Source organism: Microbacterium testaceum (assembly GCF_001476285.1).
GTDB lineage: Bacteria > Actinomycetota > Actinomycetes > Actinomycetales > Microbacteriaceae > Microbacterium > Microbacterium testaceum_B.
In genome coordinates this window covers 1-57,671 of sequence record NZ_LDRU01000055.1, presented here as the reverse complement: position 1 = coordinate 57,671, position 57,671 = coordinate 1, and the positions used below count along the sequence as shown (strand labels likewise).

At 70.9% G+C, this 57,671-nt stretch carries 43 protein-coding genes (1 of these 43 running past the window's edge); 15 read left to right on the top strand and 28 right to left on the bottom strand.

Annotated features, from left to right (window positions below; translation table 11 throughout):
- From NS283_RS10160 to NS283_RS10140, 5 genes are all read right to left on the bottom strand, one after another.
- Positions 1 to 514 carry the beginning of an Ig-like domain-containing protein gene (locus tag NS283_RS10160; RefSeq protein ID WP_058596746.1) on the bottom strand. The gene continues 5,435 nt to the left of window position 1, outside the view, so only the first 514 of its 5,949 coding nucleotides appear in the window; it begins with the start codon at positions 512 to 514; its stop codon lies off the left edge, out of view.
- Positions 514 to 1,647, bottom strand: coding sequence for a serine/threonine-protein kinase (locus tag NS283_RS10155; protein ID WP_058596745.1), 1,134 nt, complete (start codon positions 1,645 to 1,647; stop codon positions 514 to 516). The genes NS283_RS10160 and NS283_RS10155 overlap by 1 nt, the downstream gene beginning before the upstream one ends.
- A 98-nt stretch (positions 1,648 to 1,745) precedes the next feature.
- On the bottom strand, positions 1,746 to 2,408 hold the full coding sequence (locus tag NS283_RS10150) for a hypothetical protein (protein ID WP_058596744.1): 663 nt from the start codon (positions 2,406 to 2,408) through the stop codon (positions 1,746 to 1,748).
- Positions 2,409 to 2,488: 80 nt separating this feature from the next.
- Positions 2,489 to 2,974: a hypothetical protein gene (locus tag NS283_RS10145; protein WP_058596743.1), complete on the bottom strand. Its 486-nt coding sequence runs from the start codon at positions 2,972 to 2,974 to the stop codon at positions 2,489 to 2,491.
- Positions 2,975 to 2,985: 11 nt separating this feature from the next.
- Positions 2,986 to 4,074: a hypothetical protein gene (locus NS283_RS10140; protein WP_058596742.1), complete on the bottom strand. Its 1,089-nt coding sequence runs from the start codon at positions 4,072 to 4,074 to the stop codon at positions 2,986 to 2,988.
- 125 nt (positions 4,075 to 4,199) lie between these two features.
- Between NS283_RS10140 and NS283_RS10135 the strand changes: the two genes are divergently transcribed.
- Positions 4,200 to 4,793, top strand: a complete 594-nt coding sequence (locus tag NS283_RS10135; RefSeq protein WP_058596741.1) for a hypothetical protein — start codon at positions 4,200 to 4,202, stop codon at positions 4,791 to 4,793.
- A 4-nt stretch (positions 4,794 to 4,797) separates the two neighbouring features.
- Here the strand turns inward: NS283_RS10135 and NS283_RS10130 are convergent, their stop codons facing one another.
- The 5 genes from NS283_RS10130 to NS283_RS10110 all read right to left on the bottom strand — a co-directional run bounded on the left by NS283_RS10130 (position 4,798) and on the right by NS283_RS10110 (position 15,599).
- On the bottom strand, positions 4,798 to 5,394 hold the full coding sequence (locus NS283_RS10130; protein WP_058596740.1) for a hypothetical protein: 597 nt from the start codon (positions 5,392 to 5,394) through the stop codon (positions 4,798 to 4,800).
- A 149-nt stretch (positions 5,395 to 5,543) separates the two neighbouring features.
- Positions 5,544 to 9,419: a DNA-directed RNA polymerase subunit beta' gene (gene rpoC, locus NS283_RS10125; protein ID WP_058596739.1), complete on the bottom strand. Its 3,876-nt coding sequence runs from the start codon at positions 9,417 to 9,419 to the stop codon at positions 5,544 to 5,546.
- A 56-nt stretch (positions 9,420 to 9,475) separates the two neighbouring features.
- Positions 9,476 to 12,970 (bottom strand): DNA-directed RNA polymerase subunit beta, encoded by a 3,495-nt coding sequence (gene rpoB / locus NS283_RS10120; RefSeq protein WP_058596738.1) that lies wholly within the window; start codon positions 12,968 to 12,970, stop codon positions 9,476 to 9,478.
- 272 nt (positions 12,971 to 13,242) lie between these two features.
- Positions 13,243 to 14,835 carry an urea amidolyase family protein gene (locus NS283_RS10115; protein WP_193752666.1) on the bottom strand — a complete coding sequence of 531 codons (1,593 nt, stop codon included), beginning with the start codon at positions 14,833 to 14,835 and terminating at the stop codon, positions 13,243 to 13,245.
- 11 nt (positions 14,836 to 14,846) lie between these two features.
- Complete coding sequence (locus tag NS283_RS10110) at positions 14,847 to 15,599, bottom strand: 5-oxoprolinase subunit PxpA (RefSeq protein WP_058596737.1); 753 nt, start codon at positions 15,597 to 15,599, stop codon at positions 14,847 to 14,849.
- A gap of 132 nt (positions 15,600 to 15,731) precedes the next feature.
- On the opposite strand from NS283_RS10110, the gene NS283_RS10105 reads away from it, so the two are divergent.
- Entirely contained in the window at positions 15,732 to 17,399 is a 1,668-nt protein-coding gene (locus NS283_RS10105; protein ID WP_058596736.1) for an ABC transporter ATP-binding protein, read from the top strand.
- 353 nt (positions 17,400 to 17,752) lie between these two features.
- Here NS283_RS10105 and NS283_RS10100 read toward each other — a convergent pair whose 3' ends face one another.
- From NS283_RS10100 to NS283_RS10065, 8 genes are all read right to left on the bottom strand, one after another.
- The gene (locus NS283_RS10100; protein WP_058596735.1) at positions 17,753 to 18,712 is read right to left on the bottom strand and encodes an ABC transporter permease; all 960 of its coding nucleotides are present in this window, start codon (positions 18,710 to 18,712) and stop codon (positions 17,753 to 17,755) included.
- The gene (locus tag NS283_RS10095) at positions 18,709 to 19,713 is read right to left on the bottom strand and encodes an ABC transporter permease (RefSeq protein ID WP_058596734.1); all 1,005 of its coding nucleotides are present in this window, start codon (positions 19,711 to 19,713) and stop codon (positions 18,709 to 18,711) included. The genes NS283_RS10100 and NS283_RS10095 overlap by 4 nt, the downstream gene beginning before the upstream one ends.
- A gap of 149 nt (positions 19,714 to 19,862) precedes the next feature.
- On the bottom strand, positions 19,863 to 21,530 hold the full coding sequence (locus NS283_RS10090; RefSeq protein WP_058596733.1) for an ABC transporter substrate-binding protein: 1,668 nt from the start codon (positions 21,528 to 21,530) through the stop codon (positions 19,863 to 19,865).
- Between the two features lie 258 nt (positions 21,531 to 21,788).
- Complete coding sequence (locus NS283_RS10085) at positions 21,789 to 22,646, bottom strand: MBL fold metallo-hydrolase (RefSeq protein WP_058596732.1); 858 nt, start codon at positions 22,644 to 22,646, stop codon at positions 21,789 to 21,791.
- Positions 22,616 to 24,286: an allophanate hydrolase gene (locus NS283_RS10080; protein WP_058596731.1), complete on the bottom strand. Its 1,671-nt coding sequence runs from the start codon at positions 24,284 to 24,286 to the stop codon at positions 22,616 to 22,618. The genes NS283_RS10085 and NS283_RS10080 overlap by 31 nt, the downstream gene beginning before the upstream one ends.
- Positions 24,283 to 27,885, bottom strand: a complete 3,603-nt coding sequence (gene uca / locus NS283_RS10075; protein WP_058596730.1) for an urea carboxylase — start codon at positions 27,883 to 27,885, stop codon at positions 24,283 to 24,285. Before uca ends, NS283_RS10080 begins: the two co-directional genes overlap by 4 nt.
- Entirely contained in the window at positions 27,882 to 28,562 is a 681-nt protein-coding gene (locus NS283_RS18675) for an urea amidolyase associated protein UAAP2 (protein ID WP_058596729.1), read from the bottom strand. The genes uca and NS283_RS18675 overlap by 4 nt, the downstream gene beginning before the upstream one ends.
- Before the next feature lie 12 nt (positions 28,563 to 28,574).
- A complete protein-coding gene (locus NS283_RS10065; RefSeq protein WP_058596728.1) occupies positions 28,575 to 29,414 on the bottom strand; it encodes an urea amidolyase associated protein UAAP1 in 840 nt (279 codons plus the stop codon).
- A gap of 85 nt (positions 29,415 to 29,499) precedes the next feature.
- Here NS283_RS10065 and NS283_RS10060 point away from each other — a divergent pair, with 85 nt between their 5' ends.
- From NS283_RS10060 to NS283_RS10040, 6 genes are all read left to right on the top strand, one after another.
- Positions 29,500 to 30,156 (top strand): TetR/AcrR family transcriptional regulator, encoded by a 657-nt coding sequence (locus tag NS283_RS10060; protein ID WP_058596727.1) that lies wholly within the window; start codon positions 29,500 to 29,502, stop codon positions 30,154 to 30,156.
- A gap of 402 nt (positions 30,157 to 30,558) precedes the next feature.
- Positions 30,559 to 32,073, top strand: a complete 1,515-nt coding sequence (locus tag NS283_RS10055) for a sodium:solute symporter family transporter (protein ID WP_058596726.1) — start codon at positions 30,559 to 30,561, stop codon at positions 32,071 to 32,073.
- Positions 32,074 to 32,230: 157 nt separating this feature from the next.
- Positions 32,231 to 32,359, top strand: a complete 129-nt coding sequence (locus NS283_RS19340; protein ID WP_275044482.1) for a hypothetical protein — start codon at positions 32,231 to 32,233, stop codon at positions 32,357 to 32,359.
- A 50-nt stretch (positions 32,360 to 32,409) separates the two neighbouring features.
- Positions 32,410 to 33,276, top strand: coding sequence for a spermidine synthase (locus NS283_RS10050; protein WP_058596725.1), 867 nt, complete (start codon positions 32,410 to 32,412; stop codon positions 33,274 to 33,276).
- Between the two features lie 72 nt (positions 33,277 to 33,348).
- Positions 33,349 to 33,876, top strand: coding sequence for a tetratricopeptide repeat protein (locus tag NS283_RS10045; protein ID WP_058596724.1), 528 nt, complete (start codon positions 33,349 to 33,351; stop codon positions 33,874 to 33,876).
- Between the two features lie 30 nt (positions 33,877 to 33,906).
- A complete protein-coding gene (locus NS283_RS10040; RefSeq protein WP_058596723.1) occupies positions 33,907 to 34,395 on the top strand; it encodes a SprT-like domain-containing protein in 489 nt (162 codons plus the stop codon).
- A gap of 193 nt (positions 34,396 to 34,588) precedes the next feature.
- On the opposite strand, the gene NS283_RS10035 is transcribed toward NS283_RS10040, so the two are convergent.
- Positions 34,589 to 35,215, bottom strand: coding sequence for a 2-phosphosulfolactate phosphatase (locus NS283_RS10035; protein ID WP_058596722.1), 627 nt, complete (start codon positions 35,213 to 35,215; stop codon positions 34,589 to 34,591).
- Positions 35,216 to 35,296: 81 nt separating this feature from the next.
- On the opposite strand from NS283_RS10035, the gene NS283_RS10030 reads away from it, so the two are divergent.
- Positions 35,297 to 35,803 (top strand): hypothetical protein, encoded by a 507-nt coding sequence (locus tag NS283_RS10030; protein ID WP_058596721.1) that lies wholly within the window; start codon positions 35,297 to 35,299, stop codon positions 35,801 to 35,803.
- 69 nt (positions 35,804 to 35,872) lie between these two features.
- On the opposite strand, the gene NS283_RS10025 is transcribed toward NS283_RS10030, so the two are convergent.
- The 3 genes from NS283_RS10025 to NS283_RS10015 form a co-directional block, all read right to left on the bottom strand.
- Positions 35,873 to 36,460 (bottom strand): response regulator, encoded by a 588-nt coding sequence (locus NS283_RS10025; RefSeq protein WP_058596749.1) that lies wholly within the window; start codon positions 36,458 to 36,460, stop codon positions 35,873 to 35,875.
- Between the two features lie 104 nt (positions 36,461 to 36,564).
- Complete coding sequence (locus NS283_RS10020; protein WP_241492226.1) at positions 36,565 to 37,722, bottom strand: sensor histidine kinase; 1,158 nt, start codon at positions 37,720 to 37,722, stop codon at positions 36,565 to 36,567.
- A 93-nt stretch (positions 37,723 to 37,815) separates the two neighbouring features.
- Positions 37,816 to 38,304 (bottom strand): Lrp/AsnC family transcriptional regulator, encoded by a 489-nt coding sequence (locus NS283_RS10015; RefSeq protein ID WP_058596719.1) that lies wholly within the window; start codon positions 38,302 to 38,304, stop codon positions 37,816 to 37,818.
- A 106-nt stretch (positions 38,305 to 38,410) separates the two neighbouring features.
- On the opposite strand from NS283_RS10015, the gene NS283_RS10010 reads away from it, so the two are divergent.
- Together NS283_RS10010 and NS283_RS10005 are read left to right on the top strand one after the other, a co-directional pair.
- On the top strand, positions 38,411 to 39,820 hold the full coding sequence (locus tag NS283_RS10010; protein ID WP_058596718.1) for a DUF6421 family protein: 1,410 nt from the start codon (positions 38,411 to 38,413) through the stop codon (positions 39,818 to 39,820).
- Positions 39,821 to 39,978: 158 nt separating this feature from the next.
- Positions 39,979 to 40,680 carry an SDR family NAD(P)-dependent oxidoreductase gene (locus NS283_RS10005; RefSeq protein ID WP_081317366.1) on the top strand — a complete coding sequence of 234 codons (702 nt, stop codon included), beginning with the start codon at positions 39,979 to 39,981 and terminating at the stop codon, positions 40,678 to 40,680.
- Between the two features lie 92 nt (positions 40,681 to 40,772).
- On the opposite strand, the gene NS283_RS10000 is transcribed toward NS283_RS10005, so the two are convergent.
- Together NS283_RS10000 and NS283_RS09995 are read right to left on the bottom strand one after the other, a co-directional pair.
- The gene (locus NS283_RS10000) at positions 40,773 to 42,362 is read right to left on the bottom strand and encodes an MFS transporter (protein ID WP_081317365.1); all 1,590 of its coding nucleotides are present in this window, start codon (positions 42,360 to 42,362) and stop codon (positions 40,773 to 40,775) included.
- Between the two features lie 121 nt (positions 42,363 to 42,483).
- Entirely contained in the window at positions 42,484 to 45,675 is a 3,192-nt protein-coding gene (locus NS283_RS09995) for a DEAD/DEAH box helicase (RefSeq protein WP_058596717.1), read from the bottom strand.
- 111 nt (positions 45,676 to 45,786) lie between these two features.
- On the opposite strand from NS283_RS09995, the gene NS283_RS09990 reads away from it, so the two are divergent.
- Positions 45,787 to 46,854, top strand: coding sequence for a threonine aldolase family protein (locus NS283_RS09990; RefSeq protein WP_058596716.1), 1,068 nt, complete (start codon positions 45,787 to 45,789; stop codon positions 46,852 to 46,854).
- Positions 46,855 to 46,972: 118 nt separating this feature from the next.
- On the opposite strand, the gene NS283_RS09985 is transcribed toward NS283_RS09990, so the two are convergent.
- Both NS283_RS09985 and NS283_RS09980 read right to left on the bottom strand, forming a co-directional pair.
- On the bottom strand, positions 46,973 to 48,895 hold the full coding sequence (locus NS283_RS09985) for a M3 family metallopeptidase (protein WP_193752665.1): 1,923 nt from the start codon (positions 48,893 to 48,895) through the stop codon (positions 46,973 to 46,975).
- Between the two features lie 38 nt (positions 48,896 to 48,933).
- Positions 48,934 to 49,548: an NUDIX hydrolase family protein gene (locus tag NS283_RS09980; protein ID WP_058596715.1), complete on the bottom strand. Its 615-nt coding sequence runs from the start codon at positions 49,546 to 49,548 to the stop codon at positions 48,934 to 48,936.
- Positions 49,549 to 49,771: 223 nt separating this feature from the next.
- Between NS283_RS09980 and NS283_RS09975 the strand changes: the two genes are divergently transcribed.
- A complete protein-coding gene (locus NS283_RS09975) occupies positions 49,772 to 50,434 on the top strand; it encodes an alpha/beta hydrolase (RefSeq protein WP_058596714.1) in 663 nt (220 codons plus the stop codon).
- 1 nt (position 50,435) lies between these two features.
- Here NS283_RS09975 and NS283_RS09970 read toward each other — a convergent pair whose 3' ends face one another.
- Positions 50,436 to 50,741 (bottom strand): hypothetical protein, encoded by a 306-nt coding sequence (locus NS283_RS09970; RefSeq protein ID WP_153003329.1) that lies wholly within the window; start codon positions 50,739 to 50,741, stop codon positions 50,436 to 50,438.
- Positions 50,742 to 50,969: 228 nt separating this feature from the next.
- On the opposite strand from NS283_RS09970, the gene NS283_RS09965 reads away from it, so the two are divergent.
- Complete coding sequence (locus NS283_RS09965) at positions 50,970 to 52,559, top strand: ABC-F family ATP-binding cassette domain-containing protein (RefSeq protein WP_058596712.1); 1,590 nt, start codon at positions 50,970 to 50,972, stop codon at positions 52,557 to 52,559.
- A gap of 2 nt (positions 52,560 to 52,561) precedes the next feature.
- Here NS283_RS09965 and NS283_RS09960 read toward each other — a convergent pair whose 3' ends face one another.
- Positions 52,562 to 52,846: a hypothetical protein gene (locus NS283_RS09960; RefSeq protein ID WP_058596711.1), complete on the bottom strand. Its 285-nt coding sequence runs from the start codon at positions 52,844 to 52,846 to the stop codon at positions 52,562 to 52,564.
- A gap of 140 nt (positions 52,847 to 52,986) precedes the next feature.
- Between NS283_RS09960 and NS283_RS09955 the strand changes: the two genes are divergently transcribed.
- Positions 52,987 to 57,660 carry an ATP-dependent helicase gene (locus tag NS283_RS09955; protein WP_058596710.1) on the top strand — a complete coding sequence of 1,558 codons (4,674 nt, stop codon included), beginning with the start codon at positions 52,987 to 52,989 and terminating at the stop codon, positions 57,658 to 57,660.
- Positions 57,661 to 57,671 lie beyond the last annotated feature (11 nt).

Below are 57,671 nucleotides of genomic sequence, written 5' to 3'. Positions count from 1 at the left end.
CGAGGGCGATGGCATCCGCGGTGTACGACGGGGAGTCGCCGCCGGCCGAGCCGAACGGATCGAATTCGGATGCCGCCTGCCCGGCCTCGCTCAGCCGGCCGGTGAACAGCGTGCCGGTGTCGGTGCGGTACACGACGAAATCGCCCGCCGTGACCACCGAGGTCGTGCCCGCGGGGGTGTCGGGGGCGGACGAGAGCTGCTCCTCCTGCAGGTCGACCGGCTGGGCCTCGTCGATGCGCGAGAGCTTGCTGTAGCTGTCGGTGAACAGGTACGCGCCGTCCGCGCTCTGCGCGACCTCGCTGGGATTGCCTGCCGACCGCACGGTGTCGAGCTCGCCCACCGAGGTGTTGACCCGGGCGTAGCGCTGGCCCTCGCCGGTCTGCAGAGCCCAGACCGAGGTGTCGACCTCGGGGGTCTCTTGCGCGTCGAGGCCGGGCCAGACGACGCTGGCCGTGATCACGAGAGCCGCAGCCGCGAGCGTGGAGGCGAGACCGACGACCGTGCGTCGCCGCATCACAGCACCCCCGTGGCGTACAGCGCGGCGACGACCACGGCGCCCGCGGCGATGACCGTCGCTCCGGCGAGCGCCCAGGGCAGGACGCGGTGCGACGCCGGCCCGGGAGCCGAGATGTCGGTGTCTTCGTCGCGGGCGAGGCCCGTCACCCCGGAGCGGTCGCGGAGTTTGCGCGCGCCCTCGCGTTCGATGTGCGAGCGCGTCGGTCCGCGCAGCGCCGTGTCGGAGAAGTCGACCACCCCGGTCGACGGCGACCACGCGGCGCTGGGCACCTCGAGGGGGGTCGCCGCGAGACCGAGCTCGGTCTGCACACGCTGCAGGTCTTCACCGAGAGCGCGGGCGCTCGGATGCCGGTCCTGCGGATTCCGTGACATCGCGCGGGCGAGCGCGGCCTGCAGGGACGGCGGCACGTCGGAGCGGGAGATCTCGGTGTACGACGCGCGCGCGATGCGGCGACGCAGCTGCTCGCGCGAGTTCTGCCCGCGTTCACGACGCTCGAAGGGGCTGTGCCCAGCCAGGAGCGAGTAGACGGTCGCCCCGAGACTCCACACCTCGCTCGAGACGGTGCCGGCGGTCTGTTCGGCGATCACCTCGGGGGCGCTCCACGGAACCGACATCGCGAGCATCTCGTCGGCGTCCTGGCGCACCAACGACGACGAGATCCCGAAGTCGGCGAGGACGGGCGCCCCGAAGGTCGTGACGAGGATGTTGCTCGGCTTCACGTCGCGATGCACCAGACCCGCGTGATGAGCCGACTCGAGGGCTCCGGCCATGCGCACGCCGATGGCGAGGACCTCGGGCACGGGGATCCGCTCGACCCGGTAGCGCTGGGCGAGCGATCCCGGGCAGTACTCCATGACGATGTAGGGCCGGCCGTCGGCGGAGATCCCGGCCTGGTACACGGTGACGATCGAGGGGTGCGCCGAGAGGTGCGCGAGCACGTCGGCCTCGGCGTTGAACATGCGCCGGAGGTCGGGATCGCGCACGTCGCTCGGGAGGACCTTGACCGCCACCTCGCGGCGCGGCATGTCCTGCCCGTAGAGGAAGACGTCGGCGAAGCCCCCGGAGCCGAGCGGACGGATGTACGCGAGCCCGGGCAGGATCGGCGGCGACGAGGGGAGGCGCTGCGGCATGGTGCCCCCTCCCGGACGACGCGCCCGCGTCTGGCCGGGCGGGCAACCCGGCAATGCTAACAAAGGCGCCTCCGGGATCCCGGGGGCTGTGGACAAGCTCAGGATGCCGCGTCGCCGGGGTCGCGCGGATCGAACGGCGCGTCGAGGGAACGTGTCAGTTCGTCGAGCATCGCCGCCACCTGCGGCTCCACGTATTCGGCGATCGCCCCCTGGATGCGCAGGCGGTGGTGCAGCAGGATCGTGCACACCTCGCGGCCGATCATGTTCGCGTAGTCGTCGGCGAGACCGACCTCCTGGCGCAGCGCCGCCTTCGCGGCGTCCGACAGCGGAGGGAGGGCGGGGATCACCGCGTCTTCTTCGGCGGCCAGGCCGGTGAGGGTGAAGAGGAACGGTGCCCCGGGCTCTGGCTCCGGGTCGAGCGGCAGCCCCTCGAACTCGGGCTCGAGGCCTTCCGCCGGACGGTACGAGCGACGGCGGTTTCGTTCGGCCTGCTGGTCCAGTTCGGCCTGCAGCATCGGGAGGTTGCGCGCGGTGTACTCGGCGACGGCGTGATCGACGATCGTCTTCACGCGGGTGGACAGACCGTGCTGGACGCCGTGGGGGACGTCGGAACCGAGACCCGCCGCGGAGAGGACCGGGGATCCGAAGCACCGACGGCACGGCGCGATACGGCCGCGGTGGTTCGCGGGCTCCCACCGGGGCAGCCATTTCAGCCAGGCGTCCACCGCCTGGCCTACCTGGGTCTCGAGCGACCGCTCCACACTCCTACGCTAGACCGACACGCCCGGGCAGCGGGGATGATCGTGTCTCCCGCGCGTCACACCCGCATCCCCGGTTGCGATCAGGGAGTGTCGTCGTCCTCGTCCTCCCAGGTCCACCGCGGGCGCTCGGTCCGTGCGCGAACGAGGAACACCCCGAAAACCGCCGCCAGCATCGCTGCGGCCGCGAGCACGCCGCCGGGCCAGCCGAGCGCGACGGTCCCGGCCGCGGCGACCGCCCGCGCGGGGTCCGCTCCACTGAAAAGGCCTCCCGCGACGATCCCCGCGAGCTCCCCCACGTAAGCGCCCAGAGCGCACGGGACCGCGGTGAGGTACCCGGGCGGCTGGGCTCGGAGCCCCCAGAGCAGGATGCCGGCGAACAGCGCTGTCGCGACCACGAGACCGATGACCCCGGGTATCGGGCCGAGGCCCGTCACAGGGATGACGTCGCGGTCGAGAACGAGGCTGGCGACCCCGAGTCCGCCGATCCCGAGAGCGACGAACGTCACGGTCGCGAAAACGACAGCGACCGGCGGGGTCACCCCCGCCGGTCGCGGCGCGTCGGTCATGGCATCCCGCCTCAGACGACGGACACCTGCGGGCCCGCTTCGAGGGTGCGCTCGTACTCGCGCTGCGCCTCGTCGTTCAGCTCGGTCACGCGCCGGCCGCGACGCGCGACCCACGCGCCGAACCAGATCGTCAGCTCGCGCCCGAGGACGAACGCGACGATCGCGAGCGGAGCGAGGACGTTGTCGCCGAGGAGGTCGACGCCCTCTCGAGCGGTGAGCATCCAGAAAGGCGCGGCGAAGAGGGCACCGAGGAGATGCCCGCCCCAGGCGATCACACCCACGACGAGGCCCCAGACCACCCAGTGTCCCCATCGGCCGCGGTTGATGAGGGCTCCGAGGAACCAGAACCCCAGGTAGAACGCCACGGTCGGCACCCAGAGACCCCACGTGGCGAGGGCACCGAGAGCGGCATTCGCGAGCCCGGACACCTGGAGGTCGCCCGTCAGCAGACGCAGACCGAGGGTCGCCGCGAGGTAGAGGACGGCGAAGCAGAGGGCGGCGAGCAGGCCGATCGCGCCGGCGGCACCGCGGTTGCCGCGCGGACGCGGGGCTTCGGGCGCCTGCACGAAGATCGGCTGCGCGGCGTTCGCGTACGCCGTCGGGGAGGCCGTCGTGGGAGCGTCGGTCGATCGCGTGTCGTAAGCGGTGGTCGACGTCACCGGAGTCGAGGACGCTCCGGCCGCCGCGGCACCCGCGGCGACGGCTCCCCCGGCAGCCGCGGCCCCGGCGGTGTCGCCGTAGGCGTCGTAGCGCTGCGTGGACGCGTCGGTCGTCGCCGCGGCGGGTGCCGCCTCGGGCTCCGCCGAAGCCGCGTACGCGGCCCAGCGGGCGTCTTCGTCATCGAGGTCGGTGGTGGTCGTGGGAGCGACCGGCGACGCGTCGTGAACGGTCGCCGTGGTCGTCTCGGCGGCTGCGGGTGCCGACGCCACATGCTGATCGCGCTCGCGCTCGTCCCAGGCGGCCTGGGCCTCGGCGGGGTCCACGGCATCGCGCTGGGCGGCCTCGGCGTCGGCCAGGCCCTCGTGCGCGCGCCCGACCACGTCGTGCGCCTCGTCTTTGGGCTCGTCGACGGGGTCACCGTACGACTGGGGGTCGCTCATCGGGGTCTCCTCACGCGCGCAAGTATCTGCGGCGTCAGGCTAACCCGCGCTCGTCGCCGTACGGCGCAGGCGTGCCGTCGTGTGTCGGTCTCGACCGTGTCGGTGGCGGCATCTAGGGTTACTTCATGGCCCGTCGCGCGTTTCGTTCGACCGGCGCAGCCGTGTTCGCGGTCGCGGCGGCGCTCGCGCTGAGCGCGTGCGCGCCGGACGACGGCGGCTCTGCCGCACCGACGACACCGGCCGCTGAGTCTCCCTCCTCCCCGACCGCGACGCCGATCCCGACGATCACCCCGACCGTCGCCCCCGCCGCCATCCCCACCGACTGCCGCGCAATGCTCTCGGCCGACGTGCTGTCCCAGTTGGCATCCGTCCCGCTGAACGACCCGTCGGTCGGCGCTTCCGGTCCGCAGCCCGACGGCTCGTTGATCTGCATCTGGCGCGATCCCGGTGCCGACACGACGGGCCTCGAGACGCGTATCACCCGCGTCGACCGCGGCCCCGCCCTCGACATGCTCAACGACCTCGTCGCCACGCAGGGCTTCAGCTGCTACACGCCCGATGACGGCACGCGGTGCGAGAAGACGTGGATCAACGACACCTACCCGGTCAACGACGGTCGCACGCTGTTCTGGCGCGACGACGTCCTGATCGACACGCAGTACTCCAACCTCGCGCCGACGGGTTACACCGCGAGCATCATCGCGTCGATCTTCGGCTGATCGCTCACTCGGCGAAGGCTCGGGATGCCACCGTCTCGGCGTAGCCGTCCGGCATCCAGTTCGTGAGGGTCGACGACACCCACCGATCGCCGCGGATGTCGTGCACCTCGACGACGCCGCCCGCCGCGCGCTCGCAGTGGACCGTGTCGCCGGAGACCTGGCATCCGAATCCCTGCGACGACAGCGTCGCCTGAACCGCCGACGCCCCCTCGGGGGTGACGGTCGACACCGTGGTCTCCATCGACCGCCCCGCCGTCCCCCGCCAGTGGCAGGTCACGACCACGGTCGCCCCCGACGCCGCGGCGGCCTCAGGGGTCGACGCCGCCGGGGTCCGACGCTGCGTCAGGAGGTTGTTGCGCGACCACACCAGCGACGACCAGAGGTCCGCCGAGTAGAGCTCGCGACAGGTCGACGCCGGCGTCGGCGCCGGCTCCGGCGTGGCCGTGGGAGCGGACCCGGCCGCGCGGAGCGTGTCGCCGACGAAGATCACGGATGCCGGGATCCCGGGGACCGCGAGCACGACCAGGACGGCGACCACCACGGTGCAGATGATTCCCACCGGCCACGCGATCCACACGTTCCGGCCACCGACTCGCGCCATCCGTTCCTCCCCGTCCACGGTAGGCGCACTCCCCCGACGCACCCGGCCTCCGACACGCCGCGGGGCACCACACGTCGCGCGGTCGAAACGCCGCGGACACGACGAAGGCCCCCGGCGTGAGCCGAGGGCCTTCGTGCGGGACGGATCCCTTAGTTGTAGCTACCGGGCGTGAAGTCGTCCGTCGTGAAGCTGTCGAAGTCGACGTAGCTCAGATCGGCGTCGGAGTACGCGCCGTCCGAGGCGAAGATGCGGTTGGGGTACCGCTCGCTCTTGGCCTCTTCCGTCGCCTCGACGGTGACGTTGCGGTACTTCGACAGGCCCGTCCCCGCGGGGATGAGCTTTCCGATGATGACGTTCTCCTTCAGGCCGACGAGCGGGTCGCTCTTGCCCTCCATGGCCGCCTGCGTCAGGACGCGGGTGGTCTCCTGGAACGACGCGGCGGACAGCCACGACTCCGTCGCGAGCGACGCCTTCGTGATACCCATCAGCTCGGGACGACCCGACGCGGGGCGCTTGCCCTCGCCGACCGTCTCGCGGTTGATGTTCTGGTACCGCTTGAAGTCGACGAGCTCACCCGGGAGCAGGTCGGTGTCGCCGTGGTCGACGACGGTGACCTTGCGCAGCATCTGGCGCACGATGACCTCGATGTGCTTGTCGTGGATCGGCACACCCTGCGAGCGGTACACGCCCTGGACGCCGTTCACGAGGTACTTCTGCACCTCGCGGGCACCCTGCACGCGCATGACCTCCTTGGGGTCGAGCGTTCCGACCTGGAGGGGCTCACCGACGGTGACGTGCTGACCATCCTCGACCAGGAGCGTCGCACGCTTCAGGACGGGGTAGACCACGGGCTCGTCGCCGTTGTCGGGCGTGAGGATGACCTTCTTGGCCTTCTCGGTCTCGTCGATCGTGATGCGGCCGTCGGCCTCGGCGATCGGCGAGGCACCCTTGGGGGTACGAGCCTCGAAGAGCTCCTGCACACGGGGAAGACCCTGCGTGATGTCGTCGGCCGACGCGGAACCACCGGTGTGGAAGGTACGCATCGTCAGCTGGGTACCGGGCTCACCGATCGACTGGGCCGCGATGATGCCGACGGCCTCGCCGATGTCGACGATCTTGCCGGTGGCGAGCGAACGGCCGTAGCACTTCGCGCAGACACCGACGGCGGAGTCGCAGGTCAGCACGGAGCGGACCTTGATGGACTCGATGCCGCCCGCGACGAGCTTGTCGATGAGGACGTCGCCCACGTCGTCGCCGGCCTCGGCCAGGACGGTTCCCTGCGCGTCGACGACAGCCGTCGCCAGCGTGCGGGCGAACACCGAGTTCTCGACGTTCGCGTCCTTGACCAGCGCACCGGTCGAGTCGGCCGCGGCGATCGGGAGCTCGAGGCCCTTCGACGTGCCGCAGTCCTCTTCGCGGATGATGACGTCCTGCGAGACGTCGACGAGACGACGCGTCAGGTACCCCGAGTCGGCCGTACGGAGGGCCGTGTCGGCCAGACCCTTACGGGCACCGTGCGTCGCGATGAAGTACTCGGCGACCGACAGACCCTCGCGGTACGAGGAGATGATCGGACGCGGGATGATCTCACCCTTGGGGTTGTTCACCAGGCCTCGCATACCCGCGATGTTGCGGATCTGCAGCCAGTTACCACGGGCGCCCGACGAGACCATGCGGTTGATGGTGTTGTCGGCCGGGAAGTTGTCCCGCATCGCCTTCTGGACCTCGTCGGTGGCCTCGGTCCAGATCTTGATGAGCTCCTGACGACGCTCGGCGTCGGTGGTGAGACCCTTCTCGTACTGCGCCTGGACCTTCGCGGCCTGCTTCTCGTAGCCGCCCACGATCTCGGCCTTGTTCGGCGGGGTGAGGATGTCGCTCAGCGCCACGGTGACACCCGAACGGGTGGCCCAGTAGAAGCCGGCGTCCTTGATCCGGTCGAGCGATGCCGCGACCTCGACCTTGGGGTACTCCTCGGCGAGCTTGTTCACGATCTGCGACAGCTTGCCCTTGTCGGCCTGCTCGCGAACGAACGGGTAGCCCTTGGGGAGCGTGGCGTTGAAGATCGCCTGGCCGAGCGAGGCGTCGACGAGACCGTGCTTGTCGTAGCCCTCGGGCGCCTGGCCCTCGAGGAACGTCAGGCCGGGGATGCGGATGCGCGCCTTGGCCTGCAGGTCGAGGGTGCCCTCGTCCTTGGCCAGGATCGCCTCGCCCACGGAACCGAACGCACGACCCTCACCGATCGCCCCCTCCTTGAGGGTGGTCAGGTGGTGCAGGCCGATGATCATGTCCTGCGAGGGCAGGGTCACCGGGCGGCCGTCCGACGGCTTCAGGATGTTGTTCGAGGCGAGCATCAGCACGCGGGCCTCGGCCTGGGCCTCGACCGACAGCGGCAGGTGGACGGCCATCTGGTCACCGTCGAAGTCGGCGTTGAACGCCGCGCAGACGAGCGGGTGCAGCTGGATCGCCTTGCCCTCGACGAGCTGGGGCTCGAACGCCTGGATGCCGAGACGGTGCAGCGTGGGTGCACGGTTCAGCAGCACGGGACGCTCGCGGATGATCTCTTCGAGCACGTCCCAGACCTCGGGACGGTAGCGCTCGACGGCGCGCTTGGCGGCCTTGATGTTCTGCGAGTGACCGAGGTCGATCAGGCGCTTGATCACGAACGGCTTGAACAGCTCGAGCGCCATCTGCTTGGGCAGACCGCACTGGTGCAGCTTCAGCTGGGGTCCGACGATGATGACCGAACGACCCGAGTAGTCGACGCGCTTTCCGAGCAGGTTCTGGCGGAAGCGACCCTGCTTTCCCTTGAGCATGTCGCTCAGGGACTTGAGGGCGCGGTTACCGGTACCGGTGACGGGGCGACCACGGCGGCCGTTGTCGAACAGTGCGTCGACGGCCTCCTGCAGCATGCGCTTCTCGTTGTTGACGATGATCTCGGGGGCACCGAGGTCGATCAGGCGACGGAGGCGGTTGTTGCGGTTGATCACGCGACGGTAGAGGTCGTTCAGGTCGGAGGTGGCGAAGCGGCCACCGTCGAGCTGGACCATCGGGCGCAGCTCCGGCGGGATCACCGGAACGACGTCGAGCACCATCGAGGCCGGCGACATGCCGGTCTGCAGGAACGAGTTGACGACCTTCAGGCGCTTGATCGCGCGGATCTTGCGCTGGCCCTTGCCCTCGGAGATCTGCAGGTGGAGGCTGTCGGCCTCGGCCTGCAGGTCGAAGGTCTCGAGGCGACGCTTGATCGACTCCGCACCCATGTGGGCCTCGAAGTACTGACCGAAGCGGTCCTGCAGCTCGTGGAAGACGTCGTCCTCGGGCTTGAGGGCGCCGACCTCGAGCGTGCGGAAGTCCTCCCACACGCGCTCGAGCTTGGCGATCTGCTCGTCCGCGTTCTTGCGGGCGGCCGTCATGTCCTTCTCGGCGGCGTCCTTGACCTTCTTCTTCTGGTCCGCCTTGGCGCCCTCCGCCTCGAGGGCGGCGAGCTCCTCCTCGAGCTTGGCCAGGCGAGCGGCGATGCGGGCATCGCGGCGGTCGCCGAGCGTCTTCAGCTCGAGACGGATGTTGTTCTCCTGCGTGGCGAGGTCGCGGTGACGAGCATCCTCGTCGACCGAGATCACCATGTAGGCGGCGAAGTAGATGACCTTCTCGAGGTCCTTCGGCGCCATGTCGAGCAGGTAGCCGAGGCGCGAGGGAACACCCTTGAAGTACCAGATGTGCGTGACGGGCGCGGCGAGCTCGATGTGGCCCATGCGCTCGCGACGGACCGAGGACTTGGTGACCTCGACGCCGCAGCGCTCGCAGACGATGCCCTTGAAGCGCACGCGCTTGTACTTGCCGCAGGCGCACTCCCAGTCGCGGGAGGGTCCGAAGATCTGCTCGCCGAAGAGGCCGTCCTTCTCGGGCTTCAGCGTGCGGTAGTTGATCGTCTCGGGCTTCTTGACCTCACCGAAGGACCAACGACGGATGTCGTCGGCGGTGGCCAGACCGATACGGATCTGATCGAAAGTGGTTGATTCGAGCACTGGTTCTCCTGTGTCGGAATTCTCTGAAATCTGAGCTGGGTCGCTGAGCTGGGAGCTCAGATCTCGTCGATCGACGAGGACTCGAAGCGGCTGGAGATGTTGATGCCGAGCTCTTCCGCTGCGCGGAAGGCGTCGTCATCCGTGTCACGGAGGTTGACCGCGGTGCCGTCGGCCGAGAGGACCTCGACGTTCAGGCAGAGCGACTGCATTTCCTTCATGAGGACCTTGAACGACTCGGGGATGCCGGGCTCCTGGATGTTCTCGCCCTTGACGATCGCCTCGTAGACCTTGACGCGGCCGAGGATGTCGTCGGACTTGATCGTGAGGAGCTCCTGCAGCGCGTACGCGGCACCGTAGGCCTCGAGTGCCCACACTTCCATCTCACCGAAGCGCTGGCCACCGAACTGCGCCTTACCACCGAGCGGCTGCTGGGTGATCATCGAGTACGGGCCCGTCGAACGCGCGTGGATCTTGTCGTCGACCAGGTGGTGCAGCTTCAGGATGTACATGTAGCCGACCGAGATGGGCGCCGGGAAGGGCTCGCCGTAGCGACCGTCGAACAGGATGGTCTTCCCGCTCGAGTCGATCAGACGCTGGCCGTCGCGGTTGGGGATCGTGGAGTCGAGCAGACCCGCGATCTCCTCCTCGAAGGCGCCGTCGAACACCGGGGTCGCGACCTTGGTGCCGGGAGCGGCCTCGCGAGCCTGCTCGGGCAGGTGCGCCGCCCACTCGGGCGTGCCCTCGACCTTCCACCCCTGCTGGGCGATCCAGCCGAGGTGGAGCTCCAGGACCTGACCGAAGTTCATTCGACCGGGGATACCGAGCGGGTTCAGCACGACGTCGACGGGGGTGCCGTCGGCGAGGAAGGGCATGTCCTCGATCGGAAGGATCTTGGCGATGACACCCTTGTTGCCGTGGCGGCCGGCGAGCTTGTCGCCCTCGGTGATCTTGCGCTTCTGGGCGATGTAGACCACGACGCGGCGGTTGACACCCGAGCCGAGCTCGTCGTCTCCGTCTTCGGCGTTGAACTCCTTGACGGCGATGATCGTGCCCTGCTCACCGTGGGGCACCTTCAGCGAGGTGTCACGGACTTCGCGGCTCTTCTCGTTGAAGATCGCGCGGAGCAGACGCTCTTCGGCGCTGAGCTCGGTCTCACCCTTGGGCGTGACCTTGCCGACGAGGATGTCGCCGGGGCGCACCTCGGCACCGATGCGGACGATGCCGCGCTCGTCGAGGTCCTTCAGCAGGTCGGGGCTGACGTTGGGGAGATCACGCGTGATCTCTTCCTTGCCGAGCTTCGTGTCGCGGGCGTCGACCTCGTACTCCTCGATGTGGATCGAGGAGAGCGTGTCATCCTTCACCAGGTCCTGGCTCAGGATGATCGCGTCTTCGAAGTTGTGACCCTCCCACGTCATGAACGCCACGAGGAGGTTCTTACCGAGGGCGAGCTCGCCGTTCTCGGTGGCGGGGCCGTCGGCGATGACCTCGCCGGCCTCGACACGCTCGCCGGCGGAGACGACCACACGCTGGTTGTACGACGTGCCCTGGTTGGAGCGGTCGAACTTGCGGAGGAAGTAGTCCTGCGTGCCGCCCTCGTCGAGCTGCACGGTCACGACGTCGGCCGAGACCTCGAGGACCACACCGGACTTCTCGGCGGTCACGACGTCACCGGCGTCGATCGCGGCGAAGCCCTCCATACCGGTACCGACCACGGGCGACTCGCTGCGCACGAGCGGCACGGCCTGGCGCTGCATGTTCGCACCCATGAGGGCGCGGTTGGCGTCGTCGTGCTCGAGGAAGGGGATGAGCGAGGTCGCCACCGACACCATCTGGCGCGGCGAGACGTCCATGTAGCCGATCTCCTCCACCGGGAAGAGGTCGACCTCGCCACCCTGACCACGACGGGCCAGGATGCGGTCCTCCACGAAGTGGCCGTCGGCCTTGAGGGCGACACCGGCCTGGGCGACGATGTGGTCGCTCTCTTCGCTGGCCGTGAGGTAGTCGATCGTGTCGGTCACGCGACCGTCCACGACGCGGCGGTACGGCGTCTCGATGAAACCGAACGCGTTGATGCGGGCGAACGAGGCGAGCGAACCGATCAGACCGATGTTCGGGCCTTCGGGCGTCTCGATCGGGCACATGCGGCCGTAGTGCGAGGGGTGGACGTCACGGACCTCGACGCCGGCGCGCTCACGCGACAGACCGCCGGGACCCAGCGCCGACAGGCGACGCTTGTGGGTCAGACCCGCGAGCGGGTTGTTCTGGTCCATGAACTGCGACAGCTGCGAGGTTCCGAAGAACTCCTTGATCGCGGCGACGACGGGGCGCACGTTGATCAGGGTCTGCGGCGTGATCGCCTCGATGTCCTGCGTGGTCATGCGCTCGCGGACGACGCGCTCCATGCGCGACAGACCGGTGCGGACCTGGTTCTGGATGAGCTCGCCGACGGCGCGGATACGACGGTTGCCGAAGTTGTCGATGTCGTCGGTGTCGAGACGGATCTCGGCGGGCTTGCCGCCGCGCACGCCGTCGAACGACACGTCTCCGCGGTGCAGGCGGACGAGGTACTTGATCGTCGCGACGATGTCGTCGACGGTCAGCACCGAGTCGCTGAGCGGCTTGTCGAGGCCGAGCTTCTGGTTGATCTTGTAGCGACCCACCTTGGCCAGGTCGTAGCGCTTGGCGTTGAAGTAGAAGTTGTCGAGGAGCGCGCGCGCAGCCTCGGCGGCGACCTGCTCGCCCGGACGGAGCTTGCGGTAGATGTCGCGGAGGGCGTCTTCCTTCGTGAGGATCGTGTCCTTGGACAGCGTCTCTTCGATGGAGTCGAAGCCGGAGAACTCGGCGAGGATGTCTTCGCTGGTCAGACCGAGGGCCTTGAGGAAGACGGTGACCGACTGCTTGCGCTTACGGTCGATGCGGACGCCGACCTGGTCGCGCTTGTCGATCTCGAACTCGAGCCAGGCACCGCGCGAGGGGATGACGCGCGCCGACACGATGTCCTTGTCGGACGTCTTGTCGGGGGTCTTGTCGAAGTAGACACCGGGCGAGCGCACGAGCTGCGACACCACGACACGCTCGGTGCCGTTGATGATGAACGTGCCCTTGTCGGTCTGGAGCGGGAAGTCGCCCATGAAGACCGTCTGCGTCTTGATCTCACCGGTCTGGTGGTTCATGAACTCGGCCTCGACGTACAGCGGGGCGGCGTAGGTCTTGCCGCGCTCCTTGCACTCTTCGATCGAGTACTTCTCGGGCTCGAGGTAGGGGTTGGTGAACGAGAGCTGCATCGTCTCGCTGAGGTCTTCGATCGGCGAGATCTCTTCGAAGATCTCCTCCAGACCGCTGATCTCGGGCACGTCGGTGCGGCCTTCGGCCTGCGCCTCGGCGACGCGGGCCTTCCATGCGTCGTTACCGACGAGCCAATCGAACGACTCGGTCTGCAGCGCGAGCAGATCGGGAACGGTCAGCTTGTCGGAGATCTTCGCGAACGAGAGGCGAGATGCGCCGCGTCCGCTCTTCGGGGTGGTGGTGGATGCGTTGCTCGCAGCAGCCAAGGGAATAACCTCCAGAAGCCCGGGCGAGGGGCTCGTGATTCCTTGTCGTCAGGTGGAGTGCGTTCCTGCCCCGATAACCTGCTCGCCACACACCGCGGTGAAGCGGGGACGGACAGGCTCAGCCGACCACCATATGAGGGCAGGGGGAATCGAGGAGCGCAAAGTCCAAGCATACGCGGGAGGACTCGCCGTGTCCAGTCGAATTCTTGACGCGTTTGCGGACCTGCGGTATAAACGCGTGCGCCCGTCGGGCATTCCCCTCCGCGACCGCGTCAGACGCGCCGGAACCGCACGCGGTCGCCGGGCCTCGCCTGCGCGAGCGCGTCGAGCGTGGCATCCGTCACCACGGCGATCACGGGGTATCCCCCGGTGACCGGACCGTCGGCGAGCAGCACGACCGGCTGCCCGTGCGGTGGAACCTGGATCGCCCCCGGACGCATGCCCTCGCTCTGCAGTTCACCGGGACGGAGGCGCTCGAGCTCGGGTCCGTTGAGGCGGATGCCGACCCGATCCGCGTGCGTCGATACCTCCCACTCCGTATCGACGAGCGTTTCTCGCGCCCCCGGGGCGAACCAGTCCGCGCGGGGTCCCGCGGCGATTCCCACCTCGATCAGCCCCGGCGGCACGGACCAGGGGAAGCAATCGAGAACGGGGATCGCGGATGCCGGGGCCCCGGCATCCAGGACATCCCCGGCGCGCACGGGGGCGGGTCCGAGACCGGCGAGCACATCGCTCGCGCGCGAGCCGAGGGCGAGGGGCGCGAGGATCCCGCCGCGCAGCGCGAGGTACGAGCGCAGGCCGGCACGGGCGGGCGCGATCGAGAGCTCGGCACCCGCGGGGACCCGGACGGGTGCGTAGAGGTCGCGCGCCCGTCCGTCGACGCGCAGGTCGGTGAGGGCGCCGGTCACGCACACCCAGACGTCGGACTCGGCCCGCGCACGGAAGCCGCCGAGCGCGATCTCCAGGCCCGCGTCGGCCTCGTCGTTGCCGACCAGGCGGTTCGCGATGTGGAGCGCTGCGCGATCGAGAGCCCCCGATCGCGCGACGCCGAGGGCGGCGAGGTGCGGACGTCCGAGGTCCTGGACCGTGGTGAAGCCGCCGGGGTCGAGCACGCGGAGGCCGGGAGCGGCCGACGCGGGATGGAGGGAGGACGAGGGACGAAGGGAGGATGAAACCGCGGCACCGGCTCCTCCGCTCGTCCCCGCTCCTCCGCTCGTCACCGAATCAGGCGGGGCGGGAGGAGCCGGAGGCGCGGTGGCGACACGCGAGCGCTCGGGCACGAAGCGCACGCGGGCGCGCGGGGGGAGCAGCACCGGGTCGGCGGCATCCGGATCGAAGAGCACGGCGTCGGTCGTCCCGATGAGGCGCCAGCCGCCCGGCGTCTCGCGCGGGTACGCCCCACTGAAGCCGCCGGCCAGACCCACCGCGCCCGCCGGCACACGGGTGCGGGGCTGGGTGAGCCGCGGCACGTCGAAGGGCCAGTCGTCGCTCACGAGGTAGGCGAAGCCAGGGGCGAAGCCGGTGAACGCCACCGTCCACGGGGCGGCGGAGTGTCGGGTGATGAGCTCGTCGACCCGGATGCCGAGCGAGGCGGCGGTGGAGGTGAGATCGGCGCCGTCGTAGCGCAGCGGAACCTCGACGAGGGGGCCGGAGGGGGTGGCATCCGGAGTCGTCCGAGAAGCGGCGTGGACCCAGGCGCGGACGGCATCGTGCGAGATGCGCCGGGGATCGAAGGCGACCAGGACGGTGCGGGCCGCGGGGACCAGATCGTCGACGCCGGGCGGTGGATCGGCGGCGAGCGCGGCGTGGAGCGCGAGCACGTCGGGAAGGTCGTCGACCTCGGCCAGGACGGCGCGCTCCCCCATCGGCCGCAGCGTCACCACGGGGCGCGTACCTCGACGCCCGCGGCGTCCAGCGCGGCACGGACGGCGCGGGCCATCGCGACGGCCGAGGGGGTGTCGCCGTGCAGGCAGAGCGAGGCGGCCTCGACGGCGAGGCGATCGCCGTCGACCGTCTCGACGTCACCGTCGCGCACGAGGCGCAGCGCCCGCTCGGCGACGCGGGCGGGATCGTCGATCAGCGCCCCGGCTTCACCGCGGGGAACCAGGCCCCCGGCGGCCGTGTAGCCGCGGTCCAGGAACGCCTCGTGCACGAACGGCAGACCCGCGGATGCCGCTGCCCCCGCGATCGCGCCGGGCAGACCCAGCACGGGCAGGGGTCGGCCGAGACGCTCGGCGTGGTCGGCGACGGCGGCGACGACCGCCGCAGCCTGAACGGGGTCGGCCGACACGGCGTGGTAGAGCGCACCGTGGGGCTTGACGTAGCGCAGGTCGGCTCCGGCGGAGACGAGCGCGTCGAGCTGCGCGGCGACGCTCGCGCGGAGGTCGGCCGGATCGGGGTCGCGGGGCACGCGGCCGAAATGCTCGCGGTCGTCGTAGGACGGATGCGCGCCGACGGCCACACCGAAACGCGCGGCGCGATCGACAGCCTCGCGCATCGAGACCGCATCGCCGGCGTGGCCCCCGCAGGCGACGTTGGCACTCGAGATGACGGCGAACATCGCTTCGTCGTCGGCGGTCGGCATCCCGTCGACGGTCTCGCCGAGATCGGCGTTGAGGTCCACGCGCATGCTGCCACGGTAGCGCCGCGGGTCCGCGTCGGGGCTCGGGGGCGGCGCGCGATACGGCCGGGCTCGTTACGGCCGCGTGACGATGTGCGCCCGGGGGTGGGCAGAAGCGGCGGGGCGGGCGAGGATGGACCAATGACCTCCGATGTCGCCGGTCCCCCCGCTCCGGCATCCCCCCAGCCCCTGCTCTCGGTCCGTGATCTCGCGGTCGACTTCGCCACCATGGACGGTCCCGTGCGGGCCGTCGATGGGGTGAATCTCGACATCCACGCGGGTGAGACCATCGCGATCGTCGGCGAGTCCGGCTCCGGCAAATCGACGACCGCCATGGCGATCATCGGCCTGTTGGCATCCGGTGGCCGCGTCGCGCGCGGGCAGATCCTGCTCGACGGCGAAGACCTCACGACCTTCGGCGAAGCCCGCATGCGCCAGGTGCGCGGTCGGCAGATCGGCCTCGTGCCGCAGGACCCGATGTCGAACCTCAACCCCGTCGCGAAGATCGGGACGCAGGTGGCGGAGACACTGCTCGCGCACGGGCTGGCCGACCGTTCGAGCGTGAAGGGCAGAGTCGTCGAGGCGCTCGAGGCCGCCGGACTGCCGGACGCCGAGAAGCGGGCGACGCAGTATCCGCACGAGTTCTCGGGCGGGATGCGCCAACGCGCGCTCATCGCGATCGGGCTCGCGTGCCGACCGCGCCTTCTCATCGCCGACGAGCCGACCAGCGCCCTCGACGTGACCGTGCAGCAGACGATCCTCGACCAGATCGACAAGCAGACGGACGAGCTCGGGGCGGCCGTGCTGCTGATCACGCACGACCTGGGGCTCGCAGCCGAACGCGCGTCGCGCGTCGTCGTGATGCACCGCGGACGCGTGGTCGAGCAGGGACCGGCGCGGCAGATCCTCGAGGATCCCCAGCACTCCTACACGAAGTCGCTCGTGGCGGCGGCCCCGTCGGTTGCGGCGGTGCGGCTGCGGCCCGAGGACTTCCGCGGCGACCGGGCAGTGGCGCCGGCACGCGAGAACATCGTCGAGATCGAGAACCTGACGAAGGTGTACCCGGTGCGCGGGCGCGGTGAGGACTTCCGCGCGGTCGACGACGTCTCGCTGTCGATTCCGCGCGGCCAGACCGTCGCGATCGTCGGCGAGTCGGGATCGGGCAAGACGACCACCGCGCGCATGCTGCTGAAGGTCGTCGAGCCCACGAGCGGCTCGATCCGCTTCGACGGTCAGGATGTGTCGACGTTGAAAGGCGACGCCCTGCGGCAGTTCCGCCAGAAGGTCCAGCCGATCTTCCAGGATCCGTACTCGAGCCTGAACCCCATGTTCACGATCGAGCGGATCGTGGAGGAACCCCTCTCCTTCTACAAGCGCGGGTCGAAGGCCGACCGTTCGAAGCGCGTGCGTCAGTTGATGGATGACGTGGCTCTGCCGGCATCCATGCTCCGTCGCTATCCCTCGGAGCTGTCGGGCGGGCAGCGGCAGCGCGTCGCGATCGCTCGCGCCCTCGCGCTGTCGCCGGAGCTGATCGTGTGCGATGAGCCGGTGTCGGCGCTCGACGTGCTCGTGCAGGCGCAGATACTCGAGCTGCTCGGCGACCTGCAGCGCGAGTACGGCCTGAGCTACCTCTTCATCTCGCACGACCTCGCGGTGGTGCGGCTCATCAGCGACTACGTGTGCGTCATGAAGGATGGGCGCCTCGTGGAGGCGGCATCCAGTGAAGAGGTCTTCACGAACCCGCGCGATCCGTACACGCGGCGGCTGCTGTCGTCGATCCCGGGGAATGAGCTGGGGCTGGCCGGCTGAGGTCGCCGTTCCGGGGGAGGCGGCTCTGCTCACGAACCTTGTCCCACTTATGGCGGTGCATGTCCCAAAGAAGGCTGGCTCGGCGGGCGCCAACCGGCCATAAGTGGGACACGGATGCCGTCGAGCCAGCGCAGCATGCACGCCGGAAGCGCGCTGCTGGGGGTAGCGCGCTGCTGGGGGTGGTGTGCATCTTGGCCGGAGGGAGTGCATGTCCCACTTATGGCGGTGTATGTCCCACAAATGGCTGGGCCCGCAGGCGTCAACCCGCAATAAGTGGGACATGGATGCCGGGGCGCCGGGGCCGCGGCCCGACCCGCGCGAGCGAGCCGGGGCCGGAACAGCCGGGCGAAGCGCTACCGCGCGCGGGTGCGCGGGTCCATCGCCTCGCGGAGCGACTCCCCCAGCAGAGTGAAGCCCAGGGCCGTCACGGCGATGCAGATACCGGGGAGGAACGCCAGCCACGGGGCGATCGCGAGCTCGGCCTGCGCGTAGGTGAGCATGCGGCCCCACTCCGCGGTCTGCGGGAGCCCGCCGCCGAGGCCCAGGAACGACAGGGCGGCGGCATCGATCACGGCGGTGGCGAGGGTGAGCGTGCCCTGCACGATGACCGGGCCGACGCTGTTGGGCAGCACGTGGGTCATCGTGATGGTCCGGCGGCTGAGGCCGAGCGTCTGCGCCGAGAGCACGTAGTCGGCGCCACGTTGCTGCAGCATCGACGCCCTCAGGAGCCGGGCGAACACGGGCACCTGCGATGCGCCGATGGCGATCATGATCGCGAGCTGGCTCTGGCCGAGGATCGCGGCAATCGAGACGGCGAGCAGCAGGTTCGGCACCGACAGGAGGATGTCGACGAAGCGCATCACGAGCGCGTCGACCCAGCCGCCGAACATCCCCGCGAGAAGGCCCAGGGCCATGCCGCCGAGGAGGCCCAGGGCCGTGGAGATCACGCCGATCTGCAGAGACGACTGGGCGCCCCAGATGAGCTTGGACAGCACGTCGCCGCCGAAGCGATCCAGGCCGAGGGGGAACTCGGCCATCTCACCCGGGCCGGGGATGTCGGTCGGCGTGATGAAGCGCTGACCGGGCAGCGACTCGGCCGGGTACGGCGCGAGGAGAGGTGCGAGGGCGGCGACGAGGAGGAACGCCAGCACGATGATCGCGCCGATCCAGGCGACCGGGCTGCGGCGGATCCGCTGGAAGACGTCGTGCCAGAACCCGCCGCGCGCTTGGGCGGCGAGCAGCTGCGCATCGACCACCGCGTTGTCGTCGACGGGGCCGCCGCTGGGGGCGGGAGGGAGGATCGAAGAGCTCACTGGACTCTCACTCTCGGGTCGATGACGCTGTACGACAGGTCGACCAACAGGTTGATGAGCGCGTACGCGATCGCGATGAAGATGATGAAGCCCTGCAGCACGGGGAAGTCGCGCGTGAAGATCGCCCGCGCGAGGAACTGTCCGATGCCGGGGAAGGCGAAGACCGTCTCGGTGAGCACCGCGCCCGAGATGAGCAGGCCCGCCTGCAGACCCACCGTCGTGATGACGGGGAGCATCGCGTTGCGCAGGATGAAGCGGTTGCGCAGCGTCCCGGTGCCGATGCCCTTCGCGCGGCCCGTGCGGACGTAGTCGGCATTCTGCACCTCGAGCACCGACGCGCGGGTGATGCGCACGATGATCGCGAGCGGGATGGTGCCGAGCGCGATCGCGGGCAGGATCAGGTGGAGGATGGCATCCCACGACGCGTCGAACTCGCCCGTGATGAGGCCGTCGAACACGTAGAGATTCGTGTAGTGCGTCGCATCGATGCGCGGGTTCTGCCGGCCGTCGGAGGGCAACCAGCCCAGCTGCACGGCGAAGACGTACTTCAGGATGAAAGCGAGGAAGAAGACCGGGATCGTGATGCCGATGAGGCTGAGGACGACGGCGGTGTGGTCCCAGATCTTGCCGTGGCGACGGGCGGCCCAGTATCCGAGCGGGATGCCGATGCCCACCGCCACGATGAGCGCGGCGATCGAGAGCTCGAGGGTCGCGGGGAACCGGCGGACGAACTCCTCGAGCACCGGCCTCCCCGTCTGGATCGAGGAGCCGAAGTCGCCGGTGAGCAGGCGCCCGAGCCAGGTGAAGTACTGCACGTACAGGGGCTCGTTGAAGCCGTAGAGCTCGTTGATGCGCTCGACGGCCTCGGGGGTCGCGCGCTCACCGAGAAGGGCGACGGCCGGTCCGCCGGGGAGCGCGCGGACCCAGGCGAAGAGCAGGATCGAGAGGCCGAACAGGGTCGGGATGAGCAGGAGCAGGCGTCTGCCGATGGTGCGGAGCACGGATTCTCACAGGGTGTCGGGAGCGGGGGGATGCGGGATGCCGCCGGCCCTGCCGTCCGAGACGGTGCGGGGCCGGCGGCATCCGGAGCCAACGGGCCCCGACGCCATGACGGCGCGGGACCCGTGGCATCCGGATCACGGCATCCGGGTCACTCGGTGAGTTCGATCTCGTTGTAGACCTCGTCCTGCACGGGGCTGGCCGGGTACGACTTCACGCGCTTCGCGAAGGCGAGCGTCGGCACCGGGTTCGCGAGCGGAACACCGGGCAGGAACGTCGCGATCTGCTCGTTCACCGCCTGGTAGGCGGGATCCTGCTCGGCCTCGGTCGCGATGCCGCGGGCCGAGGTGAGCGCCGAGAAGAGCTCGGCGTTGTCGAAGCCCCACTCGTTGGAGGTCCCGCCGAAGAACGTGCCCACGAAGTTGTCGGGGTCGTTGTAGTCGCCGGTCCAGCCGAGCAGGTGGATGCCGTGCTCGCTGCCACCCTGGATGAGGTCGAGGTACTCGCCCCACTCGTTCGACACCGGGTTGAGCACGATGCCCACCGCCTGCAGCTGCGACTGCAGGTTGGTGAAGATCTGCTCGGGGTTCGGCATGTACGGACGCGAGATGTTGACCGGGTAGTTGAAGGTCAGGGTCAACGGGTTGGCCTCGGTGAAGCCGGCCTCGGCGAGCAGGGCCTTGGCGGCATCCTGGTCGAAGTCGTACGTCGTGACGCCGGAGTTGAAGCCGATGACGCTGTCGGGCATGAACTGGGATGCCACGGTCGTGCCCTCGGGCAAGACCTGCGTCACCAGCTGCTCCTTGTCGATGGCGTGGGCGATCGCCTGGCGCACGCGGATGTCGGCGAGCGCGGGGTCGGCCTGGTTCATCCCGAGGTAGAGGATGTTGAACGGGTCGCGGTTGGTGAGCATGTAGCCCGCGCTCTCGAGCGCACCGAGGTCGGCCGGGGCGACGAGGTCGTAGCCGTCGATCGAGCCGGACTCGAGGGCCTGACGACGAGCGGTCGTGTCGCCGATGACGCGGAAGATGACCTGCTGCACCTGGCCCTGCTCGCCCCAGTAGCCGTCGAACGCGGTGACAGTTGCTTCCGCGCCGGGCTCCCACGAGTCGAATTCGAACGGACCGGTGCCGGTGGGGTGCGCCTGGGCGTACTCGCTGAGGGTCGGCGCCTCGGACGTGCCGCCGACCTCGTCGGCCTTGTACTCCTGGAGGGCGGTGGGGCTCTGGATCGCGAACGCGGGGAGCGAGAGCGCCGGGATGAAGCCGGCGAACGGCTCGGTCAACGTGATCGTCACCTCGGTGGGGCTGGCCGCTTCGCAACCGCCATATATCGAGGTGCCCGTGTCGGAGTAACCGCGCATGATCTTGCCCCAGTAGTAGGACAGGCTCTCGGACTGTGCGATGCCGGTGAAGTTGTTCTGCCGGTCGAAGTTGAAGCAGACCGCGTCGGCGTTGAAGTCGGTGTCGTCGTGGAACTTCACGCCCTCTTTGAGCTGGAACGTGTACGACAGCCCGTCGTCGGACTGCGCCCAGCTCTCGGCGAGCATGGGCGCGGGGTCGGCCGTGCCGGGCTCGACACCGACGAGTCCCTCGAAGATCTGTCGCGAGATGCGGAACGACTCACCGTCGCTCGCGAAGGCGGGGTCGAGGCTCGACGGATCGCCCGAGGCGCCGAAGACGAAGGTGGAGTCGACGTCGCCGCCGGCGTTACCACCGCCGTTGTCGTCACGTTGGCTCGTGCAACCCGAGAGGGCGAGAGCGCCGACGGCGATGATCGCACCTCCCGCGAGCACGCGGGTACGGAGATTTCCTTGCATTTTTTGTTGTGACCTTCCGGGGGGAGGAAAGGAGGAGCCCGACGGCGCTGTCACTTCGTCGTGCCGCGCTCCGCTTGCTGTTCCCCCGACCGTACAGGTCTCCCCGGCCGCTGCCCATTGCCCGTGTGTATCGATCGTGTTTCGGGTCGGCGGGCAGGATGCCACATCTCCACCCGCGTGTCACACCACATCGCGTGCCCCGCCGGCATCCGAGCGGGCGTTTCGCACCCTCCCCCGTAGCCGCTTTTGGCGCCGGCCTCAGCGGGAGGCGATCACGCCCGTCCAGACGGGGAAGCCAGGGTCGTGGGCGGGCCAGACCTCGGAGGACGGGGCTCGATGGAGGGATGCCAGGCGCGAGATCGCGCGATCGGCGAGCTCGGGGCCGTCGACGCCCACCGTCGAGCCGCAGCGGACCTCGCGCTCGACGTTGTCGAGCAGGTCCGCGGCGTCGCCCGCCAGGACGACCGTGCGCGCGGGCAGCTCGACGACGAACGACTGGTGGCCCGGGGTGTGGCCGGACGTGTCGATCGCGGTGAGACCCGCGGCCAGCGGCGTGTCGCCGTCGAGCAGGCCGAGCGTGAGGCCGTCGCGGTCGAGGTCGGCGCGGAAGAGGAAGTTCCCGCGCGCATCGGTCGTCTCGCGAACGTGCTGCCACTCCCGGCGCTGCAGCAGCAGCGGTTGGTCGGGCGTGAGCAGGCGGGCGGCACCGGTGTGGTCGAAGTGCGAGTGCGTGAGGAGCGCCGCCGCGAGGTCGGCGAGGTCGAGCCCGGCCTCGGCGAGCTGGTCGACCAGCGGGTCGCCGGGCGGGACGATCGGCGTGTAGTTCTCGTAGTCGAACGATGCCGTGCGCGTCGCGCGGTCGCGGATGCGCGCCGGCTCGAACCCGCCGTCGACGATCACCCACCCCTCGTCGAACACGACCGCCACCGCCGTCACCGGCTCCATGAGGAACCGGAAGGTGCTGCCGCCCTCCAGGGAGACGGCCTCGGGGATCGGCTCGTACGCCACGACCATGGGGACCAGGCGTCGCGGCCGCCCGCTCAGGCGCAGGGGCGGCAGATCGGCGTGATCGACGACCGTCGAGCTCACGCCGTCGCCGCCCGGAATGCGCGCCACCCGCCGTACGTCGTGATGTCCGTCGCACCTTCCAGCGCGACGGCCTCGCACAGGAATCCGGCGACGCTCGACCCGTCCGCGAGGACGGCGGAACCGATCCCCATGGGCGCGGGCAGGTCCGCGACGAAACGTCCGAATCCCGCCGCCGGGAGCCGCCACACCTCCCCCGCGATCGCGGCGCCGCCGTCGGTCACGCGGGCGAGGCCGGGCTTGGGCGGAACCGTGTCGAGGGCGTAGAGCCGGTACTGCGCGGCCGTCTCGACCTCGGCGACGAACGTTCCACCCGCGGCGACGAGCTGGTGGTTCAGCGGCTGACCGCGCAGGTGCGCCCCGACGACCAGAAGCTCGACGGCCGGCGCCTGGATGCGCTCGGCGAGCTGCGCGAGCGTGCGGTCGGCGAACGGCGCGCCGGTGAGCATCACGCCGAACGCGCGGCCTCCAACGACCCCGGCGGGGACGGCGAGGGCGCTGCGGTCCAGCAGATTCGCGAAGTTCGTGTACCGGCCCATACGACTGTTGGCTCCGACCGGATCGGCCGCGACCTCGTCGAGGGTCGGATGCCACGTGGTCGTCGGCGTGAGCAGCGCCACGGTCCCGTCGAGTCGGTGCAGACCCTCCGCCCCCAGGCGGTCGAGACGTTCACGGTCGCGGAAGTAGTCCGCAGCCCGCGCCTCGGCACCGCCGAGGACGATCGCCGCGACGGTCGGGTCGAGGTCGGTACCGACGAGCTCGGGGTGCGCCGCGATGAAATCGCCCACGGCCGCCGTGCGCTCGGCGACGAACGCGCCTCCGTACAGCAGCGAGGCCGCCTCGAGGAGGGGAGCGATGTCGACCTCGACGATCTCGACGCCCGAGGCGGCGAGCGAGGCCACGACAGCGCCGAAAGCCTCCGCCCACCCGTCGGCGAGGCCCTCGAGGTGCTCGGGCGTCGGGACGGCCACGCGGGGACGGGCGTCGAGCGGGGGTGCCGGTCGGTCAGGGCGAGCGAGGGGGTCCACCCCGTCGGGACCGGACATGAGCTCGACCGCTGTGCGAGCGGTGAAGAGATCGCGCGCGAACACCGTCACGCAGTCGAGGGTGCGGCAGGCGGGAACGACGCCGGTCGCGGGGACGAGACCGACGGTCGGCTTGACGCCGACGATGCCGTTCAGCGCGGCGGGCACGCGACCGGACCCCGCCGTGTCGGTTCCGAGGGCGAGATCGACGATGCCGAGGGCCGTGGCCACGGCCGAGCCCGAGCTGGAGCCGCCCGAGATGCGGGTCGGATCCCAGGCGTTGCGCACGGCGCCGAAGGGACTGCGCGTGCCCACGAGCCCCGTCGCGAACTGGTCGAGGTTGGTCTTGCCGATCACCACGGCCCCCGCGGCACGCAGGCGCGCCACGGAGGGGGCGTCCCGCTCCGGTGTGTACGCGTACGCGCGACTCCCGGCTGTCGTCGGCATCCCCTCGACGTCGATGTTGTCCTTGACCGCGGCGACCAGACCAGCCAGAGGCAGACGCTCGCCCGCTGCGACCCCGAGATCGACCTCGGCGGCCTCGGCGACGGCATCCTCTTCCTCCCGGAGGGTGATCCACACCTCGGGGCGATCGACCTCGCGGAGCCGGGCGTACGCGGCGCGGACCCGGTCGACGGCGCTCACGCGGACACCTCGACGGCGGCGAGCAGCTGGCCCGCGGCGACGGTCTCGCCGGGGCGGACGAACACCTCGGCGATGGTCCCCGCGGCGGGGGCGCCGAGCGCCGTCTCCATCTTCATGGCCTCGAGCACGATCATCCTCTGTTCCTTCTCGACGGGGGTTCCGGGGGTGGCGTCCACGCGCCAGACCGACGCGGCGAACGGGGCCGTGATGCCGACCGTGCCGGGCGGGAGTTCTCGACCGACGGCGGCTGCGGCCGGGGCGGCGTCGTGCACGCGATCGAACTCGCCGCTCGCGCGCCACCGGTCGCGCTCCTCGTCGAAGGCGCGCCGCTGGCGCTCGCGGAACGCCGCGATCCCGGGCGCCTTGTCGGCGAGGAAGCGCTCGTACTCCGCCAGGGCGAACTCGCCCTCGACGGTCTCGAAGCTCCCGCGTCCGGCATCCACGTCGGCCCGGAGGTCGAGCAGCTCCTCGGGCGACACGGGGTACCAGCGGATGCGGTCGAAGAAGCGCAGCGCCCACGGGTTCTCGGTGAACAGCCCGCCGCGGCGGAAGCGGTTCCAGATCTGGACGGTGCGGCCGACGAACTGGTACCCGCCCGGGCCCTCCATGCCGTAGATGCACATGTACGCGCCGCCGATGCCGACGGAGTTCTCGGCCGTCCACGTGCGCGCGGGGTTGTACTTCGTCGTGACGAGGCGGTGGCGAGGGTCGAGCGGCGTCGCGACGGGCGCGCCGAGGTACACATCTCCCAGCCCCATCACGAGGTACTGCGCGTCGAACACGGTGCGGTAGACGTCGTCCACGCTGTCGAGCCCGTTGATGCGGCGGATGAACTCGATGTTCGACGGCGTCCACGGGGCGTCGTCGCGGACACCCGCCATGTACCGCTCGATCGCCAGCCGGGTCGCGGGGTCGTCCCACGACAGCGGCAGGCGCACCTCGCGCGACGGCACGACGAGCTCCGACGTCGACGGCAGGTCGTCGTCGAGCTCGCGCAGCAGTCCCACGAGCTGCGAGGCGCGGAGAACCGAGGCATCCGTGTGCACCTGGAGCGACCGGATGCCGGGGGTGACGTCGACGATCCCTCTCGGGGCCTCCTGCGCCAGACGCTCCTGCAGCGCGTGGACGCGCATGCGCAGGCCGAGGTCGAGCACCTGGTCGCCGAACTCGACGAGGACGTTGTCGTCGCCGTCGCGGCGATACGTCGTCCGGGGGCGGAGCACGCGCTCCCCCTCGACCTCGGCCTCGCGCACGGCGATCACGCCGTCGTCGCCGTCGCCGACACCGACGAGTGCGGGCGCGGCGACAGCGGGGTCAAGGGCCGCGGCATCCGCCTCCCGGACCGGCGCGAAGCGCACGATGTCGCCCGGCCGCAGCTGACCCAGCTTCCACAGATCACCGGATGCCACGACCACCGGGCACACGAACCCGCCGAGGCTCGGCCCGTCGGGGCCGAGGAGCACAGGGGTGTCGCCGGTGAAGTCGAGCGCGCCCACCGCGTAGGGCGTGTCGTGGATGTTGGAGGGGTGCAGCCCCGCCTCGCCGCCGTCGGTGCGCGCCCACGTCGGCTTCGGGCCGGTGAGCCGCACGCCGGTGCGGGCGGAGTTCACCTGCACGCGGTACTCCGCGGAGTACAGGGCGTCGATGTCGGCGCGCGTGAAGAACTCCGGCGCGCCGTGCGGGCCCTCGGTCACGGCGATCGTCCACTCCGACGCGAGGTGCGGGCGATGCTCGGCGGGTGTCGGTGCGGGGGCGGTGACCGCGGCCGAACCCGGACGCAGCACGTCGCCGGTCACGAGCGCGCGGCCTCCGTGCCCGCCGAAGCCGCCGAGCGTGAAGGTCGACGCGCTGCCGAGATACGCCGGGACGTCGATCCCGCCGCGCACGGCGAGGAACACGCGCATGCCCGGGCCGTCGGCGGTGCCGATGCGCAGGACGCCGCCCGCGGGAACCTCGATCGGCTCCCACTGCGCGGCGGGGACGCCGTCGACCTCGACAGCGACCGGGGCGCCCGTGACCGCGACGACCGACGCGACGCTGAAGCGCAGGGTCGGACCGGTGAGCGTGATCTCGAGTCCCGGCGCACCCTCGGGGTTGCCGACGGCGAGGTTGGCCTCGCGGAACGACACGGCATCCATCGGCCCGGACGGCGGGACGCCGATTCGCCAGTACCCCACGCGTCCGGGGAGGTCCTGCACGGTCGTGAGCATGCCGGCATCCATCACGTCGATGCGCGGATCGGGGTCGCGCGCGTCGTCGAGCGTCCCGGTGTCGTGCGCGACGGCGCGGACCCGCGGGTCGTTGACGATCTCGCGGATCATGCCGGCGCCGGTGACGATGCCGTCGATCCGCGTGTCGGCGAGCGCGGCCGAGAGCCGGTCGAGCGCCTGGTCGCGGTCCTCGCCGTGCGCAATGACCTTGCCGAGCAGCGGGTCGTAGAACGGCGAGACCTCGCTGCCGGCCTCGACCCAGGCGTCGACCCGGATGCCGTCACCCTCGGGCAGCTGCACGGCGGTGACGAGTCCGGTCGACGGGGTGTTCCCGCGGTCGGGGTCCTCCGCGTAGATGCGGGCCTCGACGGCGTGTCCGCGGGGTTCGCGGGCCTCCTCGAACAACGTGTCCGGGACGGCCGCGGGGCCGCCGCCGGCGAGATCGAGCATGAGGCCGACGAGGTCGACCCCGAACACCGCCTCGGTCACGGGGTGCTCGACCTGCAGGCGCGCGTTGACCTCGAGGAAGTACGCGCGCTCGGCGACGGGATCGTAGACGAACTCGGCGGTTCCGGCCGAGCGGTACCGGATGCCGGATGCCAGAGCCGCGGCGGTGCGGTGGAGCTCCGCGCGGACCGCGTCGGGAAGCCCCGGCGCGGGTGCCTCCTCGACGACCTTCTGGTTGCGGCGCTGTAGCGAGCAGTCGCGGTCGCCGAGGACCGCGACACGGCCCGCGCCGTCGCCGAACAGCTGCACCTCGACGTGGCGGGCGGGGCGCACGAATTTCTCGAGGAACACCCCGGGCGTGCCGAAGCTCGCCGCCGCCTGACGGACGACCGCGTCGTACGCGGCGCGGAGCTCGGCGGCATCCGCGCACACCCGCATGCCGATGCCGCCACCGCCGCCGGTGGCCTTGAGCATCACGGGGTATCCGATGACGGATGCCGCGCCCTCGGCCTCGTCGAGGGACTCGAGCACGCCGGTGCCGGGGAGGAGCGGCACGCCCGCGGTCTCGGCGAGCGCCCGCGCGCGGTGCTTCAGACCGAAGGCCTCGAGCTGCTCGGGCGTCGGACCGACCCACGCGAGCCCCGCCGCCTCGACGGCGCGCGCCGCGTCGGCGTTCTCGGCGAGGAACCCGTACCCGGGGTGGATCGCCCCGGCGCCGGTGGCGCGGGCGGCGTCGAGGATCGCGTCGATGCGGAGATACGACTCCGCGGCGGGGGCGGGGCCGAGGCGCACGGCCTCGTCGGCCTCGCGGACGTGGGGCGCGGCGCGGTCGGCGTCGGAGAACACCGCGACGGTGCGGAGGCCCCGCTCGCGCGCGGAGCGCAGGATGCGGCGGGCGATCTCGCCGCGGTTGGCGACGAGGAGGGTGTCGAAGGAGGTCACGGGCGCGTCACCACCATCCGCAGCGGCGTGCAGCTGAAGTCGTTGCACGGGTTGTTCATCTGCGGGCAGTTCGACACGATCACGAGCACGTCGCGCTCGGCCCGCAGGGCCACGCGCTTGCCCGGCGCCGACATGCCGTCGACGATGCCGAGCGATCCGTCCTCCTCGACCGGGACGTTCATGAACCAGTTGAGGTTCGACACGAGGTCGCGGGCGCCGAGACCGTAGCGCGCGGCCTCGGCGAGGAAGTTCTCGCGGCATCCGTGCTGATACAGGGTGTGGTGACCGTAGCGGAGGGTGTTCGACTCCTTCGAGCACGCGCCGCCGATCGTGTCCTGACGGTCGACCTCGTTGCCGACCACGGTCATCAGCGGGCGGCCGAGGTTGCTGCGGAGCACCGTGCCGGTGCGGACGTAGACGTTGCGCTGCCACGCGATCGTGTCGGCGGCGCTGTAGCGCTCGTCGGTGTCGTCTGCCGCGTAGACGAGGAAGTCGGCGGACTGGTTGCCGCCCACGTCGACGATCGTGAGGACGTCGCCGGCGCGGACGAGGCCCGACCAGGGCCCGCGGGGCGCGACGCGCTCGTCGAGTACGACCTCGCCGGGGACGAGCGGTTCGGACCACTCGAGGGGGACGCCCTCGGCGTGGACGGGACGTTCGGGAACGGTGGTGATCATGACGACTCCTGTTCAGAGCCCGGCCAGGGCGGCGTACGTGATGCTGTTGCGGTAGGCGCGTTCGCGCTCCGGGGTGAGGGAGAACACGGCATCCCCCTCGGCGGTCGGCTGAGACGCCCACGCGGTGATCTGGAGCGGGCCGACGACGTAGTCGTCGCGCGGGTCGAGCGAGTGGGGGACGTTCGCGACCAGCACGATCAGCGGCAGCTCGGCGACGAGGTCGACCGAGGCACCCGGCCCGGCGGAGCCGAGCCACTCGAGGTCGCCCTCGGGATTCGCGCGCACGCCCTGGAAGAACGACACCGCCGGCGGCAGGTCGCGCGCGGTCAGGCCGTGTTTGCTCGCGGCGAGACGGAGGAGACCGTGGCCGGACGGCGACGGGCCCTCGGGCGCGGCGTCGCCGTAGCGCTGCTCGTTCCAGGTGTCCGTGGAGGTGCCGCAGAACGCGTCGTGGTGACCGGAGGTGTCGGCGGCGATCGTCGCGAGCACGCGGCCGTCGCCCGAGAGCAGCGGGTGACCCTCGCCGAGGTAGGCCTGCCAGGGGATCTTCTGCGTGTCGGCGACGTTGAGGCGCTCGCCGGGGTTGGCCGCGTTGAAGAGGAGCACCGCGGCGCACGCGTCGCCCGTGGGGTCCGTGAAGCGCAGGCGCGTTCCCCGCGCAACGCGGAGGTGGGCGTACCCACCCGGGGCGACCGTCTCGGCCCAGCGGAGGTCTTCCGCGGCGACCCCGTCCGGCGCGAAGGGCGCGGTCGAGGGCGGGAGATACGGCATCCATTCCGACTGCGCGGCGCGGGCGCGGGCGTCCTCCCGGGCTCGCCCCACGTTGCCGAGGGCGTCGACGCGACCTTCCATGTGCGACCTCTTTCTGTCGATTGACAGGTATTAGAGCAGGCGTGCGTTTCGGTGGCGTTACGGGCCGCCCGGGTACGGTGGGGGCATGGCCGCGACGAGAACCGGACGACCCCGGGCATCCGGCTCCTCCCCCACCGGCCTCGGCACCCGCGCCGACGTCCTGGCCGCGGCCGCCGCCCTCTTCGGCACACGCGGGTACGCCTCGGCCAGCACGCACGCGATCGCCGAAGCCGCCGGCATCCGTCAGGCGACGCTGTACCACCACTTCGCGCGCAAGCAGGACATCCTGCTCGCGCTGCTGCTCGACACCGTGCAGCCCTCGCTCGACGTCGCGGCCGAACTGCTCGCGCGCGACGAGGAGCCGGCCGCACGCCTGTGGGCGCTGTGCGTCGCGGACGTCACGCTCTTGGCCGATGCGCCGCACAACACCGGGGCGCTGTACCTGCTGCCCGAGGTGTCGGACGCGGCGTTCGAGCCGTTCCGCGACCGCCGCAGCGAACTCGAGACGACCTACCGCACGCTCGTGGCCGCGTGCGGCGTCGCGCCCGGCGCCGCCGCCGCCGGCGCCTCCCTCGTGCTCGCGCTGGTCGAGAGCGTGATCCTGCAGCGCAAGGGTGGACAGACGGCGACCCTGGATGCCACGACCATCGCCGCCGCCGCCTTGCGCGTGCTCGACCTCGACACCGCGACGCGCGAGCGCGCGGCCACGGCGGGTCCGGGCGTGCTGGCGGCGCTGGGCTGAGCCGCGCCCGCCGGGCGGGGCCCGATCCCGGAGCCGCCGCGGCCGCGCGAGCACGCCGGGCGGGGCCCCGATCCCAGAGCCGCCGCGGCCGCGCCAGCACACACAAACGCGATTCGCGACCATAAACGCGCTGTCCCCGCGTTTCTGTGCGCGGAGAGCGTTTATGCGTGATCGAGAGCCGCGGCCCCGGGCGCGGCTCCACCCGGAACTCCAGCCCCGGATGCCACGGGCCGGCGCCCCGGATGCCGTACCTCGAATGCCGCGCCCCGGATGCCGCGCCCCGACGCCGCGGGCGATTTCACGCGCCTTTAACACGGCCGAAACCACGCGCGACCCCGGTGAGCGGATCGTTTCTGTCAAGCAACAGAAACCCGAACCGCCCCTCATCGCCGGGAGCCCGCCATGATCATCTTCGGAGTCGCCCTTAGCGTCGTCCTCATCCTCGTCGTCGGCATCGTCGTCGCGCGGAAGGTCGACGGAGACAGCGCGAACTACCTCGTCGCCGGGCGCCGCCTCGGCGTCCCCCTCGTCGCCGTGAGCCTCACCGCCGCGGCCGTCGATGCCAACGCCACGGTCGGCAACACCGACCTCACCTCGCAGTTCGGCTTCTGGTCGGGAGCCTCGCTCGCGATCGGCCTCGCCCTCTGCCTCCTGCTGACGGGGCTGTTCCTCGCCAAGCGCATGAACGCCATGAAGCTCTTCACCCTGGGCGACTTCTTCCGCCTGCGATACGGCCGGCCCGTCGAGATGCTGGCATCCATCCTCATGATCGTGTCGTTCACGTTCCTGCTGGCGGGGAACCTCGTCGCGTGCGGCTTCCTGCTCGAACGCTTCGCGAACATCCCGTACGCGTGGGGCGTGGTGCTCGCGGTCGCCCTCGTGCTCGCGTACACGGTCGCCGGCGGGCTGTTCTCGGATGCCTACACGGCGGCGATCCAGACGACGATCACCGTCGTGGCGGCCATCGTGCTGCTCGCGTGGGTCGCGTACTCGTACGGCATCGTCATCCCCGAGGGGATGGGCCCGTTCGACCTCGAGCAGCTCAGCGACCCCGCCGCCGGCGCGCCGATCAACTGGGCCACCCTCATCTCGCTCGCGATCGGCGACATCGTCGCGATCGACTTCATGCAGCGCGTGTTCGGCGCCAAGAGCCCCTCGGTCGCGCAGCGCTCGTGCTTCGTGGCCGCGGGCCTCACCGCCGCGATCGGCACGATCTTCGCGATCGTCGCGCTGAGTGTCTCGTCGACCCTCGGCATCTCGGTCGAGAACGGTCCCGTGCTGTACACGCTGCTGAGCGACTACGCGCCGCCGATCATCGCGATCCTCGTTCTCTCGGGCATCGTCGCGGCGTCGTTCTCGACCGCCTCGGGCGCGATGCTCGCGACGTCGGCCATCGCGGTCCGCAACATCTTCACCGTCCGCCGCCACACGGGCACCGGTCCCGACCCGCTGCTGCGCTGGACGCGCGTGGCGATGATCCCCTTCGTCATCGCCGGCGCCGTGCTCGCGATCCGCGTCAGCCAGACCGGCATCCTGCTCACCCTCGCCTTCGATCTGATGCTCGCGTGCCTCGCCGCCCCCTTCGTCATCGGGGTGTTCTGGAAGCGCCCCGGCGCGGTCGCCGCCCTCGGCGCAATGGCCGTCGGGTTCGTCGTGCGCATGGTCTTCCTCGCCCTCACCCCGACGCTGTACGGCGTGCCGAACGACATCCTGTACATCCCGAACGAGCTGATCGGGGCGGACTTCGACGGCTGGGCCACGCTGATCTCGGCGCTCATCGGTTTCGGAACCTTCGTCGCCCTCGCGTTCGCGGTTCCGCGCCGCGAGTCCGAGCTCGACCGGGAGCTGGCCGTGCTGGCCGATCTGGCGGCGGAGCGGGAGGCGTCGGAGAAGGAGGGGGTGGGGGTTCCGGCCTGAGCGCGCGAACGACCCGCGGGGCCGATCCACCATCCGGTGTGGTCGGCCCCGCTTTCGCGTCACGATTGGCGCGTTCGCGGCTCCCCTCCACGCTCCGGACGGCCACCGGCCTCACCCTCCCGCCTGAACACCGCTCGGATGACAACCGCTCGTCCATGTGCGCCACACCCCCGGCGCGGTCGCGACCACCGGCATCCCCCTCCACGGATGGACGCCCCTGCCCGACGAGACGGTGAGCATCGTGACGCCCTCCTCCGTGGCATCCGTCTCACTGGAGCGCTTCTGAGGGCTCGGCGCACCCCGCACGCTCCGGGGCCGAGGGCCTAACGTGGAGGAATGGCTCGAATGCGCATCGAACCCGACGACGCCCCCACGACACGACTGTCGGACGGCTCGATCGCGCGCGTCTCCCCCTCGGGCTTCGTCTCGGGCTTCGAGCTCGTGGTGGACGGCACCCCGCAGTCGCACGTCGACCTCGACGACCCCACGCACCTGCACTTCGAGTACATCGCCCGCATGGGCGCGGTCATCGATCGACTCCGGATGCCAGGACAACCGCTGACCGCTGTGCACCTGGGTGCGGGTGCCCTCACTCTTCCCCGTTACGTCGAAGCCACTCGGCCGGGCTCGCGGCAACAGGTCATCGAGCTCGAGCCCCGACTGTGGGACCTCGTCCGCGAGAACCTCCCCCTCCCCCGCGGAGCCGCCGTGCGCGTGCGGATCGGTGACGCGCGCGCGGGCCTCTCGCGGCTTCCCGCCGGCCTCACCGGCGCCGTGGATCTCCTCGTCAGCGACGTGTACTCGGGGGCGCAGACGCCCGCGCACCTGACGACGGTGGAGTTCTATCGCGAAGCCGCCGCCCTGCTCGCCCCCGACGGCGTGCTCCTCGTCAACGTCTCCGACGGGCCCGGCCTCGCGTTCGCGCGTCGTCAGGTCGCGACGGTGCGCGAGGTGCTCCCCGAAGTGATCCTCCTCGCCGAGGTGCAGGTGCTGAAGGGCCGCCGATTCGGCAACCTCGTGATCGCCGCCTCCGCGGCTCGTCTTCCGGTCGAGTGGCTGCCGCGACTCATGGCCGCCGGACCGCACCCCGCGAAGGTGTCGCAGGGAGCCGAGATCGAGGAGTTCGTGCGCGGTGCGCGTCCGGCGACGGATGCCGACGCCACGCCGTCTCCCAAGCCCTCGGCATCCCTCTTCGAACGCTGACCGCGTGGCGGCTGGGCACATCGGCCTTCGCGACGCAGACTGGAGACCATCGGCCATTCGGGAGGAGCGACGGTGAGCTATATCCGCGGGTATGACCCCGACACATTGCGCGAGATCACTGACTCTCGTGAGTGCGCGGAGCGTCTCGACGAGATCGGCTCGCAGCGCAGCCTCCCCGCCCTGCTCGAGCGCGTGTGGCTGCTCAAGGTGCTCGACCGCTTCGACGAGGCCCTCGCGATCTCGGAGCAGTCGGTGCGCGTCGCCCGCATGGCGGGCACTCGCCGCGACCTTCTGCGCGCCCGCATCCTGCACGCGACGATCATGCAGTGCCGCGGCGCCTACGCCGCCGCCGAGCAGGAGCTGACGATGTGCGCCGAAGAAGCCGAGGGGCAGAACTGGGCGAGCATCGCCGCGTTCGCCCTGCAGCACCGCGGCAAGGTGCACTACGACGAGGGCGACTACGACAGCGCCCGTCGCGACTTCAAGCGTGCGCTGTTCCTCCGTCAGAACGCCGGAGCCACCGACGCCCAGCTCGAGTCGACGCTGCTCGCGATCGATGCCGCCGACCGCCGTCGTTCGCGCGAGGTCGTCGCGAGCTGAATGTCGTAGCCCCCGCTTAGTCTTCCGGTCATGTCCGAACTGCAGCGCGTGCGCACCTGGGCAGAAGCGCTCATCGCCCTGCACCTCGACGCGTCATGGACGTTCGGCTTCGACAACGCCAAACGCCGCGCGGGGCTCTGCGACTACACCCGCAAGCGGATCAGCGTGTCGCGCTACCTCGCCGCACGCTACGACGACGACACCAATCACCAGACGCTGCTGCACGAGGTCGCGCACGCCATCGCAGGCGGCGCAGCCGGGCACGGCCCGGTGTGGAAGCGCACCGCCCGAGAGCTCGGCTACGTCGGCGGAACGACCCACGCCGGCGAGACGGCCAACGAACTCGCCCCGTGGGTCGGCACGTGCCCCGCGGGACACGTCGCCTACCGGCACCGCCGCGCGACGCGGCCGACGTCGTGCGCGAAATGCGCCCCGCACTTCGACCCGCGCTTCGCGCTGTCGTGGGTCCGGCGCGACATCAGCCGCGCGACGCGCCTCGCGGCCGCGACGCCGCGCTGACGCGGGCCTTTTCGGCGCGCGGGCAGTTCCCGCGCGCGGGCCTTTCCTGCGCGCGGGCAGTTCCTGCGCTCGGGCCTTTCCGGCCCCGCAGATTCGGAAAAGCGGCTTGGATTCGGACGAAAGCCCGCGTTCGGTCCGAATCCACGCACCATCTCCGGATCCGCGCGGCCGCCGGGGCCGGGGCCCGGGCGGGTCAGTCCGCGCGGAACGCGTCGTCGATGAGCGTTGGGACGACGGATGCCGCATCCCGCGCGGCCGCGGCCTGCACCACGTCCGCACGCCCGGCGTCGGTGAGCGACCGACCCGTGCCGCTCGCCGAGAGGAGGTGGCGGGCCGCTCCGCGGAGAGCGCGATACCCCTCGCCCGCGAGGGCCGCGTCGGGCGAGGCGTGGTCGATGCCGAGGTCACCGAGTGCGGCGATGACGGCCCCGGCCCCCAGCAGGTCGTCGACGGCGAAGCGGAGGGTCTCGGCATCCGAGCCGTCGGGGTACCCGACCGCGATGAGGGCGATGCTCGTGCGCGCTGCCCGCGCCGTCTGAATCTCGAGGACGCGGTCGGCCACGGCACGCGCATTCCGGATGCCGCCGACGAGAACCTCCGCCGCGTCGCCGGCCGCAGCACGCACCAGAGCGGCGGTCGGAAGCCCCTCGACGGGCAAGGTCGCCCCCGCTTCGATGGCGGTGAGCGCATCGGCCAAGAGTCCGAGGGTCTGCACGAGAATCACGACGTCGGCCGGGGCGAGGCGGTCGAGGCCCGGCCGACCCCAGTCGAGACGCACCTGGTAGTTCGCTTGGGCGTGCGGGGTGGGGTCGTTCGGCATCCCTCGAGCCTAAGCCGGGTGCGCGCGCCCGCCGGCGTCAACCCGGGTGTCGCTCACCGACGGTGCGGCAGAATTCGCAGCATGCGCATTCTGTTGAAGTTCGTGATCGATTGCGATCCGGATGCCGCGTGGCGAGCGCTCCACTCCCCGCGCGCCGTCGCGGAGCTGTACGGACCGCTCCTCGACGTCGAAGCGCTCGGTGAGATGCCGACCTCGTTCTCATCGGGCGACGACGTCCCGGTGCAGATGAGCCTGGCCGGCGCCCTCCCCCTCGGACGTCAGTTGATCTCCGTCGCCGATCGCGAGACGACCGACGGGAATGGTCGAGTGCGGGTGTTCCGCGACTGGGGTGTGCCGCTGACCGGTCCTCTCGCGGCCCTCGACGTCTGGGACCACCAGATGGCGGTGTCGGCGGCTCCCGGTCAGCCCGGGCGGACACTGTGGCGCGAGCGCCTCACGATCGGCGGGTCCGCCGCCCCCGTGCTCTGGCCGGGGCTGTGGGCGATGTGGCAGTGGCGCGAGGGCCGCATCCGGGCTCTCGCCCCGACCTGGGCCTACGACCCCGAGTCGAACGACGACGACGCCTGACGCGGGCGCGAAACGCGGAGGCGTGCCGCGGGCACCTGACGCGGGCACGCCCCCCGGACGCGCTGCCGCTCAGACCAGGCCGTGCCGATAGGCGAAGACGACCAGCTGGACGCGGTCGCGTAGCGCCAGCTTGGAGAGGATGCGGCTGATGTGCGTCTTGACCGTCGCCTCCGAGAGGAACTCCTGCGCCGCGATCTCGCTATTGCTGAGGCCGGCCGCCGCGAGCACGAAGATCTCGCGTTCACGCTCGGTCAGGTCGTTGTAGCTCTGCGGCACGGGCTCGGCGGTGCCGTTCTCGGCGATGTGGGCGAAGAGTTCGCGGGTCGCCTCCGCCGCGATGACGGCTGAGCCGGCGTGGACCGTCCGGATGGCGGACAGGAGGAACTCGGGCTCGGAGTCTTTGAGCAGGAATCCGCTGGCGCCGCCCTGGATCGCGCGGGCGGCGGCCTCGTCGAGGTCGAAGGTCGTGAGCACGACCACGCGGGGTGCGCCGGGCTCGCGGAGGATCTCCGCCGTCGCGGTGAGCCCGTCCATGACCGGCATGCGCACGTCCATGAGCACGAGATCGGGTCGCATCGCGCGGACCATCTCGACGCCCTCGCGACCATCGGACGCTTCGCCGACGACCTCGAGGTCGGGCTGCGAGTCGATCACCATCCGGATCCCGGCGCGGAACAGCGCCTGATCGTCGACGAGAACGATGCGTACGGGGGTGGTGCTCACTCGGTCGGTTCCTCTCGACTGTTGGTCGGGTGCGGGGCTCACTGCGGCGCCCCGACGGGCAGCGTCGCGCGGACGACGAAGAAGCGCCCCTGCGGCTCGGCGGTCAGGCGGCCCCCGACGAGCTGCGCGCGTTCGCGCATCCCGATGAGACCGTGTCCGCCCGACGGCTGCGACGGACCGTCCACCCGGGCGTTACGGACCGTCAGCTCGACGCGGTCGGGCAACCACCCGAGGTGGACGTCGACGTGGCGATCGACGCCGTGGCGAAGCGCGTTCGTCAGAGCTTCCTGCAGGATGCGGTAAACCGCGAGCTGGATCGCCGCCGGCGGTTCCCCGGGGGGCGCCGGATCGACGTCGACCGAGAGTTCGACACCCGCGGCTCGGACGTGCGCGTACAGGGCATCGAGATCGGTCAGGCGAGGCTGCGGCCCCTCGGCCTGCGTATGGCGCAGTTGCGTGAGCAGTTGGCGCACGTCTGTCAAAGCGGCTCGAGCGGTCGTCGAGATCGTGGCGAGAGCCGCCGTAGCGGCGTCCGGGTCGGCGGCTGCGGCATATCGCGCCCCGTCCGCTTGCGCGATCACGACGGCCAGCGAGTGCGCGACGACATCGTGCATATCGCGCGCGATGCGCACGCGCTGCTGCTCCGCGATGGTCTCGGCTTCGGCGAGGCGCTGCGCGCGACTGTTCTCCGCCGCTCGCATCGCCGTTCGCACCAGAGCTCCCGTCACCCACGCGAGCAGGAGCGCGAACGCCGCCGCCAGAAGAATGGCGAAGATCGCGAACACGTCGTTCGGCTGGACGGGCGACGTCAGCCTGCGGACGACCAGGTACAGCGTGACCAGGACGGCGCCGCCGACGGCCGAGGCGAAGCCGGTCCAGAAGACCCGACGTGAACCGTAGGCCGCGGTCGTATAGAGCACCGCGAAGATGGCCATGTCGGTCGGCGAAGGTTCTCGCCCCAGGCCCATCTGCAGGAGGGCACCCGCCCAGGCCAGGGAGAGGGCGAGTCCGGGGCTCAAACGCCGCAGAGCGACAGCCCCCGTGAACGCCACCACCATGACGCACGCCCCGATGTTCTCGAGAGCAGAGGGCTCGGTCGATGCGAGTTCGACGGCGAGCGCGAGCAGCCCGAAGATCCCGGCGAGGACGAGGTCGGTCACCAGTTGGTATCGGCGCAGCGGGCGGAGGGAGAGCATCGCGGCAACGCTACAGACCCGCGGGGGACGCGGCATCCGTCCCGCGATGTATTCGTGGACGCTCGCCGGGATGAGGCGTCTGGGGAGGAGAAGTCAGGCCGGGAAATCGGCCGGTTCGATCGGCCGCGCCTCGAAGAAGGTCTGGAGGACGATCGTCGTGCGCGTGTTCACGTGCGCCGCCGCGCGGATGTCGCGGATCAGCTCCTCGAGATCACGCGGCGTCGGCACACGGACGAACAACATGTACGCCGCGTCTCCCGCGATGGAGTGGCACGCCTCGATCGCGGTGAGGTGCGCCAGCAGCTCTGGCGCGTTGTCGGGCTGCGCGGGGTCGAGTGGCGTGATCTCGACGAAAGCCGCGAGAGGGCGACCGAGAGCCTCGGCATCGAGGACCGGCCGGTAACCTCGCACGATTCCGCGCGCTTCCAGCCGACGCAATCGCGACTGAACGGCGGAGACGGACAGACCGACCCGTTCGGACAGGTGCGACAGCGTCGCGCGCGCGTCGAGGGAGATCTCGCGGACGATCGCCGCATCGACGGCGTCATCGAGGCGCGCGGGGCGGGCAGAAGCCTCGGTCATGGCGTCGACAGTATCAGGGTGCCGCGACATCATCCTGGCGCCACGTGTAAGTTTTCCGTTAGCATGACATTCTGACAGGAATATTTCCCGCTGAACGGAGGATGCCATGACCATCGCGACGCCTTCCCGCGCCTCGCACGAGTTGCTCGACGGCCGCACCGTCGCCGAGGTCGAGCTCACTCCGGCGTGGGCGCAGCTGAAGAGCGCGACCGTCGCACTGCAGGGTCTGCAGGCGAGCGACGGGTCGATCGCCGACGCGGCAGCCGCCGCCCCGCTCCTCGACGACATCGTCGAGGCCATCGAGACTCTCGCGCCCCTCTTCCCGCACGACGCCGCCTACCTCGACGCCTCGATCGCGGACTTCCAGCGCTGGCGCGACGCCGGACTCGGTGTGCCCGATTTCCTCGACTCGCTCGTGGCGTTCCAGCCCCAGGAGCACCGGGTCGACGGCATCCGTCATCTCGTCATCTTCCCGATGTACACCCAGAACGGTTCGCGTGATCGGCACGTCGAGGCGATCCTCGTCGAGGCCATCTGGCCCGACTTCATCGCCCGGCTCGAGACGGAGTACACCAACCGGCTGTTCGTCTCGCTGCGCCTGATCGACTTCACCCCGGGGTACGACACCAATTCGGCCGTACTGTTCCCCGAGACGGTCGCGATGCGCGAGATCCCGACGTTCACGTGGGGCGCGATCTTCCAGGACCGCGAGGCCGCCCGCTACCGCCGCGTGACCCGCGCCGCCGCCGAGATCACGAAGCTCGAGCTCCCCGCGGCCGCCGCCCGCATGCTCGACGACCAGTCGCTCACCGAGCAGACGTTCGTCATGTGGGATCTCATCCACGACCGCACCCACATGCGCGGCGATCTGCCCTTCGACCCGTTCATGATCAAGCAGCGCATGCCGTTCTTCCTGTACTCGCTCGAGGAGCTGCGGTGCGACCTCACCGCGTTCCGCGAATGCGTCGCGTTGCAGGCCCGCCTGTCACTTCGACAGGCTCAGGGACCGGAGCTGGATGCCGCGGAGCAGGCCATGCTCGAACACGCCGGGCTCGTGCAGTACGCGGTGATCTTCGACCGCATCTTCCGCTTCGCGATCACGGGGTCGCGTGTGCGCAACTACGACGGCCTCGGCGGTCAGCTGCTGTTCGCGTGGCTGCACCAGCGCCGCGTGCTGCACTGGACGGACACGTCGCTCGCCTTCGACTGGGACGAGGTCCCCGCCGCGGTGATCGCCCTCGCCGACGCGATCGACGAGCTGTACTGGCGCTCGATCGACCGCCCGAAGACGGCGCACTGGCTCGCCGCCTACGACCTGGTGCGCTCGGTCGTCACCCCGCACCCCGCCTCGGTGTGGGCACGCGGTCTGCCCGATGACGTGCTCGCGGGTCTGCCGAAGGGCTACACCGACGCCGTGCTCGACGACGAGTTCCCGCTGTCGATGTTCTTCGAGGCACTCGAGAAGAAGATGCGCCCCGTGATCGCCTCGACCGAGGGCATCCGCGGCACGGACTGAGGCGCCGCTCCGCCCCCGCGGCGGGTTTCCCCCGGCGAGTGTCCAGAACACGACATAACCGCCCACGGCCACACGGCGTTTCTTGGACACTCGACGAGGGTGGGCGCGAACGGCCTCGACGGGGCGCGCGGGGCGGGACACACTGGATGAGGGAGGCGATGATGACCGACGTGGTGGCCATGGACGAAGGCGTGCGGGACCGACTGGTGCTCCTGGCGGGCGGCACGAGCGCTGCGGGACGCTCCGCCGCCCGGGTGCTGCTCGACGCCGGGGCTCGCGTGGTGGTCGTCGGCAGCGACGACGACCGCCTGGCGTCGGTCGCGGCCGAGGTCCCCGGCGTCGCGGTTCGACGCTGCGACCTCACCGATTCCGACGCGGTCGACGCCCTTGTTGATCACGTGCATTCGGCACACGGCCGGGTCGACGGTCTTCTGCACCTCGTCGGCGGTTGGCGCGGAGGCGGCGGACTCGCGGGTCAGAGCGACGACGACTTCGCGTTCCTCTTGCGCTCGCTCACGGCTCTGCGGCACGTGAGCCGCTCCTTCGACGAAGACCTCAGAACCTCGGATGCCGGCCGCTTGGCGATCGTCTCTTCGACCTCGGTCGCGCGCCCCCTCGCGGGCGGCGCCAACTACGCGACGGTGAAGGCCGCCTCGGAGACCTGGGTTCGCGCGGTCGGTCAGGGCTATGCGAAAGACGCGCGCGACGCGGCGCGGGAACCCACGGCGGCGGCCGTCATCTTCCGGGTCAAGAGCCTCGCCGGCCTCGAGGATGCTCTGGCCGCCTCCTTCCTTGCTCTGTGGGACGACGAGGCCGCCGTGCTGAACGACGTGGTGATCGGGATCGAGGGGGCGGACTGACCCCGCCGGGCGGGCACGTCCGTCCGTCCCGAACCGATACGCGTCGTCGAGAGCGCAGGTCTCGTCTTCGCGCCGACGTGTGTGGTGCCCCCTCAGTCCCGCCCACGATCCGGCGCGGCGGGGGCTATCCTCGCGTCCCCGTGTCCGTCAGCACGGGCGGTGTGACCAACGGTGGTCTCGACCGTTCGCTGGACCTCGGGTGGAGGACCGCTCGGCGCGACATCGCCGTCTGGGCCCGGCCGCGGGGGCACGGACGACGTGGTGCCCTCGGCATCCGAAACGCCCGTCTCGACGACCTCGGCGTTCACCTCGGCCGTGCGGTACTGAAGAGAGAGCGTGCGGTAGGAGCGGGTAAGGAAAGCAAGGGAAGCCGCGATCACCATGAAGAGACCCGCGAAGACGAAGACGAGCGCGATGCCGCGGGAGTGCCCCTCGCCGAGCAGCCAACCCCAGGTTGCCTTCCCCGTGTCGCCGTCCATGTAGGGGATGATCGCGAAGGCCGCGATCGGCGCGATCAGGAACGACGTCACCGGCGCTGCGGCCGACTCGGCGGCGGCGGCGAATCCGAACACCCGCCCCTGAGTGGCGAAGGGCACGACTTTCTGAATGACGGTCTGCTCGGCGGACTCGACGACCGGGATAAGTGCCATGTAGACCCAGATCCCCACCGCGAAGAGCCACCCCCATTCCCGCAGGGTGAAGATCGCCCCGAGCACGCCCATCCCGATGACGACCCACAGCATCGTGCGGATGGGATTTGGACCGAGGCCGAACTTCGCGACGAGGCCGCCTCCGACGATGAAGCCCGTCGCGGTGATCGCGAGGACGACGCCCCAGACTTCGGCGTTGTAGACCCGTCCGTCGATCTCCCATCGGTAGAGGTCGAGCCCGTACGGGTCCATCAGCGCCATGTAGACGCCACCGATGAGGTTGTTGAAGGTCGAGAAGATGATGAGCGCGATGAGCCCGGGGGCCGCCCGGACGGCGCGCCACGCTCCGCGCAGATCGACGATCGGCCCCGGTTCGGCCCCTGCCGCCGGCTTCTCTTCGGCGATGCGGATGGTGAGCAGGTGCACGAGTGCGGCGAGCGTGAGCCCGATAGCGATGGCCAGCGTTCCGCCCATGCCGAGGAACCCGACGGAGAGGCCGCTGAAGACGCTCGTGACCACGAACGCCAGGCCTTGGACCGTCCCGACGAGACCGTTCGCGTTGGCGTGACGTTCGACCGGCACGAGAAGGGTGACGGTGGTGGACAGGGCGATGTTCCGCATGTTCTCGACGACAGCGCCCGCGAGGATGACCGCGGAGAACACCCAGAACCACGGTCCGCCGAGATCGAGCAGGGCCGACTCGGGGAAAGCCAGCCACAGCGCGCCGGCGACGAGGAACGCCGTCAGGGTGACGAGCCCGGAGAACACCATGACGCGGTGCTTGCGGTGTCGGTCGACGATCGAGCCGAAGACCATCGCGAACACGGCGAGGAGAAGCATGTACGCGCCGCCGACGATGCCGGTGGCCAGGACAGAACGCGTCTCGAGGTAGACCCAGAAGGTGAGGGCGAACCACAGGAAGCTCGTGGTGACGTTGGCCGCGGCGGTGTTGACGAGAACCGCGAGGAACGTGCGGTTTCCACCCGTGGGAGCGCCCGCGACGACGGCGGCGGAAGACGGTTCGGCGGACATAGCCACACGGTAGACCCGACCTCCGACATCGGCCAGACGCCCGTCGTTGCGAGAGTCCGGCGGCCGCCATGCCGGGGCCGTCGAACGGACCATCCCCGGGGCCACTGGGCGTCGCAGGACGTCAGTCCAGCAGGCTCCGGATGTCGTCGGCGGTGAGGCGCGGTCCCCCCGCGAAGGATCCACCCTCGTCACTGCCGCCGTCGAGGACGCGCGAGAACAGCTCGGCCTTGGCCTCGCGCAACGCGACCACCTTCTCTTCGACGGTCTCCGCCGCGACGAGGCGGTACACGATCACCGGGCGCGTCTGCCCGATCCGGTGCGCGCGGTCGATCGCCTGGTCTTCGACGGCGGGGTTCCACCACGGGTCGAGCAGCACCACGTAGTCGGCCTCGACCAGATTGAGCCCGACGCCACCCGCCTTCAACGACACGAAGAAGGCGGGGTCGTCACCCTCACGGAACCGATCGATCTCGACCTGCCGGTTCGTGGTCGTGCCGTCGAGATATCCCGAGGCGAGTCCCGCCTCGGTGCAGCGCTCCCGGGCGGCGCGGAGGAAACGCGTGAACTGGCTCAGTACCAGGACGCGGTGCCCTTCGGCGGCGGCCTCGACCAACAACTCCTCCAGGGCGTCGAGCTTCGCGGACGGGGCCTCTCCCTCGTCGACCAGGGCGGGATCGAGCGCCAGCTGCCGGAGCATCGTCAGCGATCGGAAGATCGCGAAGCTGTTTCCCTCGGCGTCGTCGAGCAGCCCGAGCAGACGCTGCCGCTCCCGGTGGAAGCGCCGGTCATAGAGCTTGCGGTGCGTCGGGTGGAGGGAGACCTCGATGATGGTCTCTTGCTTCGGGGGAAGCTCCGACGCGACGAGATCCTTCGTGCGCCGCAGCAGGAATGGACGGATCCGGCGACGCAGGAGGTCGAGGCGCGCGGCGTCGGAGTGCTTCTCGATCGGCGTCCGATAGAGGGTCGTGAAGGATTCGCGCGTCCCGAGGAGTCCCGGAGCGACGAGCGACATGAGGGCCCACAGCTCGAGGAGGTTGTTCTCCATCGGGGTGCCCGTGATGACCAACGTGAAGGGCACCGACAGCGCCCGGGCGGCGCGATAGCCGCGAGAGGCGGGGTTCTTGATCTGCTGCGCCTCGTCGAGCACCAGCCCGGACCAGTCGGCCTCGGCGTACTGCTCCTGCTCGAGTCGGAACAGCGCATAGCTCGTGACGACGACGTGCGCCCCGGCGGCCGTCTCTTGGATGCTCGTCGCCCGTCGCGCCTGCGTCGCCGTGACGACGCGCACGTCGAGGCCCGGCGCGAACGTCGCGCACTCGCGGGCCCAGTTCCCGACGACGCTCGTCGGAGCGACGATGAGGAACGGCGCCATGGTCGGATCCGCGGCGCGTGCCGCCTCCATCATGGCGATCGTCTGCACCGTCTTGCCGAGACCCATGTCGTCGGCCAGGACGCCGCCGAGTCCCTGTGTGCGCAGGAAGTGCAGCCAGTCGAGACCCGCACGCTGGTAGTCGCGCAGCGTCGCACGAAGGCCCGCCGGCGGATCGACGGTCTCGAGCGCTGCCTCGTCGGTGAGCCCCCTCACCCGCAGCCACCACTCGGCCTCTTGCGCGGCGATCATGCCCAGCTCCGACAGGTCGTCCCACAGGCCGACGTTGTACCTGTTGAGCTTCAGCTGCGACTCCGGCCGGTCGGCGAGCGTCCGGGCCTCGTCGATGACCGCTCGCAAGCGCGCGAACTCGGGGGTGTCGAGGCGGACGTACTCTCCGTCGCCGAGGAAGAGCACCCTGTCGCCCAGCGCCAATGCCGTGTACAGGTCGGTGAAGTCGACCTCGACGTCGCCGACGCTCACCCGCGCGTGAAGATCGAACCAGTCACTGCCGTCGTCGGTGGCGGTGGTCAGCTCGACGACCGGAGCCTCGGGTGCCGCGCGGTAGTCCCGTGCCGAGCCGGTGACGAGCACGCGCACATGATCGATCTCGCGGAGGCGCGGCAGCACCTCGACGGAGAGGATCGCCGCCGCCGCCGGAACGAGCGGCCTCGGAGGCGTCTTTCCCGACGGGTACGGCTCAGGGAGGATGATCCGCGCATCGGAGGCGACGGCGGAGGCGGCCGCCCACACGGCGCTCTCGTGCTCGGGGTGGTGGCGGCCGCGCGTGGACGAGCGATCCCACCGCGCCGAGATCGATGCACCCTCGCCCTGATGATCGACGAGGAGTTCGAGTACCGGCAGAGGAGCGGCGGGCACCTCGACGGTGCCACGTGGCGACACGACGGGCGCATCGAGCTGGAGGCGCGGCAGGTAGTCGGCCAGGAAGGTGTCGGCGCTCGTCGCATCGATGGTGAGCGCGTTCGGGCGGGCGAGGAGTCCGCGCACGGGTGCGGGCGCCGGGGTCGACAGTCGCGCGAGCGTGATCCTTTCGTCGGCGCCGTCGCGATCGGCGACGAAGGCGACGGCGACGGCCGGGTCGCCCACGACCCAGGACGACAGCGAGGCGACCTCTTCGGCGACGCCCTCCACGATGCCGCGCATCTGCAGGCTCGACCCGCGTCGCTCGAGCGCGACAGCGGCGCGGACGGCCTCGGCGGGGATGTCCACCGGGTGGTGCATGCCGGAACCGGAGACGATCGGGACGCCGGCTGCGAGAACGGCGTCGAGCTGCATCCACAGCGAGTGCGGTGGGACGGCGGAGAGCGGCATCCATTCGTCGGAGAGGAACGCACCCGGTCCGGACCGGCCGAGGCGGCCCAGGCTGTCGAGGGCGGCGCGGGCCGCAGGATCGGCCGGCAGCGCCGCGAGAGCCGACCACCCGGCGCGCCCCTTGATCCACGTGCCTCGCGTACCGCGCACGCCGGGACGCGCCGTCAGGGTGAGAGCAGTGCTGCGCCCGTGCCCGCCCCCGCGGCGGATCGACAGGAACAGACAGAGCTCGAACGGGGGCTCTTCGTCGGCGGGCGGGGCGGAGAGGAAGAGCTCGTCGAGGGAGCGCTGCCACTCTGGCCGCGGCGGTCGCCCGGCCGCGATCAACCGGTCGAACAGCAGGAGCGCCGCCGCGCAGGAGTGCTCGCATTCGGGCCCTCGCCCGCACGAGCACCACCCCGACAGCCGCGCGACATCGCCGGGAACCCGCAGCTCGAGGTGCTCGTACCCCGCCGCGCCGAAGGACTGCGCGGTCACCACTCGGACGTCGCCGATCGTCTTCACATCGCCGACCTCGACGGAGCCGTAGACGAGGAGCCGGTCTGCGCGCGTCATCGCCGCGGGCGAGAAAATCTCGCCCGCGATGCTGAGCGCTTCGGGGTCCAGGTGCATCCCCTCATTCTCGTCGGGCCCTCCGACACACGGCTGCACCTCGGCACCGATCGGGGGATGGTTCGTCGATCTGCCCGGCTGGGGATAAGAGGCCGAAGTTAGGCTGGGACCGTGACTTCCCTCCACGACGTGTCGGTGCGCGGTTTCGCCTCCGACAACTACTCCGGCATCCACCCCGACGTCCTCGCCGCGATCGCCGCGGCCAACGAGGGCCACCAGGTCGCCTACGGCGAAGACGTCTACACCGCTCGCCTGCAGGAGCTCTTCGTCGGGCTCCTCGGCGAGGGGGTCGAGGCCTATCCGGTCTTCAACGGCACGGGAGCGAACGTCGTCGGGCTGCAGTCGATGCTGCCGCGCTGGGGCGCCGTGATCTCGGCCTCCACCGCCCACATCAACGTGGACGAGGGCGGCGCCCCCGAGCGCGTCGGCGGCATCAAGCTGCTGACCGTCCCCACCGACGACGGGAAACTCACCCCTGATCTCGTCGATCGCGAGGCCTGGGGATGGGGCGACGAGCACCGCGCGCAGCCGCTCGTCGTCTCGATCACGCAGTCGACCGAGCTCGGCACGCTGTACACGGTCGACGAGATCCGCGCCCTGGCCGACCACGCCCACGGGCACGGCATGCGCCTGCACATGGACGGCGCTCGCATCTCCAATGCCGCGGCCGCCCTCGACGTGCCGCTGCGGACCTTCACGCGCGACGCGGGTGTGGACGTGCTGAGCTTCGGCGGGACGAAGAACGGCGCCATGATCGGCGAGGCGATCGTCGTGCTCGACCCTGCGGCATCCACCGGGCTCACCTACCTGCGAAAGCTCGACATGCAGCTCTCGAGCAAGATGCGCTTCGTCTCGGCGCAGCTCGTCGCCCTGCTCGAGAACGACCTGTGGCTGCACAACGCGCGCCACTCGAACGCCATGGCGCAGCGCCTGCGCGCCGGTGTCGAGGCGGGCCTCGCAGACGGGTCGATCCAGGGCGTCGAATTCACCCAGCCGACCCAGGCGAACGGCGTGTTCGCGACGCTTCCCGCGGGTGTCGCCGATCGTCTGCGCGAGAGCTTCCGTTTCTACGATTGGGACGAGCTGCGACGCGAGGTGCGCTGGATGTGCTCGTTCGACACCACCGAGAGCGACATCGACGCCTTCATCGCGGCGATCGCCCGCGAGACGTCGGCCTGACGCGACCCGCCCGGGACCGAGCCGAGCCCGAGCCGACCGCCCGACCCCGGCGCGGAGGCCGCGCACCCCAGCCAGTGGCCGTGGCATCCGAACCCCGGATGCCACGGCCCTCACCGCCTCAGGAACCCGCGAGCCAGTCGCGGTAGGCGTCGAAGGTGCTCTCTCGCCCGAGGAAAGCGGTGACGAGGTCGCGCGCGTCGCGCGAGCCGCCCGGCTCGAGGATCTCGCGGCGGTACCGCTCGGCGGTCTCGGCGTCGAACAGGTCGTCGCCGAAGGCCGAGAGCAGATCGCGCGCGATCACGAGGCTCCACTGGTAGGTGTAGTAGCACGCGCCGTATCCGGTCAGGTGGCCGAAACCGGCATAAGAGTGCGAGCCATCGAGAGGCGTCACGGGGCTGGCCGCCCGGTAGTAGCCGTCGACGGCGCTCCGCAGATCGGACGGGCGCTCGACGTGCAGGCGGTACGACGTCGTCGCGTGCCCGAGCTGGCGTGTCACCTCGAGCGCACGGCCGAACGCGTCGGCCGTCCGCATGCGGGCGACGAGATCGGCGGGGATCGGTTCTCCGGCGTCGTTCAGGGCGAAGGATGCCAGCACCCCGGCATCCCAGGCCCACTCCTCGAGCAGCTGGCTCGGCGCCTCGACGAAGTCCCACTCGGTCGCGACGCCGGTGAACCGTGCCCACCGCTGGTGGCCACCGATGATCTCGTGCACGAGGTGACCGAACTCGTGGAAGAAGGTGACGACCTCGTCGTGCTCGAGCAGGCCGCGTGAGAAATTGCAGAGCAGGACACCCTCGGGGAGGGATCGGCCGGAGATTCCGGGCGCGAGCGGGAAGCACGCGGCGTGGTTGTACTTTCCATCGCGCGGGTGGAGATCGAGGTGGATGCGGCCGAGCCGCTCGTCGCCGCGCACGACGTCGTAGGCGCGCACGTCGTCATGCCACGACGGGGCGTCGACGGGCACGTACGAGACATCGAGCAAACTCGCGGTCGTCTCGAGCACGCCGTCCAGCGTGCGATCGAACCGGAAGTAGGACCGCACGACCTGCGCGTCGACGTCGTACTCCTCGCGCTTCAGGGCGCTCAACAGGTACCAGAAGTCAGCGATCGTGACGGCCTCAGCGGACGGGTCGTCACGGCGCAGCCGCTCGAGGATGCGGTCGTACTCGACCGCTGCCGCGGGCGCCGCCGCATCGGCCACGCGCGTCAGGAACGCGTCGACGGCGGCGCTCGATCCGATCATGCGCGTCTCGGTCTCGTAATCGGCCCAGTCGCCGTATCCGAGCAGCGCGGCGCGTTCCGCTCGCACAGCCAGCAACTCGGCGAGCACGGGCTCGTTCTCGGGGCAGGCCAGGTCGTTGTAGGCGGCGACCAGCGCATGGCGCGTGGAGCGATCGCGGGCGTATTCCCGCACCGGCATGAGGTCGGTGTACTCGGTCGTCAACGTCACCTTCCCCTCGTCGTCGACCGGATGATCGGCGACGAAGTCAGCGGGCAAGCCGTCGAGGGCGGTCGCCGGCACCCGGATCTCGCGTCTGCCCTCACGGATGTGGCGCGAGAACGTCAACGACAACTCGGTGTCGCGGTCGCTCAGCTCGCGGACGCGCTCGCGCGCTGCGTCGTCGAGATCGACACCACCCCGCCGGAAGTCGCGACGGATGTGCGTGAGGAGCCGCAGCTCGTCGTCGCCGAGGCCGGTCTCATCGGCCTCGGCGAACGCCCTCCACAGCCCCCGGTCCAGCAGACGCCGAGCCTGAAGGGCTTCGAACTGCTGGACCTGTTCTTCCGCGAGGCGACGGATCTCGGCATCCGGATGCGACTCGCTCAGCAGGTGCGCCTCGGACAACGCTTCGGCGAAGGCGATGTCGGCGTCGTTCCAGAGCTCCAGCCGCTCGGCGGTGGGCAGATCGTCCGCCGTCGCGAGACGGGCGTCGATCGCATCGATACGCGCGCGACGGGTGGCGGGACGGTCGGTGACGAAGCTCGTCCACCCGGCGGCGTCCGTGGGCAGGAGCAGCGGAGCAGGTTCGGTGATCGGCATCCTCCGACCCTAGACAGGGCCTCCGACACCGGCAAAGGTCAGCGCAGCGCGCCCACCGAGGCGAGCGCCTGACGCACGAGGGTGCCGCGACCGCCCTCCATCTCGGCGGCGAGAGCGTCGGATGCCGCTTCCTCGGGCGACAGCCACGTGACCTCGAGCGCGTCCTGGCGCGGTTCGCACGTGCCGGTGACGGGCACGACGAACGCGAGCGCGACGGCGTGCTGCCGGTCGTCGTGGAACGCGCTGACACCCGGAAGCGGGAAGTACTCGGCCACCGTGAACGGCGCCGGCTGCGGCGGGAGGAGCGGGAAGGCCATCGGTCCGAGGTCGTTCTCGACGTGCCGGAACAGCGCGTCGCGCACCGTCTCGCCGTAGCGCACGCGCCCCGAGACGAGGGTGCGTGTCATCTCTCCGAGCGGCGTCGCGCGCAGCAGGATCCCGACCTGCGTCACCATGCCCATCCCGTCGGTGCGCACCGGGAGCGCCTCGACGTAGAGCATCGGGAGTCGTCGCCGCGCCTCGGCCAGCTCGACCTCGCTAAGCCAGCCCGGGTTGGTGTTCGGACCGCTGGGGGCGCCCGAGAAGGGGCCGGACAGCGGCTCGCGCTCCCCGCCGTTGTCGCCGGGCTCGGGGTCGGGTGTGCGAACAGCCATGCTCCCTGTATATCAACCGACCGCTCCCGATGCCGCGTGTCCGCGGAGGGCGAGGGCGCGTTCCGCAGCCCGCAGGGGACGAAATCCGGCGTCGGAGCGGCGTCCCCTCCCGGAACCACCCCCGCCGGGACCCGCTTCCCCGCCGGCAGGGTTCGCCGTCGAGGCTCGATGTCAGGGCCCGCTGCCCGCGCCCGATGTCGGAGGCCTTTGCCACAATGGCCGCATGAGCGCGCCCCTCTCTCTCGACTCCTCCCTCGTGCGGTGGTCGGTGCCCCCGGCCGAGCGCGGGGATCGGCCGGTCCTGCTCCTGCTGCACGGCTACGGCTCCGACGAGCACGATCTCTTCGGTCTCGTGCCGTATCTTCCGTCCGAGTTCGTGGTCGCGAGCGTCCGCGCTCCGCTCGCGCCGCCGTGGCCGATGCCGGGAGCCTCGTGGTATCCGATCGAGGGCCTCGACGGACGCGACCCCGACGCCGTCACCCGCGCGGCGCGATCCGTGCTGGCGTGGGTTCAGGATGTCGTCGGCGACGCCCCCGTGGGACTCCTCGGCTTCTCACAGGGCGGCGCCGTCGCGCTCCAGACGCTGCGCGCCGACCCCGACGCGGTGTCGTTCGCGGTCGTGCTGGCCGGCTATGCGGCCGGCGGTGAGCTGCCGGGCGACGCGGTCCTCGCCGAGCGACGGCCCCCGGTGTTCTGGGGGCGGGGCGCGGCCGACGACGTCATCCCCGCGCACCTGATCGACGCGACGGCGCAGTGGCTTCCCGGACACAGCGAGCTGAGCGGCCGGGTCCACCCGGGGCTCACGCACTCGATCTCGCAGGACGAGCTCGACGACGTCCGCGCGTTCCTCGACGCGCGCCTCGCCGACCGCGCGGCCGCGGGCTGACTCAGCAGTGCGAACCGTCCCCTCCGCCGCCGTTGTCGCCGCACGAGGCATCCGACGCGAAGCCGCTGTCGACGTAGTTCGACGACGAGACCGAGCCTCCGCCCCGGCCGGTCGGGATCGAGCCCAGCCCGCCCATCACCGCGCCGAAGAGCGCCCCGGTGCGGAGACCGCCCACGACATCACCCATGAAGACACCGACGACGACGAACACGATCACCCAGGCGGGGAACGTCACCGCCCACGCGAAGAGGAGTCGACGCCGCCTATCGTCGGCTTTCCGGCGGTCCAGGGGGGAGGAAGCAACCACGCCGACAGACTAACCACGGCGACCGACAGCGGCGGGGTTCCGCGTGGCTCCCGGGTCGGCTATCGTGGACAGCCCTGTCCCTGAGAACGAGGTCTCCTCCGGTGAAGAACGTCGACGCTTCCGCGCCCCTGTCCGCGCGCTGACCCGTCGACCCGCCGTTTCTCGGCATCCCTCCGCTGATGCGGACGGGTCCGGCGTCCGCGCATCCCGCGTTCCCGGAGTTCCGTCATGTCTTCACCGTCCCCCTCCCTCGTCTTCGACCACGTCCGCCTCGAGTGGCCCGACGGAACCGTCGCCCTCGACGGCGTCTCGGGCGCGCTCGGCCGCGGGCGCATCGGTCTCGTCGGCCGCAACGGCGCCGGCAAGTCCACGCTCCTCCGTCTCGCCGCGGGGCACATCACCCCGACGTCCGGCTCGGTCTCGGCATCCGGTGAGGTCGCGATGCTCCCCCAGCGTCTGGCAGCCGATCCGCGCCGACCGGTCTCATCGCTCCTCGGGGTCGAGAAGGCGCTGACCGCCCTCCGCGCGATCGAGTCGGGCGACGTCGCTCCGCACCACTTCGACGCCGTCGGCGACGACTGGGACGTCGAGACACGCGCTCACGCCCTGCTCGCCGAGGCCGGTGTGGCGTCCGACGCGCTGAATCGCACCGTCGGCGAGCTCTCCGGCGGTGAGACGATGCTGGCCGCGCTCGTCGGGCTGCGCGCCCGCGCGGCGGACATCACGCTGCTCGACGAGCCGACGAACGACCTCGACCGCGAGGCCCGCGCGCGGGTGAGCGAACTCGTGCAGGCGTGGCCCGGCACCCTCGTCGTGGTGAGTCACGACGTGGGCCTGCTGGAGCTGATGGATGCCACCGCCGAGCTGTACGGCCACACCCTCAGCGTCGTCAGCGGTCCGTACAGCGTCTGGAGAGCGCACCGCGACGCGGAGCAGGAAGCCGCTGTCCGCGCCGAGCGCGACGCCGCGCAGAGCCTCCGCCGCGAGCGACGGCAACGCATCGAGTCGTACGACAAGCTCGCCACCCGCGCCCGCGTCGCGCACAAGGCGCAGGTCGAGAAGCGGGTTCCGAAAATCATCGCGGGAGGACGCGCCAACGCGGCGCAGGTGAGCGCGGGCCGATTGAGCTCGGAGATGAAGGGCAAGGAGGATGCCGCGCGCGCGGCCTTGAACGAGGCGTCGGCGCGCGTCCGCGATGACGACGTGGTGCGCATCGATCTGCCCGATCCGGGCAACGCGCCCGGTCGGCGCATCCTGACCCTGGGCGACGGCGAGCGCGAGTGGATCGTCACCGGACGCGAGCGGGTCGCCCTGGTGGGGCGGAACGGTACCGGGAAGACGACGCTGCTGCAGAGCATCGTGCACGGCACGGAGGCTGCGGTCCACGCTCGAGCGAGCGTGGAGCACGTCGGCTACCTCCCCCAGCGTCTCGACGGTCTCGACGACGCGGCATCCGTCCTCGACACGGTCTGCGCGGCGGCGCCGGACGTTCCCGTCGCGGCGGTGCGCGATCGACTCGCCCGCTTCCTCGTCCGTGGAGACGCGGTCGCGCGCCCCCTCGGATCGCTGTCCGGCGGCGAGCGCTTCCGCGTCGCCCTCGCCCGGCTGCTGCTGGCCGATCCGCCGCCGCAGCTCCTCGTTCTCGACGAGCCGACGAACAACCTCGACCTCGACACGGTCGACCAGGTGGTCTCAGCGCTGCAGGCGTACCGCGGGGCGGTGCTCGTGGTCAGCCACGACGACGCGTTCCTCGCGCGCCTCGGGCTGGATCTCCTTCTGGAGCTGGAGGACGGGAGGCTCGTCGAGCGCGCGTCGTGACCTCAACAGGCGCCGTCGCCGCCTCCACCGCCGCCGTCGCCGCAGCCCCCGCCGCCGATGACCACGGCACCCGCGTCGGTGCCGAAGCCGCCGGGCGAGGACGCCGCCGCGCGTACCGCGAAGACCGCGAAACCACCGAAGAGCAGGGCCAGGATGCCACCGATCGTGGCGCCCATGAGGAGGTTCTGCGAGCCGAGCCACAGGGCGGCACCGATGGCGAGGCCGAGCAGGACGGAGACGGACACGACCGCGACGGCGGCCCGCGGGGACGACGATGCGCTGTTCATGTCCCCACGCTAGACAGCGCCGGTGGAGACCGCCTCCGCCCGGGGACGGAGACGCTTCCGCCGGGCGGAGGAACCGCCGTTCCGCGGCGGGCGAACGTCAACCCCGACCCGATGTCGGAGGTCCGAGAGAGGATGTCGGCATGGCTGACGTCCTCGACAGATTCGGTCCTGCGACGCAGGACTGGTTCCGCGGTGCGTTCTCGGCCCCGACCAATGCCCAGAAAGGCGCGTGGGAATCGGTGTCGTCCGGGCGCAACGCGCTCGTCGTCGCGCCCACCGGCTCCGGCAAGACCCTCTCGGCCTTCCTCTTCGCGATCGATCGGATCTTCCGCGAGAAGGCGCCTGAGATTCCGGATGCCGAGCCCCCGCGCCGCGGCAAGAAGGCCGCCCCGAAGACCCCGGCGACCAACACGCGCGTCCTCTACATCTCACCGCTCAAGGCCCTCGGCGTCGACGTCGAGCGGAACCTCCGGTCGCCGCTCGTCGGGATCGGGCAGTCGGCCCGGCGCCTCGGCATCCAGGTCCCCGGCGTGACCGTGGGCGTGCGCTCCGGCGACACGAGTTCGAGCGACCGTCGAAAGCTCGTCACCGACCCGCCCGACATCCTCATCACGACGCCCGAGTCGCTGTACCTCATGCTGACGAGCCAGGCCGCCGAGACGCTCCGCGGCGTGCACACCGTCATCATCGACGAGGTGCACGCCGTGGCGGCCACCAAGCGCGGTGCCCACCTCGCGGTGAGCCTCGAGCGGCTCGATGCGCTCCTCGAGAAGCCCGCGCAGCGCATCGGCCTCTCGGCCACGGTGCGACCGATCGACGAGGTCGCCCGGTTCCTCGGCGGCGCTCAGCCCGTCGACATCGTGGCGCCGAAAGCGACGAAGGCGTTCGACCTGTCGGTCGTCGTGCCGATCGAAGACATGCTCAACCCTCCCCCGCCCCCGGGTTCGCCCGATCCCGACGAGGCGACCGACGGCGAGTGGTTCTCCGAGCGCCCCGAGAGCACCGAGATGGCCGGCTCGGTGTGGCCTCACGTCGAGGAGGCGATCGTCGACCGCATCCTCGAACGCCGCTCGACGATCGTGTTCGCAAACTCCCGGCGCCTGGCCGAGCGGCTCACCGGGCGCCTCAACGAGATCTACGCCGAACGCGTCGGCATCGACGTGCCCGAGCCGACGGTGCCCGCGGGTGTCATGGCGCAGGCCGGATCGTCGGCGGGCGTGCCCGCGATCCTCGCGAAGGCCCACCACGGCTCGGTCTCCAAGGAGCAGCGCGCCCAGGTCGAAGACGAGCTGAAGTCGGGCGCGCTGCGCTGCGTGGTGGCGACGAGCAGCCTCGAGCTCGGGATCGACATGGGCGCGGTCGACCTCGTCATCCAGGTCGAGGCGCCCCCGAGCGCGGCATCCGGTCTCCAACGCGTGGGACGCGCCGGGCACCAGGTCGGCGAGGTCAGCCGCGCCGCTCTCTTCCCGAAGCATCGCAGCGACGTGCTCCACACGGCGGTGGTCACCGAGCGCATGCTCGCCGGCCGGATCGAGGCGATCGCTGTGCCGCAGAATCCGCTCGACATCCTCGCCCAGCAGACCGTCGCGGCCGCCGCCCTGGGCTCGATCGACGTCGAGGAGTGGTTCGACACCATCAAGCGCAGCGCGCCCTTCCGCTCACTCCCCCGCTCGGCCTATGAGGCCACGCTCGACCTGCTCGCGGGGCGCTACCCGTCCGACGAGTTCGCCGAGCTGCGCCCCCGCCTGGTCTGGGACCGCGACGCGGGGACCCTCACCGGGCGACCGGGAGCCCAACGCATCGCGGTGACCAGCGGAGGAACGATCCCCGATCGCGGGCTCTTCGGCGTGTTCGTGGCGGGTGAATCGCAGAACGCCCGCGTCGGCGAGCTCGACGAAGAGATGGTCTACGAGTCCCGCGTCAACGACGTCTTCACGCTCGGCACCACCAGCTGGCGCATCGTCGAGATCACGCACGACCGTGTCAACGTGCTGCCGGCGTTCGGGCAGCCCGGCAAGCTGCCGTTCTGGCACGGCGACGGCATCGGCCGCCCCGCCGAGCTGGGTGAAGCGCTGGGAAAATTCTCGCGTGACCTGGCGGGAGCCGACCATGCCAAGGCCGAGGAGCGCCTGCGCGAATCGGGACTCGACGACAACGCGATCACGAACCTGCTCTCGTATCTCGCCGAGCAGCGCGAGGCCACCGGCAGCCTGCCCACCGACCGGACGCTGACCGTCGAGCGCAGCCGCGACGAGGTCGGCGACTGGCGCATCATCCTGCACTCCCCCTACGGCATGCAGGTGCACTCCCCCTGGGCCCTCGCGGTGAACGCGCGCATCCGCGAGCGACTCGGCGTCGAGGGGGCCGCCGTCGCGAGCGATGACGGGATCATCGCCCGGGTTCCGGATGCCGCCGCCGAACCGCCCGGAGCCGACCTCTTCGTCTTCGAACCCGACGAACTCGAGCAGATCGTCACCGACGAGGTCGGCGGATCGGCGCTGTTCGCCTCGCGCTTCCGCGAGTGCGCGGCGCGGGCGCTCCTGCTTCCGCGCCTCAACCCGAACCGTCGTTCGCCGCTGTGGCAGCAGCGCCAGCGCTCCGCCCAACTGCTCGAGGTCGCGAAGCGGCATCCGGCCTTCCCGATCATCCTCGAGACGCTGCGCGAGGTGCTGCAGGACGTCTACGATCTCCCCGCGCTCCTGCGGGTGACCCGGCAGATCGGCGAGCGGCGCATCCGGCTCGTCGAGATCACCACCTCCCAGCCCTCGCCGTACGCCCGCGACCTGCTCTTCGGGTACGTCGGCGCCTTCATGTACGAGGGCGACTCGCCTCTCGCCGAGCGACGCGCAGCGGCGCTCTCGGTCGACCCGGCGCTGCTGAGCGAACTGCTCGGCAAGGTCGAGATGCGCGAACTCCTCGACCCCGAGGTCATCGCGCAGTTCGAGCGCGAAGCGCAGCGCCTCGACCCCGACCGCCGCGCGCGCGGGGTCGAGGGCGTGGCCGACCTCCTGCGCATCCTCGGTCCGCTCGACGCGACCGAGGTCGCGGCGCGCCTCGACGCCGAGACCGATGCCCTCGCCGAGGCCGAGCGGCACCTCGCCACCCTCGTCGACGATCGCCGCGCGATCCGCGTCACGATCGGCGGCGTCTCGCGCGTCGCCGGGATCGAAGACGCCGGGAGACTCCGCGATGCCCTCGGCGCGGCGCTGCCGGTCGGCATCCCGAACGCGTTCCTCGAACCGCTCGCCGATCCGCTCGGCGATCTGGTCGCCCGCTACGCCCGCACGCACGCGCCGTTCACCACCGACGCGGTCGCGGAGCGACTGGGCGTCGGCATCGCGGTCGCCCGGTTGACGCTGCAACGGCTCGAGTCACAGGGACGGCTGGCGAGCGGGTTCTTCCTGCCCGAGGCATCGGGGGGCAGCCGCGGCGACGAGACCGAGTGGTGCGACGTCGAGGTCCTCCGTCGTCTGCGCATGCGCTCGCTGGCCGCGATCCGCGGCAGCGTCGAGCCCGTGTCGCCCGCGGCCTACGCGCGGTTCCTTCCCGTGTGGCAGCACCTGGGGCGGCCTCTCGAGGGCATCGACGGGGTGCTCGCGGTCATCGAGCAGCTCGCCGGAGTGCCGATCCCGGCGAGCGCGTGGGAGTCGCTCGTGCTGCCCTCGCGCGTCCGCGACTACTCCCCCGCTCTGCTCGACGAGCTCACCGCCACGGGCGAGGTGGTGTGGTCGGGGCACGGCACCCTTCCGGGCCGCGACGGATGGATCGCGCTCCACCCGGCCGAGGCGGCGCCGTTCACCCTGCAAGACCCCGACGATCCCGACGTCCCGGCTCCCGACTCGCTCGAGGCCCGCATCCTCGGCGCACTCGAAGGCGGCGGGGCGTACTTCGCCGCGCAGCTCAAACAGCTCGCCGGTGCGGAGAACGAGCAGTCCGTCAACGATGCCCTCTGGGCGCTCACCTGGGCGGGGCGCGTCACGAACGACACGTTCGCCCCGGTGCGGACGCTCCTCAGCGGTGGCGGACAATCACACCGCGTCGCCCGTCGCGCGCCGCGCGCCCGCATGTATCGCGGGGCCGCGATGCCGCGGGCGACGTCGGCTCCGCGACCGCCGTCGCTCGGCGGGCGTTGGTCGCTTCTCCCTGAGCGGGAAGCCGATGCCGCCGCCCGCGCGACGGCGACGGCGAGCCTGCTCCTCGACCGCTACGGCGTCGTGACCCGGGGGGCCGTGCAGTCCGAGGGAGTCCCGGGCGGATTCGCCCAGGTCTACCGGATCCTGGCCGGGTTCGAGGAGGCGGGGCACTGCCGTCGCGGATACGTCATCGAGAAGCTCGGGGCGGCCCAGTTCGCCGCCTCCGCGACGGTCGACCGGCTCCGCGAGTTCGCCGCCGTCGCCGACCCTCCTCCCCTGCGCACGGTGACGCTCGCGGCGACCGACCCCGCGAACCCGTACGGCGCCGCTCTCGGCTGGCCGGCCCTCGAGGGCGTCACCCATCGCCCCGGTCGCAAAGCGGGCGGAGTTGTCGTGCTCGTCGACGGAGAACTGACCCTGTACCTGGAGCGCGGGGGCCGCACCGCCCTGGCCTTCACCGACGACGAAACGCGGCTGGCCGCGGCCGCCACCGACCTCGCCGAGACGTCGAAGCGTCGTCGGCTCGAGACGCTGACCGTCGAGCAGGTCAACGGCGAGTTCGTCTACGGCACGGCGGTCGGCCGCGCGCTGCGCTCCGCCGGGTTCGTCGAGTCCCCGAAGGGTCTCACGCTGCGCAAGCTCACCGCGGGCGACACCCTCCGCGAGGCCGCCCGTGCGTAAGCACCCCGCCA

Bases quoted from the DNA above. Each gene is read 5' to 3' on its own strand.
- NS283_RS10155 (WP_058596745.1), bottom strand. From the start codon at position 1,647: ATGCCGCAGCGCCTCCCCTCGTCGCCGCCGATCCTGCCCGGGCTCGCG.
- NS283_RS10145 (WP_058596743.1), bottom strand. From the start codon at position 2,974: ATGACCGACGCGCCGCGACCGGCGGGGGTGACCCCGCCGGTCGCTGTC.
- NS283_RS10140 (WP_058596742.1), bottom strand. From the start codon at position 4,074: ATGAGCGACCCCCAGTCGTACGGTGACCCCGTCGACGAGCCCAAAGAC.
- NS283_RS10135 (WP_058596741.1), top strand. From the start codon at position 4,200: ATGGCCCGTCGCGCGTTTCGTTCGACCGGCGCAGCCGTGTTCGCGGTC.
- NS283_RS10130 (WP_058596740.1), bottom strand. From the start codon at position 5,394: ATGGCGCGAGTCGGTGGCCGGAACGTGTGGATCGCGTGGCCGGTGGGA.
- NS283_RS10115 (WP_193752666.1), bottom strand. From the start codon at position 14,835: ATGGGGGAGCGCGCCGTCCTGGCCGAGGTCGACGACCTTCCCGACGTG.
- NS283_RS10110 (WP_058596737.1), bottom strand. From the start codon at position 15,599: ATGCGCGTGGACCTCAACGCCGATCTCGGCGAGACCGTCGACGGGATG.
- NS283_RS10105 (WP_058596736.1), top strand. From the start codon at position 15,732: ATGACCTCCGATGTCGCCGGTCCCCCCGCTCCGGCATCCCCCCAGCCC.
- NS283_RS10090 (WP_058596733.1), bottom strand. From the start codon at position 21,530: ATGCAAGGAAATCTCCGTACCCGCGTGCTCGCGGGAGGTGCGATCATC.
- NS283_RS18675 (WP_058596729.1), bottom strand. From the start codon at position 28,562: ATGATCACCACCGTTCCCGAACGTCCCGTCCACGCCGAGGGCGTCCCC.
- NS283_RS10065 (WP_058596728.1), bottom strand. From the start codon at position 29,414: ATGGAAGGTCGCGTCGACGCCCTCGGCAACGTGGGGCGAGCCCGGGAG.
- NS283_RS10060 (WP_058596727.1), top strand. From the start codon at position 29,500: ATGGCCGCGACGAGAACCGGACGACCCCGGGCATCCGGCTCCTCCCCC.
- NS283_RS10055 (WP_058596726.1), top strand. From the start codon at position 30,559: ATGATCATCTTCGGAGTCGCCCTTAGCGTCGTCCTCATCCTCGTCGTC.
- NS283_RS10050 (WP_058596725.1), top strand. From the start codon at position 32,410: ATGGCTCGAATGCGCATCGAACCCGACGACGCCCCCACGACACGACTG.
- NS283_RS10040 (WP_058596723.1), top strand. From the start codon at position 33,907: ATGTCCGAACTGCAGCGCGTGCGCACCTGGGCAGAAGCGCTCATCGCC.
- NS283_RS10035 (WP_058596722.1), bottom strand. From the start codon at position 35,215: ATGCCGAACGACCCCACCCCGCACGCCCAAGCGAACTACCAGGTGCGT.
- NS283_RS10030 (WP_058596721.1), top strand. From the start codon at position 35,297: ATGCGCATTCTGTTGAAGTTCGTGATCGATTGCGATCCGGATGCCGCG.
- NS283_RS10025 (WP_058596749.1), bottom strand. From the start codon at position 36,460: ATGGTGATCGACTCGCAGCCCGACCTCGAGGTCGTCGGCGAAGCGTCC.
- NS283_RS10020 (WP_241492226.1), bottom strand. From the start codon at position 37,722: ATGCTCTCCCTCCGCCCGCTGCGCCGATACCAACTGGTGACCGACCTC.
- NS283_RS10015 (WP_058596719.1), bottom strand. From the start codon at position 38,304: ATGACCGAGGCTTCTGCCCGCCCCGCGCGCCTCGATGACGCCGTCGAT.
- NS283_RS10010 (WP_058596718.1), top strand. From the start codon at position 38,411: ATGACCATCGCGACGCCTTCCCGCGCCTCGCACGAGTTGCTCGACGGC.
- NS283_RS10005 (WP_081317366.1), top strand. From the start codon at position 39,979: ATGATGACCGACGTGGTGGCCATGGACGAAGGCGTGCGGGACCGACTG.
- NS283_RS10000 (WP_081317365.1), bottom strand. From the start codon at position 42,362: ATGTCCGCCGAACCGTCTTCCGCCGCCGTCGTCGCGGGCGCTCCCACG.
- NS283_RS09995 (WP_058596717.1), bottom strand. From the start codon at position 45,675: ATGCACCTGGACCCCGAAGCGCTCAGCATCGCGGGCGAGATTTTCTCG.
- NS283_RS09985 (WP_193752665.1), bottom strand. From the start codon at position 48,895: ATGCCGATCACCGAACCTGCTCCGCTGCTCCTGCCCACGGACGCCGCC.
- NS283_RS09980 (WP_058596715.1), bottom strand. From the start codon at position 49,548: ATGGCTGTTCGCACACCCGACCCCGAGCCCGGCGACAACGGCGGGGAG.
- NS283_RS09975 (WP_058596714.1), top strand. From the start codon at position 49,772: ATGAGCGCGCCCCTCTCTCTCGACTCCTCCCTCGTGCGGTGGTCGGTG.
- NS283_RS09965 (WP_058596712.1), top strand. From the start codon at position 50,970: ATGTCTTCACCGTCCCCCTCCCTCGTCTTCGACCACGTCCGCCTCGAG.
- NS283_RS09960 (WP_058596711.1), bottom strand. From the start codon at position 52,846: ATGAACAGCGCATCGTCGTCCCCGCGGGCCGCCGTCGCGGTCGTGTCC.
- NS283_RS09955 (WP_058596710.1), top strand. From the start codon at position 52,987: ATGGCTGACGTCCTCGACAGATTCGGTCCTGCGACGCAGGACTGGTTC.